General features: G+C 60.8%; 49 protein-coding genes and 1 other RNA gene (2 of these 50 cut by a window edge). 24 read left to right on the top strand and 26 right to left on the bottom strand.

The genetic code is table 11. From position 1 onward, the window contains the following. From ccoG to hemN, 6 genes are all read left to right on the top strand, one after another. On the top strand, positions 1–671 hold the 3' portion of the coding sequence (ccoG, locus tag AACY08_RS03000; protein ID WP_339418738.1) for a cytochrome c oxidase accessory protein CcoG. Its footprint begins 733 nt before the window's first position; only the last 671 of its 1,404 coding nucleotides appear in the window; its start codon lies off the left edge, out of view; the stop codon is at positions 669–671. Positions 672–686: 15 nt separating this feature from the next. Beyond that, positions 687–1,226, top strand: coding sequence for a FixH family protein (locus tag AACY08_RS02995; RefSeq protein WP_339467952.1), 540 nt, complete (start codon positions 687–689; stop codon positions 1,224–1,226). A 66-nt stretch (positions 1,227–1,292) separates the two neighbouring features. Continuing rightward, positions 1,293–3,737, top strand: a complete 2,445-nt coding sequence (locus AACY08_RS02990; protein ID WP_339467949.1) for a heavy metal translocating P-type ATPase — start codon at positions 1,293–1,295, stop codon at positions 3,735–3,737. A 22-nt stretch (positions 3,738–3,759) separates the two neighbouring features. Then, complete coding sequence (gene ccoS, locus AACY08_RS02985) at positions 3,760–3,972, top strand: cbb3-type cytochrome oxidase assembly protein CcoS (protein ID WP_339418744.1); 213 nt, start codon at positions 3,760–3,762, stop codon at positions 3,970–3,972. After that, complete coding sequence (locus AACY08_RS02980; protein WP_339467947.1) at positions 3,965–4,648, top strand: sulfite exporter TauE/SafE family protein; 684 nt, start codon at positions 3,965–3,967, stop codon at positions 4,646–4,648. Before ccoS ends, AACY08_RS02980 begins: the two co-directional genes overlap by 8 nt. A gap of 103 nt (positions 4,649–4,751) precedes the next feature. Beyond that, complete coding sequence (gene hemN / locus AACY08_RS02975) at positions 4,752–6,134, top strand: oxygen-independent coproporphyrinogen III oxidase (RefSeq protein WP_339418748.1); 1,383 nt, start codon at positions 4,752–4,754, stop codon at positions 6,132–6,134. Here hemN and AACY08_RS02970 read toward each other — a convergent pair whose 3' ends face one another. Continuing rightward, a complete protein-coding gene (locus AACY08_RS02970; protein ID WP_339467944.1) occupies positions 6,135–6,602 on the bottom strand; it encodes a hypothetical protein in 468 nt (155 codons plus the stop codon). It abuts the gene before it with no gap. Positions 6,603–6,753: 151 nt separating this feature from the next. Between AACY08_RS02970 and fnr the strand changes: the two genes are divergently transcribed. Together fnr and AACY08_RS02960 are read left to right on the top strand one after the other, a co-directional pair. Then, positions 6,754–7,488 carry a fumarate/nitrate reduction transcriptional regulator Fnr gene (fnr, locus tag AACY08_RS02965; RefSeq protein ID WP_049712041.1) on the top strand — a complete coding sequence of 245 codons (735 nt, stop codon included), beginning with the start codon at positions 6,754–6,756 and terminating at the stop codon, positions 7,486–7,488. Between the two features lie 78 nt (positions 7,489–7,566). Then, a complete protein-coding gene (locus AACY08_RS02960; RefSeq protein WP_065873845.1) occupies positions 7,567–8,115 on the top strand; it encodes an adenine phosphoribosyltransferase in 549 nt (182 codons plus the stop codon). A gap of 87 nt (positions 8,116–8,202) precedes the next feature. Here the strand turns inward: AACY08_RS02960 and AACY08_RS02955 are convergent, their stop codons facing one another. From AACY08_RS02955 to dnaX, 5 genes are all read right to left on the bottom strand, one after another. Further along, positions 8,203–9,351 (bottom strand): acyl-CoA dehydrogenase family protein, encoded by a 1,149-nt coding sequence (locus tag AACY08_RS02955; RefSeq protein ID WP_339467941.1) that lies wholly within the window; start codon positions 9,349–9,351, stop codon positions 8,203–8,205. Positions 9,352–9,550: 199 nt separating this feature from the next. Further along, positions 9,551–10,153 (bottom strand): recombination mediator RecR, encoded by a 603-nt coding sequence (gene recR, locus AACY08_RS02950; protein WP_065873846.1) that lies wholly within the window; start codon positions 10,151–10,153, stop codon positions 9,551–9,553. Positions 10,154–10,219: 66 nt separating this feature from the next. Beyond that, on the bottom strand, positions 10,220–11,254 hold the full coding sequence (locus AACY08_RS02945) for an NADP-dependent oxidoreductase (protein WP_339467939.1): 1,035 nt from the start codon (positions 11,252–11,254) through the stop codon (positions 10,220–10,222). A 153-nt stretch (positions 11,255–11,407) separates the two neighbouring features. Continuing rightward, on the bottom strand, positions 11,408–11,746 hold the full coding sequence (locus AACY08_RS02940; protein WP_049712036.1) for a YbaB/EbfC family nucleoid-associated protein: 339 nt from the start codon (positions 11,744–11,746) through the stop codon (positions 11,408–11,410). A gap of 43 nt (positions 11,747–11,789) precedes the next feature. Next, positions 11,790–13,844 carry a DNA polymerase III subunit gamma/tau gene (gene dnaX / locus AACY08_RS02935; RefSeq protein WP_339467937.1) on the bottom strand — a complete coding sequence of 685 codons (2,055 nt, stop codon included), beginning with the start codon at positions 13,842–13,844 and terminating at the stop codon, positions 11,790–11,792. A 133-nt stretch (positions 13,845–13,977) separates the two neighbouring features. Between dnaX and AACY08_RS02930 the strand changes: the two genes are divergently transcribed. Next, positions 13,978–14,736, top strand: a complete 759-nt coding sequence (locus AACY08_RS02930) for a substrate-binding periplasmic protein (protein WP_339467935.1) — start codon at positions 13,978–13,980, stop codon at positions 14,734–14,736. On the opposite strand, the gene AACY08_RS02925 is transcribed toward AACY08_RS02930, so the two are convergent. Beyond that, entirely contained in the window at positions 14,690–15,586 is an 897-nt protein-coding gene (locus tag AACY08_RS02925) for a DMT family transporter (RefSeq protein WP_339467933.1), read from the bottom strand. The two genes, AACY08_RS02930 and AACY08_RS02925, sit on opposite strands and share 47 nt — an antisense overlap. A gap of 102 nt (positions 15,587–15,688) precedes the next feature. Here AACY08_RS02925 and AACY08_RS02920 point away from each other — a divergent pair, with 102 nt between their 5' ends. Both AACY08_RS02920 and AACY08_RS02915 read left to right on the top strand, forming a co-directional pair. Next, positions 15,689–16,552 carry a LysR family transcriptional regulator gene (locus tag AACY08_RS02920; protein ID WP_339467931.1) on the top strand — a complete coding sequence of 288 codons (864 nt, stop codon included), beginning with the start codon at positions 15,689–15,691 and terminating at the stop codon, positions 16,550–16,552. A 61-nt stretch (positions 16,553–16,613) separates the two neighbouring features. Next, a complete protein-coding gene (locus tag AACY08_RS02915) occupies positions 16,614–17,516 on the top strand; it encodes a DUF2167 domain-containing protein (protein ID WP_339467928.1) in 903 nt (300 codons plus the stop codon). An 89-nt stretch (positions 17,517–17,605) separates the two neighbouring features. Here the strand turns inward: AACY08_RS02915 and AACY08_RS02910 are convergent, their stop codons facing one another. Then, entirely contained in the window at positions 17,606–18,115 is a 510-nt protein-coding gene (locus tag AACY08_RS02910; RefSeq protein ID WP_339467926.1) for a hypothetical protein, read from the bottom strand. A gap of 260 nt (positions 18,116–18,375) precedes the next feature. Here AACY08_RS02910 and AACY08_RS02905 point away from each other — a divergent pair, with 260 nt between their 5' ends. After that, complete coding sequence (locus tag AACY08_RS02905; RefSeq protein ID WP_339467924.1) at positions 18,376–18,942, top strand: hypothetical protein; 567 nt, start codon at positions 18,376–18,378, stop codon at positions 18,940–18,942. Between the two features lie 65 nt (positions 18,943–19,007). On the opposite strand, the gene AACY08_RS02900 is transcribed toward AACY08_RS02905, so the two are convergent. From AACY08_RS02900 to AACY08_RS02865, 8 genes are all read right to left on the bottom strand, one after another. Further along, entirely contained in the window at positions 19,008–20,969 is a 1,962-nt protein-coding gene (locus tag AACY08_RS02900; RefSeq protein ID WP_339467921.1) for a hypothetical protein, read from the bottom strand. A 38-nt stretch (positions 20,970–21,007) separates the two neighbouring features. Beyond that, positions 21,008–21,439 carry a hypothetical protein gene (locus AACY08_RS02895; RefSeq protein ID WP_339467918.1) on the bottom strand — a complete coding sequence of 144 codons (432 nt, stop codon included), beginning with the start codon at positions 21,437–21,439 and terminating at the stop codon, positions 21,008–21,010. A 126-nt stretch (positions 21,440–21,565) separates the two neighbouring features. After that, an RNA gene (ffs, locus tag AACY08_RS02890) (signal recognition particle sRNA small type) lies at positions 21,566–21,662 on the bottom strand. A 212-nt stretch (positions 21,663–21,874) separates the two neighbouring features. After that, positions 21,875–23,041 (bottom strand): zinc-binding metallopeptidase family protein, encoded by a 1,167-nt coding sequence (locus AACY08_RS02885; RefSeq protein ID WP_339467916.1) that lies wholly within the window; start codon positions 23,039–23,041, stop codon positions 21,875–21,877. 202 nt (positions 23,042–23,243) lie between these two features. After that, positions 23,244–25,601 (bottom strand): NAD-dependent DNA ligase LigA, encoded by a 2,358-nt coding sequence (gene ligA, locus AACY08_RS02880; RefSeq protein WP_339467915.1) that lies wholly within the window; start codon positions 25,599–25,601, stop codon positions 23,244–23,246. An 87-nt stretch (positions 25,602–25,688) separates the two neighbouring features. Continuing rightward, a complete protein-coding gene (gene zipA / locus AACY08_RS02875; protein ID WP_339418773.1) occupies positions 25,689–26,558 on the bottom strand; it encodes a cell division protein ZipA in 870 nt (289 codons plus the stop codon). 291 nt (positions 26,559–26,849) lie between these two features. Further along, a complete protein-coding gene (gene smc / locus AACY08_RS02870) occupies positions 26,850–30,338 on the bottom strand; it encodes a chromosome segregation protein SMC (protein WP_339467913.1) in 3,489 nt (1,162 codons plus the stop codon). A 2-nt stretch (positions 30,339–30,340) separates the two neighbouring features. Next, positions 30,341–31,000 (bottom strand): GntR family transcriptional regulator, encoded by a 660-nt coding sequence (locus tag AACY08_RS02865; RefSeq protein ID WP_339467911.1) that lies wholly within the window; start codon positions 30,998–31,000, stop codon positions 30,341–30,343. A gap of 280 nt (positions 31,001–31,280) precedes the next feature. Here AACY08_RS02865 and xdhA point away from each other — a divergent pair, with 280 nt between their 5' ends. The 4 genes from xdhA to guaD all read left to right on the top strand — a co-directional run bounded on the left by xdhA (position 31,281) and on the right by guaD (position 37,396). Further along, complete coding sequence (gene xdhA, locus AACY08_RS02860; protein WP_339467909.1) at positions 31,281–32,729, top strand: xanthine dehydrogenase small subunit; 1,449 nt, start codon at positions 31,281–31,283, stop codon at positions 32,727–32,729. Continuing rightward, on the top strand, positions 32,722–35,121 hold the full coding sequence (gene xdhB, locus AACY08_RS02855) for a xanthine dehydrogenase molybdopterin binding subunit (RefSeq protein WP_339467907.1): 2,400 nt from the start codon (positions 32,722–32,724) through the stop codon (positions 35,119–35,121). The genes xdhA and xdhB overlap by 8 nt, the downstream gene beginning before the upstream one ends. A 118-nt stretch (positions 35,122–35,239) precedes the next feature. Further along, positions 35,240–36,079 (top strand): xanthine dehydrogenase accessory protein XdhC, encoded by an 840-nt coding sequence (xdhC, locus tag AACY08_RS02850; protein WP_339467905.1) that lies wholly within the window; start codon positions 35,240–35,242, stop codon positions 36,077–36,079. Between the two features lie 12 nt (positions 36,080–36,091). Beyond that, entirely contained in the window at positions 36,092–37,396 is a 1,305-nt protein-coding gene (gene guaD / locus AACY08_RS02845) for a guanine deaminase (protein ID WP_339467903.1), read from the top strand. 74 nt (positions 37,397–37,470) lie between these two features. On the opposite strand, the gene AACY08_RS02840 is transcribed toward guaD, so the two are convergent. Beyond that, positions 37,471–38,235, bottom strand: coding sequence for a GntR family transcriptional regulator (locus AACY08_RS02840; protein ID WP_339418784.1), 765 nt, complete (start codon positions 38,233–38,235; stop codon positions 37,471–37,473). A gap of 225 nt (positions 38,236–38,460) precedes the next feature. On the opposite strand from AACY08_RS02840, the gene AACY08_RS02835 reads away from it, so the two are divergent. After that, a complete protein-coding gene (locus AACY08_RS02835; protein ID WP_339467900.1) occupies positions 38,461–39,651 on the top strand; it encodes a benzoate/H(+) symporter BenE family transporter in 1,191 nt (396 codons plus the stop codon). Positions 39,652–39,746: 95 nt separating this feature from the next. On the opposite strand, the gene AACY08_RS02830 is transcribed toward AACY08_RS02835, so the two are convergent. Continuing rightward, the gene (locus tag AACY08_RS02830) at positions 39,747–40,091 is read right to left on the bottom strand and encodes a YggL family protein (RefSeq protein ID WP_339418787.1); all 345 of its coding nucleotides are present in this window, start codon (positions 40,089–40,091) and stop codon (positions 39,747–39,749) included. A gap of 238 nt (positions 40,092–40,329) precedes the next feature. Between AACY08_RS02830 and dacB the strand changes: the two genes are divergently transcribed. Continuing rightward, entirely contained in the window at positions 40,330–41,787 is a 1,458-nt protein-coding gene (gene dacB / locus AACY08_RS02825; RefSeq protein ID WP_339467898.1) for a D-alanyl-D-alanine carboxypeptidase/D-alanyl-D-alanine endopeptidase, read from the top strand. A gap of 126 nt (positions 41,788–41,913) precedes the next feature. Here the strand turns inward: dacB and AACY08_RS02820 are convergent, their stop codons facing one another. Next, entirely contained in the window at positions 41,914–44,313 is a 2,400-nt protein-coding gene (locus tag AACY08_RS02820; protein WP_339467896.1) for a sensor domain-containing diguanylate cyclase, read from the bottom strand. Between the two features lie 139 nt (positions 44,314–44,452). Continuing rightward, complete coding sequence (gene rlmKL, locus AACY08_RS02815) at positions 44,453–46,717, bottom strand: bifunctional 23S rRNA (guanine(2069)-N(7))-methyltransferase RlmK/23S rRNA (guanine(2445)-N(2))-methyltransferase RlmL (RefSeq protein WP_339418792.1); 2,265 nt, start codon at positions 46,715–46,717, stop codon at positions 44,453–44,455. Positions 46,718–47,260: 543 nt separating this feature from the next. Here rlmKL and rmf point away from each other — a divergent pair. Continuing rightward, complete coding sequence (gene rmf, locus AACY08_RS02810) at positions 47,261–47,476, top strand: ribosome modulation factor (protein WP_002553055.1); 216 nt, start codon at positions 47,261–47,263, stop codon at positions 47,474–47,476. Between the two features lie 144 nt (positions 47,477–47,620). Here the strand turns inward: rmf and AACY08_RS02805 are convergent, their stop codons facing one another. The 5 genes from AACY08_RS02805 to sctC all read right to left on the bottom strand — a co-directional run bounded on the left by AACY08_RS02805 (position 47,621) and on the right by sctC (position 51,419). Continuing rightward, positions 47,621–48,640, bottom strand: coding sequence for a quinone-dependent dihydroorotate dehydrogenase (locus AACY08_RS02805; protein ID WP_339467894.1), 1,020 nt, complete (start codon positions 48,638–48,640; stop codon positions 47,621–47,623). 86 nt (positions 48,641–48,726) lie between these two features. Continuing rightward, entirely contained in the window at positions 48,727–49,188 is a 462-nt protein-coding gene (locus AACY08_RS02800; protein ID WP_339467892.1) for a transglycosylase SLT domain-containing protein, read from the bottom strand. Next, positions 49,181–49,585 carry a winged helix-turn-helix domain-containing protein gene (locus tag AACY08_RS02795; RefSeq protein WP_339418889.1) on the bottom strand — a complete coding sequence of 135 codons (405 nt, stop codon included), beginning with the start codon at positions 49,583–49,585 and terminating at the stop codon, positions 49,181–49,183. Before AACY08_RS02795 ends, AACY08_RS02800 begins: the two co-directional genes overlap by 8 nt. A gap of 155 nt (positions 49,586–49,740) precedes the next feature. Next, positions 49,741–49,965 (bottom strand): FliM/FliN family flagellar motor switch protein, encoded by a 225-nt coding sequence (locus AACY08_RS02790; protein WP_065873881.1) that lies wholly within the window; start codon positions 49,963–49,965, stop codon positions 49,741–49,743. Between the two features lie 14 nt (positions 49,966–49,979). After that, positions 49,980–51,419, bottom strand: coding sequence for a type III secretion system outer membrane ring subunit SctC (sctC, locus tag AACY08_RS02785; RefSeq protein ID WP_339468287.1), 1,440 nt, complete (start codon positions 51,417–51,419; stop codon positions 49,980–49,982). 274 nt (positions 51,420–51,693) lie between these two features. Here sctC and AACY08_RS02780 point away from each other — a divergent pair, with 274 nt between their 5' ends. The 5 genes from AACY08_RS02780 (at position 51,694) to cobA (ending at position 57,371) form a co-directional block, all read left to right on the top strand. After that, positions 51,694–52,920 carry a CmpA/NrtA family ABC transporter substrate-binding protein gene (locus AACY08_RS02780; RefSeq protein WP_339467889.1) on the top strand — a complete coding sequence of 409 codons (1,227 nt, stop codon included), beginning with the start codon at positions 51,694–51,696 and terminating at the stop codon, positions 52,918–52,920. A 13-nt stretch (positions 52,921–52,933) separates the two neighbouring features. After that, positions 52,934–53,509: an ANTAR domain-containing response regulator gene (locus AACY08_RS02775; protein ID WP_049712004.1), complete on the top strand. Its 576-nt coding sequence runs from the start codon at positions 52,934–52,936 to the stop codon at positions 53,507–53,509. A gap of 210 nt (positions 53,510–53,719) precedes the next feature. After that, positions 53,720–54,931 carry a nitrate/nitrite transporter gene (locus tag AACY08_RS02770; RefSeq protein ID WP_339467886.1) on the top strand — a complete coding sequence of 404 codons (1,212 nt, stop codon included), beginning with the start codon at positions 53,720–53,722 and terminating at the stop codon, positions 54,929–54,931. After that, the gene (locus AACY08_RS02765; protein ID WP_339467884.1) at positions 54,931–56,601 is read left to right on the top strand and encodes a bifunctional protein-serine/threonine kinase/phosphatase; all 1,671 of its coding nucleotides are present in this window, start codon (positions 54,931–54,933) and stop codon (positions 56,599–56,601) included. The genes AACY08_RS02770 and AACY08_RS02765 overlap by 1 nt, the downstream gene beginning before the upstream one ends. Before the next feature lie 26 nt (positions 56,602–56,627). Next, the gene (cobA, locus tag AACY08_RS02760; RefSeq protein ID WP_339467882.1) at positions 56,628–57,371 is read left to right on the top strand and encodes a uroporphyrinogen-III C-methyltransferase; all 744 of its coding nucleotides are present in this window, start codon (positions 56,628–56,630) and stop codon (positions 57,369–57,371) included. Positions 57,372–57,431: 60 nt separating this feature from the next. On the opposite strand, the gene AACY08_RS02755 is transcribed toward cobA, so the two are convergent. After that, on the bottom strand, positions 57,432–57,671 hold the final stretch of the coding sequence (locus tag AACY08_RS02755) for an OmpA family protein (RefSeq protein ID WP_339467880.1). 741 nt of this gene lie beyond the right edge of the window; only the last 240 of its 981 coding nucleotides appear in the window; its start codon lies off the right edge, out of view — the gene reads right to left on this strand; the stop codon is at positions 57,432–57,434.

Below are 57,671 nucleotides of genomic sequence, written 5' to 3'. Positions count from 1 at the left end.
GTGGCGAACTGCGCGGCCCGCGTAAAAAGGGCGTCGACTACAAGGCCCAGGGCCTGGGGGATTGCATCGATTGCACGATGTGCGTGCAGGTGTGCCCTACGGGTATCGACATCCGCGACGGCCTGCAGATCGAGTGCATCGGCTGCGCCGCGTGTATCGACGCCTGCGACAACATCATGGACAAGATGGACTACCCGCGTGGCCTGATCAGCTACACCACCGAGCACAATCTTTCCGGGCAGAAAACCCACAAGTTGCGCCCGCGCTTGATCGGCTATGCCTTGGTATTGCTGGCGATGATCAGCCTGCTGGCGGCGGCATTCTTCATGCGCTCTCTGGTGGGTTTCGACGTGAGCAAAGACCGCGTGCTGTTTCGCGAAAACGCCGAAGGGCGTATCGAAAACGTCTACAGCCTAAAGATCATGAACAAGGATCAGCGCGACCACACCTACGTGCTCGATGCGTCGGGCCTGCCGGACCTCAAGCTGCAGGGCCGCCGCGAGATCAAGGTGGCCGCCGGCGATATCGTCAGCATGCCGGTGGAGCTGTCGAGTGCGCCGGAACAATTACCATCGAGCACCAACGAGGTGACCTTCATGCTCAAGGATGCCGATGACGCCAGCGTCCAGATTGAAGCCAAGAGCCGATTCATCGGCCCACACGTCCGTTAATCAAGAGAGCCAACAATGCCCCTAGCGACTGCTGCAAGCCCCTGGTACAAGCATCTGTGGCCCTGGATCATCATTGCGATCCTGGCCTGCTCGGTGACCTTGACCCTGTCCATGGTGACCATCGCGGTGAACAACCCGGACAACCTGGTCAACGACAACTACTATGAGGCCGGCAAAGGCATCAACCGTTCCCTCGACCGTGAGCTGCTGGCCCAGACCCTGCAACTGCGCGCCAAGATGCACCTGGATGAGCTGACCGGTGAAGTCGAGGTGAACCTCACCGGCAACAGCAACCCGACCACCCTGGAATTGAACCTGATTTCCCCGACCCAGCCCGAGAAGGATCGCAAGATCAACCTGGCCCGCAGTGACAGTGAGCCCGGCCGCTACATAGGCCAGGTCACCGACAAGGTCGAAGGCCGTCGCTTCGTCGAATTGCTCGGCGTGGAAGGCAACCGCACCTGGCGCATGTTCGAGGAAGAACAGGTCAGCCACGACAAAGACTTGCTGCTGGGTGATGAACCGTTGCAGGGTGCCGAAGACCTGAAAAAGTAAAAACCTGCGCTTCGCGCATCGCGGGCAAGTCGCACCGCCGCTCCCAGCCACTATAGATTCCAGATCATGACCACCCCGTGCTACCACTGCGCCCTCCCCGTCCCCTCCGGCAGCCGTTTTACCGCCGTGATCCTCGGCGAACGCCGCGAACTCTGCTGCCCCGGCTGCCAGGCGGTGGCCGAAGCGATTGTCGCCGGTGGCCTGGAAAGCTACTACCAGCACCGCAGCGAAGCCTCGGCCAACCCTGAGGCGTTACCCGTGCAACTGGTGGACGAGCTGGCGCTGTACGACCGCGCCGACGTGCAAAAACCCTTTGTACGCCACGACGGCGAACTCGCCGAAGCCACGCTGCTGATGGAAGGTATCAGCTGCGCCGCCTGTGGCTGGCTGATCGAGAAACACCTGCGCCGCCTGCCCGCCGTGGCCGAGGCGCGCCTGAACGTGTCCAACCACCGCTTGCTGGTGCGCTGGGCTGACGGGCAGTTGCCGTTGAGCCAGTTACTCAGCGAGCTGCGCCATATCGGTTACGCCGCCCACCCGTATCAAGCGGACCGCGCTGCCGAGCAACTGGCCAGCGAAAACCGCCTGGCCCTGCGCCAATTGGGTGTGGCTGGGCTGCTGTGGTTCCAGGCGATGATGGCAACCATGGCCACCTGGCCGGAATTCAACATCGACCTGAGCCCGGAGCTGCATGTGATCCTTCGCTGGGTGGCGATGTTTCTTACAACACCCATCGTGTTCTACAGCTGTGCACCGTTTTTCAAGGGCGCCTTGCGCGACTTGCGTACGCGTCACCTGACCATGGATGTGTCGGTTTCATTGGCCATCGGCGGTGCATATCTGGCGGGCATCTGGACCGCGATCACCGGCGTAGGTGAGTTGTACTTCGATGCGGTGGGCATGTTTGCGCTGTTCTTGCTGGCCGGTCGCTACCTCGAGCGGCGTGCCCGCGAGCGGACGGCTGCCGCGACGGCGCAGTTGGTCAACCTGCTGCCCGCCTCGTGCCTACGACTCAAGGCGGATGGTCAAAGCGAGCGCATCCTGCTTCCCGAGCTGGCGTTGGGTGACCGTGTACTGGTGCACCCCGGTGCAGTACTGCCGGCGGACGGCGTGATTCTCGACGGCCAATCGAGCATTGATGAGTCCCTGCTCACCGGTGAATACCTGCCGCAACCGCGCCAAACCGGGGATGCGGTCACGGCGGGCACCCTCAATGTGGAAGGCGCATTAACAGTCCAAGTGCGCGCCTTGGGCCATGACACGCGCCTGTCCGCCATCGTGCGCCTGCTGGAGCGCGCCCAGGCCGACAAACCGCGCCTGGCGCAGATCGCAGACCGCGCTGCGCAGTGGTTCTTGCTGTGCTCGTTGATCGCCGCCGCCCTGATCGGCTTGCTGTGGTGGGAATTGGATTCTCCGCGGGCGTTCTGGATTGTATTGGCGATGTTGGTCGCGACCTGCCCATGTGCATTGTCCCTGGCCACACCCACCGCGCTCACTGCCGCCACTGGCACCTTGCACAAACTCGGGTTATTGCTGACTCGCGGACACGTGCTGGAAGGGCTGAACCAAATCGACACGGTGATTTTCGACAAGACCGGCACCCTCACCGAAGGCCGCTTGGCCTTGAGAGCCATCCGTCCCCTGGGCACATTGAGCACGGACCTGTGCCTGAGCCTCGCCGCCGCCCTGGAAAACCGTTCCGAACACCCGATTGCCCGCGCCTTTGGCCGCGCGCCGCTGGCAGCCGATGAGGTGCTCAGTTCGCCTGGGCTTGGTCTTGAAGGCCGCGTTGGCGAGCGCCAATTGCGCATTGGCCAACCGGGCTTTGTCTGCGAACTCAGTGGTTGCGCGATCCCCGCCTCACCGACAGATTCGGGTCAATGGCTGCTGCTTGGCGACCGCGAAGGCGCCCTCGCCTGGTTTGTGCTCGATGATCGCCTGCGCAGTGACGCCCCGGCCCTGCTGGCCGCCTGCAAGGCGCGCGGCTGGCGCACGCTGTTGCTGTCCGGGGACAGTTCGCCGATGGTCGCCAGTGTCGCCGCCGAGTTGGGGATCGACGAAGCCCACGGTGGTCTGCGCCCTGATGACAAGTTGCAGGTGCTGCAACAACTGCACAAGGAAGGCCGCAAGGTGATGATGCTCGGCGATGGGGTCAACGATGTGCCTGTGCTCGCCGCCGCGGATATCAGCGTGGCCATGGGCACCGCCACCGACCTGGCCAAGACCAGCGCCGATGCGGTGTTGCTTTCCAACCGCCTGGACGCGCTGGTGCAAGCCTTTTCCCTGGCGCGGCGCACGCGTCGCGTGATCATTGAAAACCTGCTGTGGGCCGGGCTGTACAATGGCCTTATGCTGCCGTTTGCCGCCCTGGGTTGGATCACGCCCATCTGGGCGGCTATCGGTATGTCCCTCAGTTCGTTGACCGTGGTGCTCAATGCCCTGCGCCTGACTCGCCTGCCGAGCGCGCCAGTTGCCCGAGCCCCCTCAGTAACCCGCCCGCTGCCGGTGTGAGCCGTGCGGACATGGAGTGCAGATGCCAGCTTTATACGTGATGATTCCGGCGGCACTGCTGTTAGTGGGCGTGGCCATCTACATCTTCTTCTGGGCCGTGGACAGCGGCCAATACGACGACCTCGATGGGCCGGCCCATAGCGTGCTGTTCGACGACCAGGACCCGAATCACCTGGCCGGTGTCGAAGAAGCCAACCACCCCGAACAATCGCCCAAAGACCCACCCCATGCTTGAACTGGCGCCGCTGTTGGTCTCCGCATTGATCCTCGGCCTGCTGGGGGGCGGCCATTGCTTGGGCATGTGCGGCGGGCTGATGGGCGCATTGACCCTGGCGATCCCCAGGGAGCAGCGCAGGCGCAGGTTTCGCCTGCTGCTGGCGTACAACCTGGGGCGCATCCTCAGCTATGCCGCTGCCGGCGTGTTGATCGGCCTGGCCGGCTGGGCGGTGGCGAACAGCCCGGCCGCGATGTTCATGCGCGTACTCGCCGGGCTGTTATTGATCAGCATGGGCCTCTACCTGGCGGGCTGGTGGAGCGGCCTCACCCGCATCGAAAGCCTCGGACGCGGCCTGTGGCGGCATATCCAGCCCGTTGCCAACCGTTTGCTGCCGGTATCCAGCCTGCCGCGCGCGTTGCTGCTGGGCGCACTCTGGGGCTGGTTGCCGTGCGGATTGGTCTACAGCACATTGCTGTGGGCGGCGAGCCAGGGGAATGCGTTGGACAGCGGGTTGCTGATGCTGGCGTTTGGACTGGGCACTTGGCCGGTACTGTTGGCCACCGGCCTGGCGGCTGAGCGGGTCACGGCGCTACTGCGCAAACGCAGCGTGCGGATGGCCGGTGGCTTGCTGGTCATGCTCTTCGGTATCTGGACGTTGCCCGGTCCGCACCAGCACTGGCTAATGGGCCACTAAATCGCCATGTGGCATAGCGCCGCTCCCCGTTGATGCAAATCAAGATGGCACCCGCGACGTGCCCCTAGACTCACCCCACTAGCCAATCCGGGGGAGCGACCGCATGCTCGACGCCATTCGTTGGGACACCCATCTGATTCACCGCTACGACTTGGCAGGACCGCGCTACACGTCCTACCCCACCGCCGTACAATTCGACAGCCAGGTCGGCACGTTCGACCTGCTCCACGCCCTGCGCGACAGTCGCAAGGCTGTGCGGCCATTGTCGCTGTATGTGCATGTGCCGTTTTGCGCGAACATCTGCTACTACTGCGCCTGCAACAAAGTCATCACCAAGGATCGTGGCCGCGCCCAGGCTTACCTGCAACGCCTGGTGCAGGAAATCCAGCTGGTGGCCTGCCACCTCGACCCTAAACAACCAGTGGAACAACTGCACTTTGGCGGCGGTACGCCGACGTTTCTCAGCCACGACGAACTGCGCCAGGTCATGGCATGCCTGCGCCAGCACTTCAATTTGCTGGATGATGATTCCGGCGACTACAGCATTGAGATCGACCCCCGCGAGGCGGATTGGGCCACCATGGGCCTGCTGCGCGAGCTGGGCTTCAACCGCGTCAGCGTCGGCCTGCAAGACCTCGACCCCGAGGTGCAACGCGCGGTCAACCGCCTGCAAAGCCTGGAAGAAACCCGTGCAGTCATCGACGCCGCGCGCACCCTGCAATTTCGCTCGATCAATATCGACCTGATCTACGGCCTGCCCAAGCAGACCCCGCTGAACTTCGCGCGCACCGTGGAGGAAGTGATCAGCCTGCAACCGGACCGCCTGTCGGTATTTAACTATGCGCATCTACCGGAACGCTTCATGCCGCAGCGGCGCATCAACACCGACGACTTGCCTTCTCCGGCAGAAAAGCTGCTGATGCTGCAAACCACCATCGAGCAATTGACCCAGGCCGGCTATCGCTACATCGGCATGGATCACTTCGCCCTGCCGGACGACGAGCTGGCCATCGCCCAGGAAGAAGGCACTCTGCAACGCAACTTCCAGGGCTATACCACCCACGGTCATTGCGACCTGATCGGGCTCGGGGTGTCGGCGATCAGCCAGATCGGCGACCTGTACTGCCAGAACAGCAGCGACCTCAACGCCTACCAGAACAGCTTGGCCGGCGCGCAACTGGCCACCAGCCGCGGTTTGGTCTGCACCTCGGACGATCGGTTGCGGCGGGAGGTTATCCAACAGTTGATCTGCAATTTCAGCCTGGCGTTCGAGAAGATCGAGCCGGCCTTCAACATTGATTTTCGCGGGTATTTTGACGACATCTGGCCGCAACTGGAGGCCATGGCCGAAGATGGCCTGATCGAACTCGACGCCCAGGGCATTCGTGTATTGCCGGCCGGGCGACTGCTGGTGCGTTCGGTGTGCATGGTGTTCGATGCCTACCTGGAGCACCAGAATCGGCAACGATTTTCACGGGTGATCTGATTACATCGACAACGAGGCGGCCTTCATCGAGTCGTTGGCGCTCATACCTTTCATCGACTTGGCCAGGGAGGTCTGAGCCGACATCAGGCCCGCCTGCAAAGAACTGATTTCGCTTTGCAGAGCACTGGTCTTGGCTCGAGCCTCTTCGGGCGAAAGGTTATTGGCCGCCGCGACTGCCGCCAGTTCGGCCTGTTTTTCGGCGATCTGCTGTTTCAATTGGCGGATCATTTTCAGCACCTGTTTGACGTTGTCGTCCAGGCCACTGTCATCGATATCCGCATTGGAGCTTTTGGCCGCACCAGCGGCTTTGAAGGCATCGGCGGAAATAGTCACGGCCACACCTTCAACCACTTTGGGTGCAGTAGCCGTTTCAGCGCCTGGTACTTCTTCCTTGGCCTCAGCCAATGGCTTTGCATCCGGCACAGTCGGAACGCGGATGGCAGGGTTGTAGGCGGCTATAACAGACATGATCCAGGCTCCGACTAATAGGTATGCCTGCTGTATCGACCTTGATACAAAAACCTTTATACCGCTGCCGGTTTTTTGTACACGCTGGCTTCAGCGACCTCCAGTGCGTTACCCTTACGTCTTATGTGTGTTTTCCCACAAGGATTAAAAAATGTCCGAGCCAGTCAAACTGCGCGCTCACAGCCAGGCCCATTGCAAGGATTGCAGCCTGGCACCCCTCTGCCTGCCACTTTCGTTGAATTTGGAAGACATGGATGCGCTGGACGAGATCGTTAAACGCGGTCGCCCGCTGAAAAAAGGCGAGTTTCTGTTTCGCCAGGGCGACAAGTTCGATTCCGTTTATGCAGTGCGTTCGGGCGCGTTGAAGACATTCAGCCTGAGCGATGGCGGCGAAGAACAGATCACGGGTTTCCACTTGCCCAGTGAACTGGTGGGGCTGTCAGGCATGGACACCGAGATTCACCCGGTGTCGGCCCAGGCGCTGGAGACTACGTCAGTGTGCGAAATCCCCTTCGAGCGCCTGGACGAACTGGCCCTGCAATTGCCGCAACTGCGCCGTCAGCTGATGCGCGTGATGAGCCGCGAGATTCGCGACGACCAGCAAATGATGCTGCTGTTGTCGAAGAAAACCGCCGACGAGCGCATCGCCACCTTCCTGGTCAACTTGTCCGCGCGGTTCCGCGCCCGTGGTTTCTCGGCCAACCAGTTCCGCCTGAGCATGTCGCGCAATGAAATCGGCAACTACCTGGGCCTGGCGGTGGAAACCGTGTCCCGCGTGTTTACCCGTTTTCAGCAGAACGAGTTGATCGCTGCCGAAGGCAAGGAAGTGCATATCCTCGACCCGATCCAACTGTGTGCATTGGCCGGCGGCACGGTCGACGCCTGATCCAAACGCTGCGGCCGCGCCAACTGGCGAGGCCGCAGGTATACTTCGAGTCCGTTTCCAGCCCAGGACTCTTCGACGATGACCTTTGATTCGTTCGACATCAAATCCCTGATCCGCCCTGTCATCGACTTCCCCAAGCCTGGGGTGATCTTTCGTGACATCACCCCGCTGTTCCAATCGCCTCGCGCCCTGCGGCTGGTGGCCGACAGCTTTGCCCAGCGTTATGTCGAGGCTGACTTCACGCACATCGGCGCCATGGATGCGCGGGGGTTCCTGATCGGTTCGATCATCGCCTATCAACTGAACAAGCCGCTGATCCTCTTTCGCAAGCAGGGCAAGCTACCAGCCGACGTGCTGGCCGAGGGTTATCAGACCGAGTACGGCGAGGCCTTCCTGGAAGTGCACGCTGACAGCCTGTGTGAGGGTGACTCGGTATTGATCTTCGATGATTTGATTGCCACAGGCGGCACCCTGATCGCGGCGGCGAACCTGGTGCGGCGCATGGGTGCGCAGATTTTTGAAGCGGCGGCGATCATTGATTTGCCGGAGTTGGGTGGGTCGCAGCGGTTGGAAGATATGGGGATTCCGACGTTTTGTTTGACGCAGTTTGCGTTGACTGAGCGCTGACCGCTTGAGCTGATTACTTAGTTGTCCGGTCCGGCCTCTTCGCGAGCAAGCCCGCTTGCCCGCGAAGAGGCCAAGAAGAACACAAGATCACAACCCCATCTGCTTGCTGATGATTTCATTCATCACTTCCCGAGTCCCTCCCCCGATGGACAGGATGCGGTTGTCCCGATACAGGCGCTCCACCAGGTTCCCACGCATATACCCCTGGCCCCCGAGTATCTGCACGGCGTCAAACGTCACGCGGTCCGCCGTGTCAGTGGCGAGGTTCTTGGCCATGGAAATTTCCTTGATCACACTCTTTCCCGCGGCCATCTTTGCCGCCTGGCGGTAGGTGAATTCGCGGGAGACTTCCACGGCAGTGGCCATTTCCGCCAAGCGATGCTTGATCACCTGGAATTTGCCGATGGGTTTGCCGAAGGCTTCGCGTTGCGCGGCCCATTTGAGGCTTTCCTCAAGTGCCAGCTGTGCGGTCATGTTGGCCATAAGGGCCAACGCCAGGCGTTCGCTCTGGAAGTTGCCCATGATGCAGGCGAAACCCATGTTCTCGGCGCCGATCAGGTTGCCAGCAGACACCCGGCAATCGTCGAAGAATAATTCAGCCGTGTCCGACGCCCACCAGCCCATTTTCTTCAGAGGTTGGCCGACGGTAAAACCGGGGGTGTCTTTTTCGATCAGCAGCAGGCTGATACCGGAAAAACCCGGCTCGCCGGTGCGCACGGCCACGGTGTAGAAATCGGCGCGGATGCCGCTGGTGATAAAGGTTTTGCTGCCGCTGACGCGGTAGTGATCGCCGTCGCGAATGGCGCGGGTTTGCAGGCTGGCCACATCGGAACCGCCGCCCGGCTCTGTGACAGCCAGGGCGATGATCTTCTCACCCGACAACACCAACGGCGCTACGCGCTGGCGTACTTCGGGTCGCGCCCACTTGACGACAGGCGGCAGGCCGATATCCAGCGAACCCAGCCCCGCCACCACGCCGCCGGAGCCGCAGCGCATCAACTCCTCGCTGGCGGCCACTTTCGCGAACAGATCACCTTCATGACTGCCACCCAGGGCTTCGGGGTAACCAATGCCCAGTATCCCCGCCGCGCCGGCCTTGAGGTACAGCTCTCGGGGAAAACTCTCGGCCTCTTCCCACTGCTCGACGCCGGGCAACATTTCGCGTTCGACAAAACGGCGCACGCTGTCGCGGACCAATTGATGGCTGGGGTCGAAGTAGTCCTGATAGGCAGACATCGGCAAGCTCCACTGTGAGGTAGAGCGAACTTACCAAGCGCTTGCTTGGTTATCAAGTTGACTGCAGATTTCACCCAGAACACAAAACCAATGTGGAGCGGGCTTGCTCGCGAATACAGGGTAGCAGTCAACAAAGATATTGACTGATCCACCGCATTCGCGAGCAAGCCCGCTCCCACCTTTTGATCTGTGTCGCCCCTTAAAGGGCGATGGGTTTGCGACCGGCGAAGGAATGCGCCAGCGTCCCACCGTCCACCAATTCCAACTCGCCACCCAGCGGCACGCCATGGGCGATGCGCGAGGTGATCAGGCCTTTGTTGCTCAGGAGTTGGGCGATGTAATGCGCGGTCGCCTCACCTTCCACCGTCGGATTGGTGGCGAGGATCACTTCGGTAAAGGTGCCCTGCTCTTCAATACGCGCCACCAGTTGCGGAATGCCGATGGCTTCCGGGCCCAAGCCGTCCAGCGGCGACAGGTGGCCCTTGAGCACGAAGTAGCGCCCGCGATAGCCAGTCTGCTCCACCGCGTACACATCCATCGGCCCTTCCACCACGCACAGCAGCGTGTCGTCGCGGCGCGGGTCGGCGCATTGCGGGCAGAGCTCCTCTTCGGTGAGGGTGCGGCACTGGCGGCAGTGGCCCACACCGGTCATGGCCTGGCTCAGGGCCTGGGCCAACCGGGTGCCGCCGCTGCGATCACGCTCCAGCAGTTGCAGCGCCATGCGCTGGGCAGTTTTCTGGCCCACGCCCGGCAAAGTGCGCAAGGCGTCGATCAGTTGGCGAATCAGGGGGCTGAAGCTCATGGGCGAAGGGTCCGACAAAACAACGAGACGCGGTTTATACCCGCGCCTCGGATTAGCGTCAAATGCTCAATCCTGTGCGACGCGCACCACCAACTTGCCGAAGTTGCGTCCCTCCAGCAAACCGATGAAGGCTTGCGGCGCCTGCTCCAGGCCGTCGACCACATCTTCGCGGAACTTGATCTTGCCATCGCGCACCCACGGCGCCATGGCGCTGAGGAACTCGGGCTGGCGATCACCGTAGTCATCAAACACGATAAAGCCCTGAATGCGCACACGCTTGGTCAGCAAGGTGCGTTGCAGCGCCGGCAAGCGATCCGGCCCGCTGGGGGCTTCATGGGCGTTGTAGCCGGCGATCAACCCGCACAGCGGAATGCGCGCCTTGGGGTTGAGCAAGGGCACCACGGCGTCGAAGACTTTGCCGCCGACGTTCTCGAAATAGATGTCCACGCCCTTGTCGCACGCCTGCGCCAATTCGTTGGCAAAGTCCGCGCTCTTATGGTCGATGCAGGCATCAAAGCCCAATTCGTCTACCACGTAGCGGCACTTGTCCGCCCCCCCGGCGATCCCGATGACGCGCAAGCCCTTGAGCTTGGCCACCTGCCCCACTACCGAGCCGACCGCGCCGGATGCCGCTGCCACTACCAGGGTTTCCCCTTCCTTGGGCTGGCCGATGTCCATCAGCCCCATGTAGGCGGTCATACCCGGCATGCCCAGCACACCCAGGGCCATCGACGGGCTGGCCAGACCTTTTGGCACCGGAATCAGGTTGCGACCATCGGAAATGCTGTGGCTCTGCCAGCCGGTAGCACCGACCACCAGGTCGCCCACTTCGAATTTCGGATGACGCGACTGCTCGATACGGCTGACAGCGCCGCCGGTCATCACTTCGTCGATTTCCACTGGAGCTGCGTAGGACGGTGCGTCGCTCATGCGGCCGCGCATGTAGGGATCAAGTGACAGGTACAGCGTCTTAAGCAGGACCTGGCCGTCTGCCACCTCCGGCAGACTCACCCGCTCCAGGCGGAAGTTCTCCGGGGTGGGTGCACCCTGGGGGCGTGAGACCAGGACGATGCGCTGGTTCAGTATCGGTTCTTGAGGCATGAAGGTGCTCCTTTAACGGTAATCGAATTCATCGCTATCAAGTGCAGACACCGGCTGATACGCCGAGGTTCTATAGAGTTACCTTCCCGTAGGGCGAGTAAAAAAAATGCCAGGCACGAGACCTGGCATTTGAGTCTAGCTAAGGCTTGCCGATCAGAACGGCAGCTTCATGCCCGGTGGCAGTTGCATGCCAGCGGTCACGCCACCCATTTTTTCCTGACTGTTGGCTTCGATCTTGCGCACGGCGTCGTTGACGGCCGCGGCGAACAGCGCCTCGAGCATTTCCAGATCATCTTCGCTGGTACCTGGCAATACGCTTGGGTCGATGCTCACGCGCTTGATGTCGTGACGACCGGTCATTACCACACTGACCATATCGCCACCGGCCTTACCGGTGACTTCGGCGTTGGCCAGTTCTTCCTGCATCTTGGCCATCTTTTCCTGCATCTGCTGCGCCTGCTTCATCAGGCCGGCCATGCCACCTTTCATCATGGGAATCACCTCAAAAGTACGTGGATCAATGATTGGCCCGGTGTTATGACGCTTGGGGCACCGGGGCTTCGACGGGTTCAATAGTATCGTGACGGACGACCGCACCGAACTGTTGCATCATTTGCTGGATGAGCGGATCAGCGTGGATCGAGTCTTGCGCTTCACGCTGGCGGTTGATACGCCGGCGGCTCGCGGCCTGGGCCGGGGTTTCCTGCTCAGGCTTGATCAGCTCGATGGCGATGGTCAGCGTGCGCTCATGGTACTGGTTCAGCGCATCGTTCAGGCGGCGCTGCTGGGTCGCGTTGAACAGGGCGCTGTGGGCCGGGTCCAGGTGCAACAGCCAGTGGTCGCCTTCAATGGAAATCAGCGTGCAGTTGGCCGCGATGCTGCCGGTCATGCCGGAGATCGGCAGTTTCGGGAACAGCTCCAGCCATTGCAGCGCCAGGCCGGTGGCCGGGGCTGAAGCGGGTTCCGCCTCGGGCTCAGGGGCCGGCTCGGCGGTGTGTTCGCTGGCCAGGTCGTCCAGGTAGCTGTAGGCCGAATCCATGTCCGGCTCAATGTAGTCTTCGTCCAGCGGCGGTTCGTCGTCGAGGTCGATGCCTGGGGTGGCAGCTTCCACCTGGGCCACGGTTGGCTCGGGGACAGGCGCAGAGGCCCACTCAGGGGCATCCGGCACCACGCTGTCCGGGGTCGGCTTGGGCATCGGCGTCAGCTCGGGCTGCTCGCTGCTGGTTTCCAGCACAGGCTCCACGGCAGGCACCTGCTCGACTTCAGCGTCGGCGTCTACCGGATTATTCCAGGGCAAATCGACGACCGGCTCAGGCTCGGCGATCGGTTCCGACTCGACCACTGGCGCAGCAACCACAGGCTCTGGCTCAGGTGCCGGCGCGACCGGCGCGGGTGCAGCCACCACTGGCGCAACCACTGCCGCGCCAGCCACTGGTTTGGCGGAATCAACTGTGGCCTGGCTGATCCCCACTGGCTTTAACGGCTGTCTCGGCGCATCGGCAGCGTCCGCGGGCCGGAAGGCCAGCATGCGCAGCAGCACCATTTCAAAGCCACCGCGCGGGTCCGGCGCCAAAGGCAGGTCCCGGCGACCGATCAGGCCCATCTGGTAATAGAACTGCACATCTTCGGCCGGCAACGCCTGGGCCAGGGCCAACACGCGGTCGCGGTCGCCATGACCGTTGTCGACCCCTTCCGGCAGGGCCTGGGCGATGGCAACGCGGTGCAGCACATTGAGGATTTCCGAGAGCACGCCGTTCCAGTCCGGGCCTTGCTCCGACAGGTGCCGCACGGCTTCGAGCAACGCCTTGGCGTCGCCTTCGATCAGCGCGTGCAGCACGTCGAATACCTGGCCGTGGTCGAGGGTGCCGAGCATGGCGCGCACGTCGGCGGCCATGACCTTGCCTTCACCAAAGGCGATGGCCTGATCGGTGAGGCTCATGGCGTCCCGCATCGAACCATCGGCGGCGCGGCCGAGCAGCCACAAGGCATCGTCTTCAAACGGTACGTTCTCGACGCCCAACACGTGGGTCAAATGCTCGACCACTCGCTCGGGGGTCATGTTTTTCAGGGAGAACTGCAGGCACCGCGACAAAATCGTTGCAGGTAGTTTCTGCGGGTCGGTGGTGGCCAGGATGAATTTAACGTAGGGCGGCGGCTCTTCCAGGGTTTTCAACAAGGCGTTGAAGGAATGGCTGGACAGCATGTGCACTTCGTCGATCAGGTAGACCTTGAAGCGGCCACGGCTCGGCGCGTACTGCACGTTATCCAGCAGCTCGCGGGTGTCTTCGACCTTGGTACGGCTCGCGGCGTCGATTTCGATCAGGTCGACGAAACGCCCTTCGTCGATTTCCTTGCACACCGAGCAGGTGCCGCAGGGCGTCGAAGTGATACCGGTTTCACAGTTCAGGCATTTGGCGATGATGCGCGCAATGGTGGTCTTGCCCACTCCCCGGGTACCGGTGAACAGGTAGGCGTGGTGCAGCCGTTGGCTGTCCAAGGCATTGATCAGAGCCTTGAGCACATGGGTCTGGCCGACCATTTCGCGGAACGAGCGCGGACGCCATTTACGTGCAAGAACCTGATAACTCATCGAAAACCGTCGCAACTGGGAAGCGGAAGCCGGTAATGCTAGCGGAGCAAGGGGGAAATTGCATCCGGCACGCTCGCCTAATCTGACTAAGCTCTCCTGATTGGCCCCAAAAAGGCCTGAACCCGGAGAGCATATGCGCGTAGTCCTGGGCGCCTTATGGATGATCACCACGGCGAGCCTGGCAGCGCCCGCACCGTTGCGTTTCTCGGTTTCCGACAGCTGGGCGATGCCCATGGTGCAATTGGAGGACGGACGGCCCACTCAGGGCATTTTGTATGACTTGATGTTGAGCCTGGCCACCCAGGTCGGTCACCCGGCCGAATTCCACGTATTGGCACGCGCGCGAATCTCCAGCGCCATGGAGCATGGCGAGATTGATGTGCGCTGTTATGTCACCCAGGCCTGGGTCGACAACCTGTCGGGTGATTACACGTGGAGTATCCCGTTGATGGTGCAGCGCAACCTGTTGGTCAGCACTCAGATCCCTGCGCAGCCGGTTCAGGTTGGCAAACTTGCGCCACAGGCCATCGGCACGGTGCTCAATTATCGCTACGCCACCCTTGAGCCTTTGTTTGCCAGCGGCCAGCTCAGCCGTGACGATGCCCGCAGCGAAGAGCAGGTGCTGCAAAAACTGGTGGCCGGGCGCTTCAAGTTCGCCGTGACCAATGAATGGATACTCGACCGGTTCAACCAGCGGATGCCGGTCGGCAAACGCCTGCACAAGGTCGCGGTGATCGATCAGCAGAACCTGGGCTGCACTGTGCGCAATGATCCGAATGTGCCGGTGCAAAAAATCCTGCGCACCTTGTTGCGCATGAGGATGTCGGACGAGATCGACGAAATCATCAAGCTGTATACCGCAGAGGCCACCGCCAACGCCCTTCCAGACTGATCGCTGCCACGCTGGCCAACACAATCATGCCGCCCAGCACCACTTGCAGGGCGATGTGCTCACCCAGCAACGTCGCCGCCATCACCATGGCGACGGGCGGGATCAGGTACATCGCCACCGAGGCGCGGCTGACTTCGACATGCTTCAACACGTAGCCCCACGCCAGGTACGCCAAAGCACTGGGGAAAATCCCGAGCACCAGCACCGCAAGGTTTTCCGGCAGCGGCGCCTGCACCATGGCAGCGGGCAGGCCTGGCAGGTTCACGCAGAGCATCAACGTGCCCACCCAGACCATGTAGCACGCCATCGTCAGCGGGCTATAGCGATGGGCATAGTGTTTCTGGATGACGAAGTACAGGCTCCACGACACCGCCGCCAGCAGGATCAGCACACCGCGCGGGTCGATATCGCCCACGCCGTGATCGCCCCAGATCACCACCAGCACGCCGAGCAAGCCAAGCAACACGCAGCTCCAGCGCCAGAGGCTGACCCGCTCCTTCAAGCAGAAAAACGCGATCAACACACTGAACAGTGGTGCCGATTGCGCCAGTACGCTGGACGCCGCCGCACTCACGAATTGCTGTCCATAATTGAGGCTGGTGTGATGCAGGAACACCCCGAAAAAGCTCAACACCAGCAGCCACGGCACATCCCGCAGGCGCGGCCGGCCGATGCCCATCACCAGCGCCACACCGGCCATGAACAGCGAAGCGATCAGAAACCGCAGCAGCGCGAGCTGCCCAGGGCTGTAGCTGTTCAGCCCCATGTGCACGCCAATCGGCGAATAGGCCCAACAGAGGATGACGCTGGCAATGACTAGCGTAAGCTTCAGGGGTGACGGGGTGTTCATCGACGGCATCCGAAAACTGAGAAGGAATGCCGTCAGTCTTGGCCCGGGCAAGGCGTAGGACAATTAAGCGTTTCTGACTTCTGAATTCACTGGAACTGAGTAATGGAACTGGCCCAACTGAAAATGGTGCGAGCCGTGGCGCAGACCGGCAGCGTGGCCCATGCTGCCCTGCAATTGCACTGTGTGCCGTCCAACATCACCACGCGTATCAAGCAGTTGGAAGGCGAGTTGGGTACGCCCCTGTTTATCCGCGCCGGGCGCGGGCTGGCGATCAGTGCTGCCGGTGAGATATTCCTGGAGTATTGCGAGCGCATTCTGGCATTGGTGGACGAATCCAAACGCGCGGTGGACGCCAACGCCATTCCCCGTGGCACCCTGCGCATCGGTGCGGTGGAGTCCAGCGCCAGCGGCCGTCTGCCGCCGCTGCTGGCGGAGTATCACCGGCGCTACCCGGATGTCAGCCTGGAGCTGATCACCGGCGCCTGGGGCGAACTGCTCGATGACCTGCAACACCACCGCCTGGATGTGGCGCTGGTGGCAGCCGGCAACAAAAGCGCGAAGCTCGAGCACAGCGTGGTCTATAGCGAACGCCTCGTATTGATCGCCAGCGCCTCCAGCGCACCGATCCACAGCGCCGAGGACCTCGCCGGCCGCACCCTGCTGTTGTGGCCCCCCGGCTGCCCGTATCGGGCGGCGCTGGAGAACTGGGTCAAGCCCCACGCCTTCAAGCCGGCCATCGCCAGCTATGCCAGTTGGGGCACGATCATCGGTTGCGTCAGCGCGGGCATTGGCGTGGCGCTCGCGCCCGAAGGCATCCTGGCCCGCTATGAGCAGGCCAATCAGTTGGCGTCGTACCGATTTGATGAACTGCAGGCCGTGGACAACCTGCTGTTCTGGCACAAGGACATCCAGCGGCACCTGGCGCGGGATGCGTTTGCCGGGCTGTTGCGGGAGACCTTTCGCTAACCCGTAGCAGGTCCTTTCAGTTATTATTTTGCGAAATTAATTCAAAATGTAAGGGACTACCATGAATTACTTCCGCCTGTTGTTGGCGGCGGCCGCTTTGAGCCTGCCTGCCTTCCCCGCCTTTGCCGCTTCCCCACCCGCGCCCGTTGAAGCCAGTGCGCCCGCCGAAACGGCCGAACATTTCCTCAAGTCCCTCAAACAGAAGACCGGCACGGTCACCTTGCCCAGTGGCATTGCAACCCTCAAGCTCAACGACGAGTTCTATTACCTCGACCCCGCCGACACCGAGCGCTTGCTGACGGATGGCTGGGGCAACCCGCCGGGTTTCAAGACCCTGGGCATGATTGTGCCGAAAGCGGTTAGCCCATTGTCGGAGCGTGGCTGGGGTGTGATCGTCAGCTACAAGGCCGACGGGCACATTTCCGACGAGGACGCCGCAAAAATCGACTACGCCGAACTGCTCAAACAGATGCAGGAAGAGGACGAGGCCGAAAACAAAGAACGCCAGCAACAAGGCTACGCCGGCTTGCACTTGCTGGGCTGGGCCGAGCCGCCGCACTACGACGACAGCACCCACAAGATGTATTGGGCCCGCGAACTGAAGGCCGACGACGCCGAGCAGACCACCCTCAACTACAGCATCCGTGTGCTGGGCCGTGAAGGCGTGCTGGAACTCAATGCCGTCGCCGCCATGGCCGACCTGCCCACCATCAAGCAGGAATTGCCCAAGGTCTTGGCCTTTACCAACTTCACCGACGGCAACCTGTATACCGACTTCAACCCAAGCACCGACAAGCTTGCCACTTACGGTCTCGCTGCGTTGGTCGCCGGCGGGATTGCAGCCAAAGCCGGGTTGTTCGCCAAAATCGGCATCTTCCTGCTGGCTGCAAAGAAATTCCTGGTGATTGGCGTGGTGGCGTTGTTCGCCGTGATCCGTAAGCTATTCAACCGCAACAAAGCCTGAACCCGGACATGAGAACGCCGCAACGTGCGTGGCACGTTGCGGCGTAATCGGAGGTTCTGAGTAGGGCTCTGTCTGCCTGGGGCGCGTGGCTAGGGTTTAGGCGCAGACAAACGGCTGTACTGATCCTGGCTGATCCAACCGGTAAACGAACGGGTCTGAGCATTGATGAACTCGACCTGCGCCCAGCCATCCTTGAAGGCCAGCACGCCGACCACGTCGTTTTTGACAATGTAGGGGCGCTTAGCCGCCTTGGCACTTGGGGTTTTCAGCAGGTACGCCTTGTCGGCGGACACCTTCGCCAGGCCGATCCATTTCTTGTTCGCGGTCTGGGTCAAGTCCAGGCCGGTGGCGATCTCTGGCATCAGCACGTTCAAGCAACCGGGGTGGGCGTATTTGAGGTGACGGAACGGGTACTGGCTGATGCACTGCACCAACTGGCCATCGCACTTGCCATTCTCGGCCAGCGGAAAACCCAGTTTGGGAATGATCAGATTGAATAAATACTGGATGCACTGCACATCGGCGGGCAAGTTGCGGGCTTTACCGGGAGTGCCTACCGAAGCACTGATAAGACGGGGTAACCCTTGCAGGCTTTTCATCACAGACATCCTTGTTAGCTAAAGAAGTGATAGCACTTCAATATCAATTGCTCGCCCTTGTCATATTCTGAAACAAGTGGCTGGCGGAAACTAACAAGGTGGTTTGGGGTTGTTCAGAAAGTGTTTTAAAGCTGTGAGGGAGCCCTCAAGGACAGATCGGGAAAATGCAGTTTCTCAACTAAATAGGCGGTATTCAGCCGCCGGCTGGACTACTGTCTTTCGCGCAAGATACCTGCCTCAAACTATTTTCAAGGATTGAAATGAAAATCACGCTAGTTGTTTTGTCTGCCTTGGCCCTGCTCTGCGGTTGCGCTTCGCCCCCAGCCACTATTGCCCCCGACCTGTCGCGCCCCTCCATTGCCGAAACCAAATCGGTGGTGTTCGACGGCAAGACGTTCGTCCTGAAATTTCAGAAACCCGGCCTGTGGGAATACTTCCCGGCGCAGGAAAGCGTCGATGCCTGGAATGAGATGGTGGATTTTACCGTGGTCCCTCGCGAGATGAACCGTTTCGAACCCCTCGACCTCGCCAAGAATACCGTCCGGCTTCACCAGCAGGAAAACCCGAATATGCCGTCGATACTGGCGACGGACAATGCCACCGGCATCGTGTATTTGGTGATGTATTTCCCCGAGTCTCTGCGCAAGGATGGGCTCTTCTCTGAAGTCAGTTTCTTCAAATATTACCGGGACAGTGGCACCGGCCAGACCATCATCTTTCACTTTGCCAGGAACATTCCAACACCGAGCAATCCGCCAAAAACGGTGGAGGCGATGGGCCCGGAAATAGTCCCGTTGATCAAGGCATTCCCGGTGTACCGGCCGTAATGCCGCTGAGCAGGCAGGCCCCATCGTCGGCCTGACCTGCTCGCCGCCAGGGCCTGTGAGTTCAATCAGTAACCGTGCGACCCGCTGAATCCCTGATAATTGTGGTACTCGAGCCATTCGACCACATCGTAAGGGACGTAAAGCTGTTGCTTTGTGCGGGAAATTGCGATGTACACGGCACAGATCCGCTGGTCGAACGCGTAGGCATCCTTGAACTTCACGTTGGTCAGCAGCTCAGGGGTCAGCAGCACCCGATCGAATTCCATGCCACCTGCCTGTTCCGCCAGCATCAGCAGGCAACGCTTGCCGGGGACACCGCCCAGGCGGTTCAAGCGTGTGATATCGGCGACATTGAAGCCTTTTTCCAGCTCACTTTCGACCCACAGGAACGACTCATCGAACTGGCTGGCATCACGCACCTGTTGCCAGTCAGCCATGTCGCTGAAATACACGTGCGGCCCGTTCTCGTTGTGCTCATTGCTGTAGAACTGCGGCTTGAACAAGGCGATGGCGCTGACCATGAAGCGTTGGAGGTCCTGCTGCGCCGCGTTGTCGGGGAACCCGAACGGGCAGTTGGCCTGCTGCAACTGAATGGCCCACTTCATGGTGTCCCAAGGCGAGGCGGTCAACACCACGCAGCCTTCCGGCGGCACGAAGCCCTGGGGGTAATGTTCGATGCCGACGTCGGCATCCCGAGCGCCTTCGAAGGGGGTCTTGCATTTCTGCGAGTGCACGCTGATCAACGGGTTGACCAGCCGCTCGACGTTGCGGCCCGAGCGCACGGAATAACTGATGTCGGTGTGCCGGACTTCGCGCTTTCTTCTGACCATCACTCCGTTGGCCAATTGGTACTCATCGCCGAGGGTGATCAGCACTTGGCGGCCGCGTTCGATAATCTGCAACAACGAAGGCGGGATGTCCTGGCTTTCATCAATCAATACATGGGTGTACCGAGGCGGCACCACACAACCGTCGAGGCTCGCGCGCTTGATCAGCAACAGCGCCGCGAACGCGAGTGGGCTGGCCCATTGCGGGTTGGCCTCCAGGTAAGTCCACACACGGCTGGAATACTCCAGTAACACCTGGGCATCCACACCTGACAACGGTTGTTTGAAGTGCGGCAAATGACTGGCCGACAGGCTGTGATGGCTGGAGTGGCAATAGCGTTCGAGCACCTTGAGACACACCTCGACGGTCGCTGGACCATCGTGCCCGCGCCACCCATGGATATCCAGGGTTTGCGCCACAGCCAGTTTGCCGGGCAACCTGGCCGGCGCTGCCGGCGCGGGCGGGCGTGGCCCGTGCAACAGGGCCTTGGCGAACGCAGCAAACGTCGAGCCGGCCTTGCTGTCGCGCCCCAACCCCATACGTTCGCGAAGTGTCGCCAGCTTTGCTTGCGTGCGCGCCAGTATGAGGGTCTTTTCAGGCCGCAGGCACTCCATCAACGCGCCGAGCAGGTGGCTCTTGCCGATGCCCGCGTAGCCTTGAACATGCAAGTCTTCATTCAAGTTGGCGCGAAAGGTGCGCACCAGCTTGTCCTGGGCCGGGCTGAGCCAGCGTTCGCGATGCCGGGGTGTAATCATCTGCTGGCTGAACGGATCATTGCTGCGCAGATGGCGGACCTTGTAGCCGATATCCCATTTACCCGTAGGCAACAGGTAATCCCGCGCCGCAACTTCTTCAGCTGAAAGCAGGCGCAGGTTCACGCTTTTGAGCGCGTTAAAACCAAAGTACAGCTTGCGCGGGTCGAACAGCCGTTGCGCCTCAGACCGCAACGTCGCAGCGCCCGCAGGCGGTGAATCGACTGCCCAGCCGAGCAACTTTTCCAGGATGCGCTCGGCACCCGCGCACGTCAGGTCTTTTTCCGCGGCCTGGGCCAGGTTCTGGATGACGAGCACGGCGGCCAGCTCCGGGTCCGTCAGGCCGACCAAGGCCTCGGCACCGTCCGTGCCGAGCAGTGCGGTGCAGGTTTCATCCGTGACAGGCAGGAAGACGGGGCTGGATAAATCAAAGTGTTCCGGTTGCATAGTTCCTCGCAGCCAGGGGCCGACGTACGTCGCGTGGATCAGGCATGGTCCTGGCTACCCAGTTCGAACCGATACTCGCCCAGGGAGCCTGACATGCCACCGCAATGGGCCGGCGAGTCAGCCCCAGAGGCCATCGCATTGATCTGCTGCTGGAGTTCGAAAACCGCCATCTCAAGCAACCTGCGCAAGTCTTCGGCGCTCTGCGCGGCCACATTCAATTGCAGCGTGCAGGCGCCCGCGAGTGGCAGCGGCGCGGGCTCGGCGATCGGCCCCGGGGCATCCGTCACTTCCTCGACCCGGATCATTTGCGCCTGGCTGAGGATTTGCGCGTGTTCGTCGTCCATGAGGTCCAATACCCTCGACAATTCCAGGGTCTGTTCAGGATGCGACTGAATACGGTCCTTGATCTCCAGGCGCCGCATCTGCCATTCCCGCAGTTTTTCGCGCGTGAGGTCGTCGACTTTTTCCACGTGTGCTGTCTCCGGATGCCAGGCATGGAGTATGCCGCCATGGACTGCACGATGGCAGATGGCGTGAAAGCATTTTTTTGAATTGAAAGTGATGGGATGTTGCTAGGAGGAGCGTTATGGAGGCAACCCCACCAGCCACACCCCGGCACACAATGTTCCCGCTGTGGCTGCTGCCTTCCGGCTCTGACCAGGTTCACGGGTAATCGTTGCGGGGGGACCGATGGGGTCACCATAACGACGCCTGCCTCTCGGCAAGCGGGGCCATTGTACCGATCTCATCGGAAGTTACAACCATTGCGCCGGATAAAAAATATGAAGGGGCTCAAGCACTTGTCTGCGCCCGTGGGAGCAATATAGAACGCTGTGGGAGCCGGGCTTGCTCGCGCTGCTGGCGACTCGGTCTGCCTGGGCTACCGAGCTGCCACACAAGGCGGATTACTGCGCCTGTACCACCTCCTCCGCACGGCCGCCCTCTTCCTGGATCACTAGGTGAATAAAGTGCAGCTTGGCGATCACCGCCGGTGGCAGCACGAAGGGATAGAAATCCGGCTGGCCCATGCTGCGCGATAGTTCGTTAAGCATGCCGGCCAGTTCGATCCAGGCATTGACGAACGACAGGAACGCTGCACCGCCAGGGTGCTCCGGGTCGTAGAGCGTGCTGAGCGGGAATGGCTGGTAATCCAGCTCCATCGTGCGGGCGCTCATGCCGAAGCCGAGGGCGGTGTCGACCGCGTCCATCATGTGCAGGTAATGGGCCCAGGTTTCGGCCCAGTCCTCCCAGGGATGCATGGTGGCGTAGGCACTGACGCAGGTTTTCTGCCAGTCGGCACGTGGGCCGTTCTGGTAGTGCTGGTCGAGCGCATCGGCATAACTGGCGCGTTCGTCGCCGAACAGGTTGCGAAACGTTTCAAGCCAGTGGGTATTGGCGATCAGGCGATCCCAGTAATAATGGCCGACTTCATGACGAAAGTGCCCGAGCAAGGTGCGATAGGGTTCACGCATTTGCACGCGGAGTTTTTCACGGTGGGCGTCGTCGGCTTCCTTGATGTCGAGGGTGATCAGGCCGTTCGCATGGCCTGTCATGGGGGCGTTGCCTTCCAGGTCGACACCGACGAAGTCGAAGGCCAGGCCGTTATCTTCATCGGCACTCTTGGGCACCACGCGCAAACCCAGGCTGATCAGTTGCGCGACCAAGCGGCGCTTGGCGGTTTCGACTTTGCGCCAGCGATCCTGGTTTTCCGCGATCGACAGGTCGGGGATGGTGCGGTTTAAGCTGCAGGCCACGCACAGCGATGCGGTGCTGTGGGCCGGGATCAGCCAGTTGCAGGCGGCCGGCGTGTCGAGGTTGGCGCAGCGGCGGAAGGCGCCGGCGGCGAGGTTGTCGTCCTGTAGCCAGGTGCCTTCGACGGGCCCGGGTTGCAGGGAGGACAGGCGACTTTGTGGCGCTTGATACCCCAACAACGCCTGGCAGGCCAGGCATTGGCTGTTGCGAAAAAACAGCGATTGGCCGCAGCGGCACTGCCACACCTTGCTATCGCGAGATGTGCCGGCTACGAACGGTGCAGCGATGCGCGAACTGAGTTGTTCGAAGTAGCGGAACATGGCGATCTTTTCCTGCCTTGAGTACCAACAATAACCGCGTAGCAGCTGTCGAGCTTAAGCGAGGCTGCGTCGGCAACACTGCCCATCCAGCGCCGCGCTCTGCACCGCATGCCGCCAACGCAGCCTCGCTGGCGCTCGACAGCTGCTACGGGGCGCGCGTAGGAACTCTGAGCATCGCCAGTAAGAGATCGTTCAGTAAGAATCAGACCGTGATGTTATGCGTGGCCAGGAAGGCGACGAAAGCTTCTTCGTCCAATACCTTCAAGCCCAGCTCGCTGGCCTTGGCCAGCTTGGAGCCGGCGCCTGGCCCAGCCACCACGCAATGGGTTTTCGCCGAGACGGAACCCGCCACCTTGGCGCCGAGGCTTTCGAGCTTTTCCTTCGCCACGTCACGACTCATCAGCTCCAGGGAGCCGGTGAGCACCCAGGTGTGCCCGGCTTCGGGCAAACCTTCGACGACTTTCTTCTCGCTCAGCCAGTGCATGCCGAAGTCCTTGAGCTGCTGCTCGATGGCCAGGGCGCGGTTGGCGTTGCCTTCGCTGTCGAAAAAGTCGCGGACGGCCTTGGCCTGTTTCTCGGGCAGGGCCTGGCGCATGTCCAGCCAGTCCGCCTTGATCACGCCCTCGAGGGTGCCGAACTTGTCCGCCAGTTTCTGCGCAGCGCCCGGGCCGACGCTCGGCACGTGCAACTTGTCGAGCAAGCCGCCCAACGTGGTGCTGGCGGCGAATTCGGCACTCAGGTCGCCCTGATCCTGCAATTGCAGGCCGCATTCATCCGGCGACAGCAGCGCGCCGATCACGTCTTGGTTATGGCTGTCTTCAAAGAAGCTGTGGATCTCGTGCGCCACTTCCAGGCCCACGTCCGGCAAGTACGTCAGCACTTCCGGCAAGGCCTTCTGCACACGTTCCAGCGAGGCCAGGGAACGCGCCAGCACCTTGGCGGTCTCCTCGCCTACGTCGGGAATCCCCAGGGCGTAGATAAAGCGCGCCAGGGTCGGGGTCTTGCTGTTTTCGATGGCGGTAATCAGCTTCTTGCTGGAAATATCGGCGAAGCCTTCCAGGTCGATAATCTGCTCGTACTTCAGTGTGTAGAGATCAGCCGGCGAGCCGATGAGTTTTTCATCCACCAACTGTTCGATGGTCTTGTCGCCGAGGCCGTCGATATCCATGGCACGACGCGACACAAAATGGATGATCGCCTGCTTGAGCTGCGCGCCACAGGCCAGGCGGCCGACGCAACGGTACACCGCGCCTTCGCTCACGGTTTCCTTGCCTTTGCTGCGCTTGACCAGTTGCGTGCGCTCCACATGGGAGCCGCACACCGGGCAGCGCTCGGGGATCGGCACTGCACGTGCTGTTTCCGGGCGCCGCTCGAGCACCACCGACACGACTTGTGGGATTACGTCACCGGCACGGCGGATGATCACGGTATCGCCGATCATCACGCCCAGGCGCGCGACTTCGTCCATGTTGTGCAAGGTAGCGTTGGAGACGGTGACACCCGCGACCTTGACCGGCTTCAAGCGCGCCACCGGTGTAACGGCGCCGGTGCGGCCAACCTGAAATTCGACGTCGAGCAGTTCGGTCAGCTCTTCCAGGGCCGGGAATTTATGCGCGATGGCCCAGCGCGGTTCGCGGGCGCGGAAGCCCAGCTCACGCTGGGAGGCAATGCTGTTGACCTTGAACACCACACCGTCGATCTCATACGGCAGGCTGTTACGCCGCTCGCCGATATCGCGGTAGTACTCCAGGCAATCCTGAATGCCCTTGGCCAGCTTCAGCTCGTGACTGATGGGCATGCCCCACTGCTTCAGTTGCTGCAGGTTGCCAATGTGGGTGTCGCTGATATCGGTGGTCACGCCATAACAGCAAAATTCCAGCGGGCGGCTGGCAGTGATCTTTGAGTCCAGCTGGCGCAAGCTGCCGGCAGCCGCGTTGCGCGGGTTGGCGAAGGTCTTGCCGCCGACTTCCAGTTGCGAGGCGTTGAGCCGCTCGAAACCGGCCTTGGACATGAACACTTCGCCGCGCACCTCGAGGGTGGCCGGCCAGCCGCTGCCGTGCAGCTTCAATGGGATATTGCGCACGGTGCGCACGTTGACGCTGATGTCTTCACCGGTGGTGCCGTCGCCACGGGTAGCACCCCGTACCAACTCGCCATCCTGGTACAGCAGGCTGACCGCCAGGCCGTCCAGCTTGGGCTCGCAGCTGTACTCCACCGCCCCGCCACCGCCAAACAGATCGCCCGCGGGCAGGTCTAGACCTTCGGTCACCCGGCGATCGAACTCCAGCAAGGTGGTTTCATCAAACGCGTTGCCCAGGCTGAGCATCGGAATCTCGTGCTTCACCTGAGTGAACGCCGACAGCGCGGCACTGCCGACCCGCTGCGTCGGTGAATCGCGCGTAATCAGCTCCGGATGCTCGGCCTCCAGGGCCTTGAGCTCATGGAACAACCGGTCGTACTCGGCGTCCGGAATGCTTGGCTCGTCGAGGACGTGATAACGGTAGTTGTGCTGATCCAGTTCAGCGCGCAGTTCGAGGATGCGGGTATGGGCGGCGGTCATGGGTGTTCTCTCATAAAGCAAAAGAGCAGCCGAAGCTGCTCAATATGTTAGTGCACGGATTCTACAGGCAACGCTTAAGATCAGGCCTCAGCGTTTCTGTGTCAGGGCGCGACGTTCGAACTCGACGATGCGCTGACGGTAATGTTCGATGGTCTGGGCCGTGAGGACGCTGCGCTGGTCGTCCTTGAGCTCGCCATTCAGTTCCTGGGACAGCTTGCGGGCTGCGGCCACCATCACGTCAAATGCTTGTTTCGGGTGACGTGGGCCTGGCAGGCCAAGGAAAAAGCTCACCGCCGGGGTGCTGAACAGGTCGATATCGTCCAGGTCGAAAGTGCCCGGCTTGACCGCATTGGCCATGGAGAACAGCACTTCGCCGTTACCCGCCATGCTTTCGTGACGGTGGAAAATATCCATCTCGCCAAAACGCAGGCCACTTTCCAGGATGTTCTGCAGCAGGGCCGGACCTTTGAAACCGGCGGCGTCGCGGCAGATCACGCTGATCACCAGCACTTCTTCGGCGGCGGGCTGGTCGTTGACCGATTGGCGCGGCGCGCTGGAGGTCTTGCCCACATTTTCGTCCGGGAAATCATCGTCGCGGCTGCTGAAGCTCGGGCCTTCATCGACGTCGAGGTTCAAGTCGCCCTGATGCGGCTCGGCAGCGCTGGCACTGGCGCGCTTGCCACGCTTGGACGACGGCTCGCGGGCTTCACGCAGCGGCGCGCTCATCGACGGCAAGTCGTGCTCGTCCAACTGGGGTTCTTTATGGGTATCAAGCACACGAGGCGGCCCCAGCAGCTCGGCGGCACCGTCGTCGTCAGGCAAGTTGGACAGGTTGCGGTCCAGACGAAATTTGAGCTTGCCCTTGCCACCGCGCATGCGGCGCCAGCCATCAAAAAGAATACCGGCAATGACAATAATGCCGATGACGATCAGCCACTCGCGCAGACCGATTTCCATGTAATCCCGTGCCTCTAATAAAAAATGCTGAAAAATAAGGGGTTTAGCACTGCGCAAACCGCTTTAAAACGTGGCGCCAACTCTATGTTCTGACTGACGTTTTGCCCACGCATATGAAAATTTGACATTAAATTAGCACAGTTGGCGAAAGATGTATTGGATTGGCATCTTCGCTCTCCAATGGCCTTTTCGTACATTGGCGCCAACGGTGAGCTGCAAGCTTCAAGTTATAAGCTTCAAGCTCAAGCCAACTCACTTGCAGCTTGCAGCTTGCAGCTAAACGCTACGCCGCTAGGCGTCCACCATCGCCATCGCTTCTTCGACATCCACCGCTACCAAACGCGAGCAGCCAGGCTCATGCATCGTCACACCCATCAACTGATCCGCCATTTCCATGGCGATCTTATTGTGGGTGATATAGATGAACTGCACGGTCTGGGACATCTCCTTTACCAACCGTGCGTAGCGTCCAACGTTAGCGTCATCCAGCGGGGCGTCAACTTCATCGAGCATGCAGAACGGCGCCGGGTTCAACTTGAAGATGGCAAACACCAGGGCCAATGCGGTCAGGGCTTTCTCGCCGCCGGACAACAAATGGATGGTGCTGTTCTTCTTGCCCGGAGGCCGCGCCATGATCGTTACCCCTGTATCGAGTAGATCTTCGCCCGTCAGTTCCAAGTAAGCGCTGCCACCGCCGAAAACTTTTGGGAATAACGCCTGTAAACCGGCATTAATCTGATCAAAGGTATCTTTGAAGCGGTTACGGGTTTCCTTGTCGATCTTGCGGATCACATTTTCCAGGGTGTCCAAGGCTTCCACAAGGTCGGCGTTCTGGGCATCCAGATAACGTTTGCGCTCGGATTGCTGCTGGTATTCGTCGATGGCCGCCAAGTTGATCGCGCCCAGTCGCTGGATACGCGCAGCAATGCGTTCGAGTTCTTCTTCGGCCTCTTTCTCATTGGCCTGGGCGGTCAGTGTGTTGAGCACGCCGTGCAAGTCGTAGCCGTCTTCCAGCAACTGGTCTTGCAGGGTCTTGCGGCGCACGGTCAAGGCTTGCCATTCCATGCGCTGTTGTTCGAGCTGACCGCGGATAAGCTGGGACTGCTGCTCGGCCTGGGTCCGGCGTTTTTCGGCGTCGCGCAATTCGCGATCGGCGTCTTCCAGGGCGATCTGCGCGGTCTTGAGTTCTTCGTCGACGGTCATGCGCTTGTCGAGCAACTCTTCGAGCTTGAGGCGCAGTTCTTCCAGCGGCGCTTCGCCCTCCTCCAGATTGAGGCTCAACTGCTCGCGCTTTTCGGTGAGGCGTTCCGATTGCATCTCCAGGCGCTCAAGGGCCTGAGCCGTGGAGTTGTGCTGGGCGCGCAGCGAGCCGAGGCGCACTGCCAATTGGTGGGCATGGTCCTTGTGTTGGCGGGCTTCCTGGCGCACGCGGTCGAGGCGTTCGCGCAGGCTGTCGCGCTGCGCCAGCAGCAATTCGCGTTGCTCGGTGTCGAGGGCCATGCTGTCCAGGGCCTCCTGCAACTGCAGGCGCGCTTCGCCGATCTGCTCATGTTCGAGAGCGCGTTGTTCGCCCATTTCGGCGACTTCTTCATCAAGACGGGTGCGGCGCAGGGTCAGCTGTTCGGCCTTGGCTTTGCTCGCGGAGAGCTGGGCCTTGAGTTCACCTTGTTGGCGCGCTTCGTCCTGCAACAGGCGGCGCAGGTGTTCGCGGCCGGTCTCTTGCTGGCGCTGGGTGGCGCGCAGGGTTTGCAGTTCGGTTTCCAGGCTTTCAAGGGTGGCCTCGCGTTCTTCGCGTTCGGCGCTCAGGTTGACGATTTCCTGGCCCCGGGCCAGGACGCCGCTTTCGGCTTCACTGGCACGGCGTACCCGCAGGAAATGGCGACCGACCCAGTAGCCGTCGCGGCTGATCAGGCTCTCGCCGACGCCAAGCTGGCCGCGCTGGGCCAAGGCCTGCTCAAGTGATTCAACCGGTGTGACCTGGCCCAGCCACGGCGACAGATCAATTGCCGCTTCGACCTTGTCCAGCAAACTGCCCGGCATCCGTGTGCCATCGGCCGCAGGGCTGAGCAAGCGCAGATCACCCTGGGCAAAACCGGCCAGGTCGAAGCCGCCAAAATCATCCACCAGCACAGCCTGCAGGTCGGCGCCGAGCACGGTTTCCACCGCCAGCTCCCAACCCGCCTCGACCTTCAAGCCTTCCGCTAATCGCGGGCGTTCGGCCAGATGCTGCTCGCGCAACCATTCAGCCGTACCGGTGCCTGGGTCCAGGGCGGCTTGCTGCAAGGCCTCAAGGGATGCCAAGCGCCCATTGAGCCGCTGCAAATCACCCTGGGCTTGCTGCTGCGCCTGAGTCGCCTGTTGCAGTTGCTGACGCAATTGCTCCAGACGCTCCACTTGCTGTTCTTCGCTGGCTTCCAGTTCCTCCAGCGTCATTTCGCTTTCGGCCAGTTGCTCGCTCAGTTCCATGATTGCCGCGTCTTCCGGGTCGGCGGCGAGCAACACACGCTCTTCCTGCAGACGACGCTGGCGTTCGGCCAGGCGCTCCATGCTGGTTTCCAGTTGCTGGATGCGCGACTGCTGCACCTCAGCCTGGCGACGCGGCTCGGCGGATTGCAGGTTGAAGGTGTCCCACTGCTCCTGCCAGCCGTGCATGGTAGTTTCGGCCTCTTCCAGCGCCGCCGCCGCCTCTTCGGCGGCGGCGCTGGTGATCTCCTGCTCGGGGGTGAGCATGTCTAGCTCTTCGCCGAGGGTCAGCAGCAACGTGCGGTCGTGCCCCAAGTGAGATTCTGTTTCCAGGCGTGCGCGCTCGGCTTCCTTCAAATCATCCTGCAACTGGCGCAAGCGCTGCTGGCCGTGCTGGATGCTCTGCTCGACGCGGGCAATATCGCCGCCTACCGAATAGAAGCGGCCCTGCACCAGATTGAAGCGTTCGGACAGGTCGTGGTGCCCATCGCGCAAGCGTTCGATGCTGGCGTCGGCATTGCGCTGCTCGGCCACCAGGGCTTCAAAGCTGATTTCCTGGGTGCCGATAATCGCTTCGCGCTGGCCAACCTGGTCATTCAGCGCCTGCCAACGCAGGGCCGACAGTTGTGCCTTGAGCTGGCGCTCTTCGCCCTTGTATTCCTGGTACTTCTCGGCGGCCTGGGCCTGGCGGTGCAGGCGCTCCAACTGGCGCTCCAGCTCTTCGCGCAGGTCGGTCAGGCGGGCGAGGTTTTCGTGGGTGCGGCGGATACGGTTTTCGGTCTCGCGGCGGCGCTCCTTGTACTTGGAGATGCCGGCCGCTTCTTCGATAAAGTTACGCAGGTCTTCGGGCTTGGCTTCGATCAGCTTGGAGATCATGCCCTGCTCGATAATCGAATAGCTGCGCGGGCCCAGGCCTGTGCCGAGGAAGATATCGGTGATGTCCCGACGGCGACACTTGGTGCCGTTAAGGAAGTAACTGTTCTGGCTGTCGCGCGTCACTTTGCGGCGGATCGAGATTTCGGCGTAGGCCGCGTACTCACCGACCAGGGTGCCGTCGGAGTTGTCGAATACCAGTTCGATGCTGGCCTGGCTGACGGGCTTGCGGCTGGTGGAGCCGTTGAAGATGACGTCGGTCATCGATTCGCCGCGCAGGTTTTTTGCCGAGCTCTCGCCCATCACCCAGCGTACGGCGTCGATGATGTTCGACTTGCCGCAACCATTGGGCCCGACCACCGCTGCCATATTACTGGGGAAGTTCACCGTGGTTGGATCGACGAAGGATTTGAACCCCGCCAGTTTGATGCACTTGAGCCGCACGTTTAGACGTCCGCCAACGCGGCGATGACCAGCGAGGAACTGCGCTGGCAGTAGGCCGACAGCACCAGGCGAATCTGCACCAGGTCACGGGCCAGTACAGCGGCGAGCAGTTGTTCGAACAGCGCCAGGTACTCGCTCATGGACGCCTTGCGTTGATCCAGGGCCAGGTAATAGGCACGGTTCATCGCAGGCTGCAGGTTCTCGACGGTTTCCTGCAAATACGGGTTGTTGGCGAAGGGGTACGCGGCACGCATGACATTGAAGCTTTCTTCAACGAAGGCGCGGATGTCCTCGCGCTCATAGCTGACCTGCAGGCGCTGCTGTATTTGCAGAAACGGCGCCATGTCGACCTGGGTCTGCCAGCCTTCGGCAACCGCATTGCCGAGCAGGATGTACATCTCGCCCATCAGGGTACACAGGCTCTGCACCTTGTGTGCGGTGAGTTCGGTGACGTGGGCGCCACGGCGCGGCAGAATCGCGATCAAGTGGCGACGTTCGAGGATCAGCAAGGCTTCACGCACGGAACCACGGCTGACATTGAGTGCCAGCGTGACCTTTTGCTCCTGGATCCGCTCCCCAGGCTTGAGATCGCCGCGAATAATGCGTTCGGCGAGGTGGTGAGCGATTTGCTCGGCGAGACTGTCCGGCGCCTTGAACGTCATGTTTTCCCTTCAAAATCTTCTATCAATACAGGCGCGGCAGTGTAGCGCATTGGCCCGCTGATGGCGCTACGCCCACCTTGGCGAATTTGGCACGGAATAAGCAAAGGTTGCAGTGTATAAGCCCGCAAAAACAACGGTTCCAGAAGACTGGACCATAATTGAACGTGTTGCGATCGCACTTTCTTGACCCTTAGGTCAGAAAACGATTGACCGAAAAGTCAGACATGACTAGATTCGGCGCAAAGCGGTTAACAACAATAATGAGTCTGCGAGGCCTTCCGTGATCCAGTTTTTACTTAACCAGGAACTCCGCAGCGAGCACGCCCTGGACCCCAACCTGACTGTGCTCAACTATCTACGCGAGCATGTGGGCAAATCCGGTACCAAGGAAGGCTGCGCCAGCGGCGATTGCGGTGCCTGCACCGTGGTGGTCGGCGAGCTGCACAAGGACGATCAAGGCGCCGAGCAGATCCGTTATCGCAGCCTCAACTCCTGCCTGACCTTTGTCTCGTCCCTGCACGGCAAACAACTGATCAGCGTCGAAGACCTCAAGCACCAGGGCCAACTGCACAGCGTGCAACAGGCCATGGTCGCGTGCCACGGTTCACAATGCGGCTTTTGCACCCCCGGTTTTGTGATGTCGTTGTTTGCCCTGCAAAAGAACAGCGACGCCCCCGACAGCCAGAAAGCCCATGAAGCCCTGGCCGGCAACCTGTGCCGCTGCACCGGTTATCGCCCGATTCTCGCTGCCGCCGAACAGGCTTGCTGCAACAAACCCCAGGATCACTTCGACAGCCGCCAGGCCGACACCATCGCCCGCCTCAAAGCCATTGCGCCGACGCAAACCGGTGAACTCAACAGCGGCGACAAACGCTGCCTGGTGCCCCTGACCGTTGCCGATCTGGCCGACCTCTACGATGCTTATCCCCAAGCGCGCTTGCTGGCCGGAGGCACCGACCTGGCGCTGGAAGTCACCCAGTTCCACCGCACGCTGCCGGTGATGATCTACGTCGGCAACATTGAAGAAATGAAGCGCATCGAAGATCTCGACGACCACCTGGAAATCGGCGCGGCCACAGCCCTCTCCGATTGCTACGCCGCGTTGAACGCTGAATACCCGGACTTTGGCGAACTGCTGCATCGCTTCGCCTCTCTGCAAATCCGCAACCAGGGCACGCTGGGCGGCAATATCGGCAACGCGTCGCCCATTGGTGATTCGCCACCGCTGCTGATCGCCCTCGGCGCGCAGATCGTGCTGTGCAAGGGCGAAACCCGCCGCACCCTGGCGCTTGAAGACTACTTCATCGATTACCGCGTCACCGCGCGCCAGGACAGCGAGTTCATCGAGAAAATCATCGTGCCGAAGGGTCACGCGTTGTTCCGCGCCTACAAGGTTTCCAAGCGCCTGGACGATGACATTTCCGCCGTGTGCGCCGCGTTCAATTTGAAGATTGAAAACGGTGTGATCAGCGACGCCCGCGTTGCGTTCGGTGGCATGGCGGCCACGCCTAAACGCGCCAAGAGCTGTGAAGCCGCGTTGGTGGGCGCCACCTGGAATTCGACCACTGTCGAAAAAGCCTGCGCCGCCCTGGCCGAGGATTTCACCCCGCTGTCGGACTTCCGCGCCAGCAAGGAATATCGCCTGCTCAGCGCGCAGAACCTGCTGCGCAAATACTTCATAGAACTGCAAACGCCGCACATCGAGACTCGGGTGACCGCTTATGTCTAACCATCATGCTGTCGTTAAAAGCCAAGACGAACTCGCCGAGCTGTTCGCCCAGGATCTCACCTCTGGCGTGGGCCGCAGCGTCAAGCATGACAGCGCCGCCAAGCACGTCAGCGGTGAAGCGCACTACATCGATGACCGCCTTGAATTCCCCAACCAATTGCACCTGTATGCGCGCATGTCCGACCGTGCCCACGCGAAGATCATCAGCATCGACACCGCGCCCTGCTATGCCTTTGAAGGTGTGCGCATTGTTATTACCCATGAAGACGTGCCGGGCCTGAAAGACATCGGCCCGCTGATGCCCGGCGATCCGTTGCTGGCGATTGATACGGTGCAGTACGTCGGCCAGGTTGTACTCGCAGTGGCCGCCCGCGACCTGGACACCGCACGCAAAGCAGCGATGGCTGCGGTGATCGAATACGAAGACCTGGAACCGGTGCTGGATGTGGTCGAAGCGTTTCGCAAAAAGCACTTCGTGCTCGACAGCCACACCCACCAGCGCGGTGATTCAGTCGGCGCATTGGCCACGGCCAAAAACCGTATCCAGGGCACTCTTCATATCGGCGGCCAGGAACACTTCTACCTGGAAACCCAGATCTCCTCGGTGATGCCCACCGAAGACGGCGGCATGATTGTCTATTGCTCTACGCAAAACCCCACCGAAGTGCAGAAACTGGTGGCCGAAGTGCTCGACGTGTCGATGAACAAGATCGTGGTGGATATGCGCCGCATGGGCGGTGGTTTCGGCGGCAAGGAAACCCAGGCCGCCAGCCCCGCGTGCTTGTGCGCGGTGGTCGCGCGCCTCACCGGCCAGCCGACCAAGATGCGCCTGCCGCGCGTGGAAGACATGCTGATGACCGGCAAGCGCCACCCCTTCTATATCGAATACGACGTCGGCTTCGACGACAGCGGTCGCCTGCACGGCATCAACCTGGAGCTTGCGGGTAACTGCGGCTGTTCGCCGGACCTGTCCAACTCGATTGTCGACCGTGCAATGTTCCACTCCGACAACGCGTATTACCTCGGCGATGCCACGGTGAACGGCCATCGCTGCAAGACCAACACCGCGTCCAACACTGCCTACCGTGGCTTTGGCGGCCCGCAAGGCATGGTCGCCATCGAGGAAGTGATGGACGCCATCGCCCGCCATCTGGCGCTTGATCCGCTGGCGGTGCGCAAAGCCAACTACTACGGTAAGACCGAGCGCAACGTCACCCACTACTACCAGACGGTCGAGCACAATATGCTCGAAGAGATGACCGCTGAGCTTGAAGCCAGCAGCCAATACGCCGAGCGCCGCGAAGCGATTCGCCTGTACAACGCCCACAGCCCGATCCTGAAAAAAGGCCTGGCGCTGACCCCGGTGAAGTTCGGCATTTCGTTTACAGCCAGCTTTCTCAACCAGGCGGGTGCACTGATCCACATCTATACCGACGGCAGCATCCACCTGAACCACGGCGGCACCGAGATGGGCCAGGGCTTGAACACCAAGGTCGCGCAGGTGGTGGCCGAGGTGTTTCAGGTGGAGATCGACCGCGTACAGATCACCGCCACCAACACCGACAAAGTGCCCAACACCTCGCCGACCGCCGCCTCCAGCGGTGCTGACCTGAACGGTAAGGCCGCGCAGAACGCCGCCGAAACCATCAAGCAGCGCCTGGTGGAATTTGCCGCTCGCAAGTACGACGTGAGCGAGGCCGATGTGGAGTTCCGCAACGGTCATGTGCGCGTGCGTGACCAGATCCTGACCTTTGAGGCGTTGATCCAGCAGGCTTATTTCGCGCAGGTTTCGCTGTCGAGCACCGGCTTCTACAAGACCCCGAAAATCTTCTACGACCGCAGCCAGTCGCGCGGTCGGCCGTTCTACTACTTCGCGTTCGGCGCGGCCTGTTGCGAAGTGATCGTCGACACCCTGACCGGCGAGTACAAGATGCTGCGCACCGACATCCTCCACGACGTCGGCGCCTCGCTGAACCCGGCCATCGACATCGGTCAGGTCGAAGGCGGTTTTATCCAGGGCATGGGCTGGCTGACCATGGAAGAGCTGGTGTGGAACAACAAGGGCAAGCTGATGACCAACGGCCCGGCCAGCTACAAGATCCCAGCCGTGGCGGACATGCCGCTGGAGCTGCGCGTCAAGCTGGTGGAAAACCGCAAGAACCCAGAAGACACGGTGTTCCATTCCAAGGCCGTGGGCGAGCCGCCGTTCATGCTCGGGATTGCTTCGTGGTGCGCGATCAAGGACGCGGTGGCGAGCCTGGGTGATTATCGCCATCAGCCGAAGATTGACGCACCGGCGACGCCGGAGCGGGTGTTGTGGGGGTGTGAGCAGATGCGGCAGTTGCAGGCGGCGAAAGCCATTGAGACTGAAACCGAGATGGCTTCGCTCTAGACCGAGGTGCTGCTATCGCGGGCAAGCCCGGCTCCCACATGTTGATCTGTGAACCCGATCAAATGTGGGAGCTGGCTTGCCTGCGATAGCGGTCTCACAGACACCACTGGAGGTGACTATGAACAACTGGATCAGCGCCCTCGCCGACCTGCAAAACCAGGGCGAACCCTGCGTCCTGGTGACCATCATCGAAGAGCTCGGCTCCACGCCGCGCAACGCCGGTTCAAAGATGGTAATCAGCACCGCGCAGACCTTCGACACCATCGGCGGCGGGCACCTGGAATACAAGGCCATGCAGATCGCCCGGGACATGCTCGCAAGTGGCCAGCAGAACACTCATCTGGAACGCTTCAGCCTCGGCGCCAGCCTGGGCCAGTGCTGTGGCGGCGTGACCGTGCTGCTGTTCGAACCCATGGGCCAAGTGCAGGCGCAGATCGCGGTGTTTGGCGCCGGCCATGTTGGCCGCGCGTTGGTGCCGTTGCTGGCGAGCCTGCCGTGCCGGGTGCGTTGGATCGATTCGCGCGACCAGGAGTTTCCGGAACATATCCCGCTAGGCGTGCGTAAAATCGTCAGCGAAGAGCCGGTCGACGAAATCGCCGACTTGCCGGTGGGCAGTTACTGCATCGTCATGACCCACAATCATGCGCTGGACCTGGAACTGACCGCCGCCCTGCTCAAACGCAATGACTTTGCCTATTTCGGCCTGATTGGCTCAAAGACCAAACGGGTCAAATTCGAACACCGCTTGCGTGATCGCGGCTTCGACGCCGCACAGCTGCAACGCATGCGCTGCCCCATGGGCCTCACCGAGGTAAAGGGCAAATTACCGGTGGAGATCGCCATCTCCATCGCCGGCGAAATCATCGCTACCTATAACGCGAATTTCGGCCAGCACACCGCCAGCGCCGAACCCATTGCCAAACTGCTGCCGGCTTCGCGTCGCAGCCAAGCCCTTTGAATTGAGACGACCATGCCTTTGACTCGCAAAGCCTACCGTGCCGCCATCCTGCACAGCATCGCCGATCCCGCTGAAGTGGGTATCGAAGCTTCCTACGAGTATTTCGAAGACGGCCTGCTGGTGATCGAAAACGGCCAGATCAGCGCGGTTGGTCATGCCGGCGATTTGCTGCCGACGTTGCCCGCCGACATCGACATCACCCACTACCAGGACGCGCTGATCACGCCCGGCCTGATCGATACACACATCCACCTGCCGCAAACCGGCATGGTCGGCGCGTATGGCGAGCAATTGCTGGATTGGCTGAACACGTACACCTTCCCGTGCGAAAGCCAGTTCGCCGACAAGGCTCACGCCGAAGAAGTCGCTGATATTTTTATCAAGGAGCTGCTGCGAAACGGCACTACCACCGCGCTGGTGTTTGGCAGCGTGCATCCGCAGTCAGTGAACGCATTTTTTGAGGCGGCAGAAAAGCTCGACCTGCGCATGATCGCCGGCAAGGTGATGATGGACCGCAACGCGCCGGACTACCTGACCGATACCGCAGAATCCGGCTACCAGGAGAGCAAGGCGCTGATCGAGCGCTGGCACGGCAAAGGCCGCCTGCACTATGCGGTCACGCCGCGCTTTGCGCCGACCAGCACGCCGGAACAATTGGCCTTGGCCGGGCAACTGCTGGGCGAATACCCCGACCTGTACATGCAGACGCACATCAGCGAGAACACGCAGGAAGTCGAGTGGGTAAAAGCGCTGTTCCCGGAGCGCAATGGCTACCTGGATGTGTACGACCACTACACATTGCTGGGCGAGCGCTCGGTGTTTGCCCATGGCGTGCACCTGTGCGATGACGAATGCGCGCGACTGGCAGAAACGGGCTCGGCCGTCGCGTTTTGCCCGACCTCGAACCTGTTTCTCGGCAGCGGCTTGTTCAACCTGCCGATGGCCGAGAAGCACAAGTTGAATGTGGGCCTGGGCACGGACGTGGGTGGCGGCACCAGTTTCTCGCTGCTGCTAACCTTGAACGAAGCCTACAAGGTCATGCAGTTGCAGGGCGCACGGTTGAGCCCGTTCAAATCGCTGTACCTGGCGACCCTGGGCGGCGCGCGGGCGCTGCGGTTGGAAGACAAGATCGGCACGTTGCAGCCGGGGACGGATGCGGACTTTTTAGTGCTGGACTACAACGCTACGCCGTTGCTGAGCTATCGCTTGAAGCAGGCGAATAACATTGCCGAGACGTTGTTTGTGTTGATGACACTGGGGGATGATCGGACGGTATTGCAGACGTATGCAGCCGGGCAGTTGGTGCATCAGCGCTAACTTTAAAATCACCGCAAAACAAAGGTGGGAGCAAGCCCGCTCCCACCTTTTGAATCCCAGGTGAGCCTGGGAAATTACAGTTTGATCGAAGAGCGCCCTGGCTTCTTGGTCTGCAACAAATGCGAAAACACCGCATGCAAATCATCCGACGCGCTTTCCTCATCGAGGTTGAGCTTGCTGTCGATATGGTCCATGTGGTGCATCATCAAATTCACCGCCAACGCCGCATCCCGCGCTTCGATCGCATCGATCAGCTGAGTGTGTTCATCGTAGGAACAGTGCGAGCGGTTGCCGCTTTCGTACTGGGCGATGATCAATGAGGTCTGCGACACCAGGCTGCGCTGGAAGCTGATCAGCGGCGCGTTCTTCGCCGCTTCGGCCAGCTTGAGGTGGAACTCGCCGGAGAGGCGGATACCCGCACCGCGGTCGCCACGAGAGAAGCTGTCGCGCTCGTCGTTGACCATCTGGCGCAGCTCGGCCAGTTGTTCGGCGGTGGCGTGTTGCACCGCCAACTCAGTGATCGCCCGCTCCACCAGACGTCGCGCGAGGAACACCTGGCGCGCTTCCTCGACGCTCGGGCTGGCCACCACAGCACCGCGATTGGGCCGCAGCAACACCACGCCTTCATGGGCCAGGCGCGACAGGGCGCGGCGAATGATGGTGCGGCTGACGCCGAAGATTTCGCCCAGTGCCTCTTCACTCAATTTAGTACCGGGTGCCAGGCGTTGTTCGAGGATCGCCTCGAAGATATGCGCGTAGACGATATCGTCCTGGGTTCCGCTGCGACCGACCTTGCCGGCTCGCGGTGTTTTCTTGAGAGGTTGCAACTGTTCGTTCATGGGCACTCGGGTTTGGAGAACGGCGGCGAATTAACGGTAATACGTCAACAGCGGGTCGCTGGCAAGTATCACCTAAAAACAGGGCACATTGTACACAACCGGATGCGCCAACACACTGTACGGCTGTTTGCGGCGTCGGCTGTATTGCAATGAGTCGTTACGTTTGAGTTTAGGCTTGAGTCCGTAACGCCAACGGTAAAAAACAGGTAAAAGGAACACCTCTTCATGAACGACGCCACCCAAGCGCCTTTGCGCCCGCTGGCCGACACGTCTGCGTCGGCCGTCGTCGCCGGCTTCATCGCAATGATGACTGGCTACACCAGTTCCCTGGTGCTGATGTTCCAGGCCGGGCAGGCCGCCGGCTTGACCACGGCGCAGATTTCTTCATGGATCTGGGCGATTTCCATCGGTATGGCGGTGTGCAGCATCGGCCTATCCTTGCGTTATCGCACGCCCATCACCATTGCCTGGTCGACGCCGGGCGCGGCGCTGCTGATCACCAGCCTTGGCGGTGTCAGTTATGGCGAGGCCATCGGCGCCTACATCACCTGCGCCGTGCTGGTGACGATTTGCGGGCTGACCGGCAGCTTTGAAAAACTGGTCAGGCGTATTCCGGCGTCACTCGCGGCCGCCCTGCTGGCGGGGATTCTGTTCAAGATCGGCAGCGAGATCTTCGTTGCCGCGCAGCATCGTACCGGGCTGGTGCTGGGGATGTTCTTCACTTACTTGATCATCAAACGCCTGTCGCCGCGTTACGCGGTGCTGGCCGCGTTGGTGATCGGCACCATATTGTCCGGGTTGATGGGGCTGTTGGACTTCAGCGCTTTTCACCTGCAAGTGGCGACGCCGGTGTGGACCACGCCGCACTTCTCGCTGGCGGCGACCATCAGCATCGGCGTTCCACTGTTCGTCGTCGCGATGACCTCGCAGAACATGCCCGGCGTCGCGGTACTCAGGGCCGACGGTTACAACGTGCCTGCCTCGCCCCTGATCACCGCCACCGGCCTGGCCTCCCTGGTGATGGCGCCGTTCGGCTCCCACGGCATCAACCTGGCAGCGATCAGCGCGGCCATCTGCACCGGGCCGCATGCCCATGAGGACCGTAACAAGCGCTACACGGCAGCGGTGTGGTGTGGAGTGTTCTACGGGATCGCCGGGGTGTTCGGCGCGACCCTCGCGGCCTTGTTCGCCGCCTTGCCCAAGGAACTGGTGCTGTCGATTGCAGCCCTGGCGTTGTTTGGCTCGATCATCAATGGCTTGAGTATCGCCATGAATGAGCCGAAGGAACGGGAAGCGGCGCTGATCACTTTTATGGTCACCGCGTCTGGCTTGACGCTGTTTTCCATCGGTTCGGCGTTCTGGGGAATTGTGGCGGGGGTGTTGACGCTGCTGATTCTGAATTGGAGAAGGGATTAGCTTCAAGCTTCAAGCTTCAAGCTTCAAGCTTCAAGCTTCAAGCTTCAAGCTTCAAGCCACATGAGCTTGCGGCTTGAAGCTTGGAACTTACCGCTTCAATTCTTGGAATTGATCGGCTTTTCCGGGTACCACACGTCCAGCAGTGGGCTGACTTCAGCGCTTTTCAGTTCGCTGCGGCCTTTGAGCCAGCTTTCAACAGCTACGCGCTGTTCTTCGTTGACCGAGCCACGCTTCTGCAGGCAAACCAGACCGAAGTCATCGCCGCCGACATAGCCCAGACCATTGGCTTCCATGGCTTCTTTGATGAATGCTTCGAGGAAAGCGTCGGTAGCTTCTTCACTCAGGTCTTCTTTGAAGTCCAGGTTCAGTTCGAAACCCAGCTCTTGAAATTCATCAACGCACAGTTTTTTGCGCAGACGCTGGGAACGGTTAGTCGCCATTGGAACAATCCTCATAAGTAATAACGGGCGGCACTTTAGCAGTTTAAGGCGACGATTGCCCGACTCTCTGGGACAGGCGGCACAATGCCGGCAAAAAAAACGCTGAATACCCGCTATCGTTCAGCTACAAGTGAGCCTACCTTGGGGCATAATGCCGACACTTTCATGACCATTGAGGGATTTTTCTTATCTACCCCTCGCCTTTTTCACCCTCCTCAGCAGTAGGGTTTTACTTCTTATGATCAAATCTTTGCGTTCAGTGTTTTTCGCCGGTCTTATTCTGCCACTGGCCTTTTCGGCCACCGCTGCCCCCGTCAACAATACTCTGCCGCCGAATGTTCAGCAGGCCCTTTCAAAAGCCAAACTGCAAAACAATGCGTTGTCCCTGGTAATGATCCCTCTGAACGGCCCGGGCACGCCTACCGTATTCAATGCCGATGTCTCGGTAAACCCAGCGTCCACCATGAAACTGGTCACCACTTACGCGGCCTTGGAAATGCTCGGTCCCAACCACCAGTGGAAAACCGAGTTCTACACCGACGGCACCCTCAGCGGTGGTGTGTTGCACGGCAACCTGTACCTCAAGGGCGGCGGCGACCCCAAGCTGAACATGGAAAAACTCTGGCTGCTGATGCGCGACCTGCGCGCCAACGGCGTGCAGCAAGTCACCGGTGACCTGGTGCTGGACCGTGGCTTCTTTATCCAACCGCAATTGCCCGAGTTCAATGACGACGGCAACGACGAGAACAAACCGTTCCTGGTCAAGCCAGACGCGCTGCTGGTCAACCTGAAGGCGCTACGTTTTGTGACTCGCAATGATTCCGGCCGGGTGCTGGTGTCGGTCGAGCCGCCGATTGCCAGTATCCGCATCGACAACCAGGTCAAGGCCTCCAACGCCAAGCAATGCACCGGCGATGTGCGCTACAACCCAGTCACCGCCGCCGATGGCAGCGTGACAGTAACGGTCAGCGGCCAATTGGCCGATGGCTGCAGTTCGCAGACCTATCTGTCGCTGCTGGACCACGCCACCTACGCCGCCGGCGCCGTGCGGGCGATCTGGAAGGAATTGGGCGGCACTATCCAGGGCCGGGATGTCCAGGCGCCTGTGCCCAAGGATGCCAAAGTGCTGGCCCGGGCGTTCTCGCCGGACCTGGCGGAAATCATCCGCGACATCAACAAATACAGTAACAACACCATGGCCCAGCAGTTGTTCCTGAGCCTGGGAGCACAGTTTCGCAACGATGCCGATGGCGACGATGCCAAGGCGGCGCAACGCGTCGTGCGCCAGTGGCTGGCGAAGAAAGGCATCACCGCGCCGCACTTGGTGATGGAGAACGGCTCCGGTCTTTCCCGTGCTGAACGCGTCAGCGCCCGCGAGATGGCGGCGATGCTGCAAGCGGCGTGGAAAAGCCCTTACGCGGCGGAGTACATCAGCTCGATGCCGATTGCGGGCACCGACGGCACCATGCGCAAACGCCTGAAGACCACTGCCATGCGCGGCGAAGCCCACATCAAGACCGGCACCTTGAACACCGTGCGCGCCATCGCCGGGTTCAGCCGCGACAACAACGGCAATACCTGGGCAGTGGTGGCGATTCTCAACGATCCGAAGCCATGGGGCGCGTCGTCGGTGCTGGACCAGGTGCTGCTGGACCTGTATCGCCAGCCTAAATTGGCGGCTGCACCGATACTCTAAAAGGCACTGTAATACCCCTGTGGGAGCGGGCTTGCTCGCGAATGCGTTGGGTCAGTCTAAACATTCGGCGCTGACACTCAGCATTCGCGAGCAAGCCCGCTCCCGCATTGGGCCCTGCGGCGGCCTTCAGGTACGCAAGGGCTCCACCACGACCCGGTCCCTGCCCGCCTGCTTGGCCACGTACACCGCTGAGTCGGCGCGCAGCAGCAAGCCATCGACACCTTCATCCACCCGCCAACTGGCCACGCCAAAGCTGGCGGTGACAGTGCCGACCGGCTCCATCGGCGCACTGCGCAGTGACTCCCATAACTCTATGGCCAGGCGATAGGCCTGCTCGCCATCGGTATGGGGGCACAGCACCATGAATTCCTCGCCTCCTAGGCGGCAGAACACATCGGTGCGGCGCAGGCGCTGGCTGATGCGTTTGCACAACGCCTGCAATACCCCATCGCCGACGGCATGCCCATGCCTGTCGTTGATGCGCTTGAAGTGATCGATATCCAGCATGATCACCGACAGTGCCCCCGAGGTGCGGTTAAGCCTCACCATCTCGGCCCTCAGGCGATCTTGAAAATAGCGGCGGTTGTGAATCCCGGTCAGGGAGTCGGTGATAGAAAGGGCGCGCAGTTCCTCTTCCACCCGCTTCAAGTCGGAAATATCCGACACATAGCCATGCCACAACGTGCCGCCTCCCGGTAACTCTTCCGGGGTGGCCTCCCCACGAATCCAACGCAGGCCGCGTTGCGGCAACTGCACCCGGTACTCTTCGCGCCAATGGCTCAGCTGCAACGCGGACAAACGGATCGATGCACGCACCCGTTCCACATCCAGCGGATGGATACGCTCAAGGACCTTTTTCGCGTCTTGCTGCAATACGCCGGGCTCGATTTCATAGATGTCGCGCATGCCATCACTGGCGTAGATGAATTTCCAGTTGTTCTGGGGCTCCAGGGTGAACTGGAAGATTCCGCCGGGGACATGGGCGCTGAGTTTCTTGAGCAGGCGGTCCCGCGCCGCCAATGCCTCGTAGGCACGCTTTTGTTCGGTAACGTCCAGGTAAATCGCCAGGTGGCCGATCCACAAACCATGGTCGTCCAGCAGCACGGTGGCCAGCATGTTCACGGTCAGCTGGCTGCCGTCTTCGCGGACCAAGGTCCATTCGCGTGCTTCGTGCAGGCTGTCCGGGCTTTCCACCAACATCGCCTGGCTCGCGGGAATACGCTTGCCCAAGGCCACACTCAAACTGGCGGAACGCGCCTCCAGTTCCACCGCCAGATGCAGGCTTTCCAGGGTGTGTGTGCCCACCACTTGCTCGGCCTCGAACCCCAGCATCTGCTCCGCACCGGCGTTGAAGGTGTTGATGACGCCGCGCAGGTCGGTGGCAATGATTGCGACCTGGGTGGCCGCATTGAGCACGCTGCGCAACTGGCCATGGGCCGCGCGTAACTCCTGCTCGCGCATACGCAGTTGCACGGTACGTTGCTCCACCAGTTTCAACGCGCGCTGGCGTTGGCTCACCAGTACATAGAGCAAGGCACTGAGCAACAGGCTGAGCAGGCTCCCCATGGTCAGGATCGCGGACAACGAAGAGTGGTTGGCCTGTTCGAACACCTGGCTCGGACGCAGGTTCAGGGCGTAGATGTGGTCGCCCAGCGTCAGGCGGCGCGTGCCGACAAGGTCGCTGCTGGCCCCGAACGTGCCGGACTCGAAAAGCACGCGCTTGTGCAGGTCGGAGATGTCGACTACTTGCATCATCAGGTTATCCCGGTCAGGCTTGGGCAAACCGTCGGCCACCAGCTGGCGAATGCTGATCACCGCCATCACATAGCCGTAGGGCTCGTTCTGGGATTGTCCGGAGATGGACAAGTGGCTCACCGGCGCGACCAGTAACACGCCGGTGGCATAGGCCGGTTCTACGCCCACCAATTGCATGGGCTGGGACACCGCCAGCTTGCCGGTCTTTTGCGCACGCTCAAGGGCCGAACGCCGCAGGGGCTGGGCCAGCAGATCAAAGCCGAGCGGTGCACCCCGTAGACTTTGGGTCTGGCTATACACCACCGGCACGTATTCATCACGCTCGGTCGCAGGGGCCAGCTCACCCGCCGAATTCAACTCACGGATAACAAAGGGCGCGCCTCCCCGGCCGGACACGTCTTGCTCAAACTGGCTGCGCTGCTCGCGATACACCCGGGGCGCCCAGGAGTATGCGAGGGTGCGCAACAACAAGGGCTGGGCAAAACCGTCAAATTCTTCGTGGGACACATCATCGGAATTGACAAAGAAACGCCGCAGGCTGTCCAGGCGCTGCTCCTGGTCTTCGAAGCGCTCCTGCAGGTGGGTATAGCGTTCATTGACCAGCAATTGAAAGCGCTGGCGCAGTTGCTGCTGATAGAGGTCGGAGGCGGCCCAGGCGACAATCGCCGTCAAAGCAAATCCCGCCAGTAACACCACCAATGCCACCACCCAAGCCGACGCCTGCTCACTGATAAAGCCTAGGATTTTCGGGCGAACAGCTTGCAACGGCATAAGCAACACTCACAGCGCCAGTGTGCGGGGTGTCACTTTGGCTGGACCTTAAGTTATAGCCATCGACCTTGAGTTTGACCAGCGTAAAAAAGCCGCAAGCCCGGAATAATCCAGGCTTGCGGCTTTTTAGTGGCGGCGATCAGCGAGCAGTGATTTTCCACGCCCGGTGAATCTTCGCATTACGTGCGAAATCCGGGTCGATGGTCTTGTCGCTGATCTCCTCGACCGCGTAGCGTTCGCTGAGGTTGTCCTCCAACGCAAATTTGCGGAAGTTGTTCGAGAAGTACAGCACGCCGCCCGGTGCCAGGCGTGCCATGGCCAGGTCGAGCAACTGCACGTGGTCACGCTGTACGTCGAAGATACCTTCCATGCGCTTGGAGTTGGAGAAGGTCGGCGGGTCGATGAAGATCATGTCGAACTCATCGCGGCTGGCTTCCAGCCACGCCATCACATCACCCTGCTCCAGGCGGTTCTTGTCGGAGAAACCGTTGAGCGAGAAGTTGCGACGCGCCCAGTCCAGGTAGGTCTTGGACAGGTCGACACTGGTGGTGCTGCGCGCGCCGCCCTTGGCCGCGTGCACACTGGCTGTAGCGGTGTAGCAATACAAATTGAGGAAGCGCTTGCCGGCGGCTTCTTTCTGGATGCGCATGCGCATCGGACGGTGGTCGAGAAACAGGCCGGTGTCCAGGTAATCGGTGAGGTTGACCAGCAACTTCACGCCGCCTTCGCTGACTTCGGTGAACTTGCCTTGGGCGCTCTGACGCTCGTACTGCTTGGTGCCGCTCTGACGCTCGCGGCGCTTGACCACCACGCGGCTCTTGTCGATGTTCAGGGCCTGGGGAATCGCGGCCAGGGCATCGAACATGCGTGCGGAGGCTTTTTCCGGGTCGATGGACTTCGGCGCGACATATTCCTGCACGTGGACCCAATCGTGATACAGGTCGATGGCCATGGAGTATTCCGGCATGTCGGCGTCGTACACCCGGTAGCAGTCAACGCCTTCGCGCTTGGCCCACTTGCCCAGCAGCTTGAGGTTCTTCTGCAGGCGGTTGGCGAACATCTGGCCGCCTTCGCTCAGGCGCGGCTGCTCAACCACTGGCGCCGGAGCGGGTTTGATCGGGTTGCCGTTCTTGTTGTACTGACGCTCTTGCGGCTCAGCCGGGGCTTGATCGTAAGCGGCTTGCTCACGTTCGGCCTGACGCTGTTCTGGGGTGCGACGCTCACCGGTGACGAACTGGTCCGGGTTGACCTTGATCAGCAACAATTTGCACGGCAGGGCGCCGTTCCAGAACGAGTACTGCTTGTGGCTACGGATACCCATGCGCTTGCCCAGGTCCGGTGCGCCAGTGAATACAGCCGCTTCCCAGCCCATGCACGCTTGGCGCAGACGCTCGCCAAGGTTCTGGTAGAGGTACAACAAGCTGGCTTCGTCACCCAAACGCTCGCCGTACGGCGGGTTGCAGATGACCAGGCCTTTCTGGTTCTGGTCCGGGCGCGGCTCAAAAGTGCCGACTTCGCCCTGGTAAACCTTGATCCAGTGGCTGAGGCCGGCACGCTCGATGTTGTTGCGCGCGGGCTGGATCAGGCGCGGATCGGCTTCGTAGCCACGAATCCACAGCGGCGGCTTGTTCATGCCGATGGCCGCACGTTCGGTGGCCTCGGTGTGCAGTTTTTTCCACAGCGCCGGGACGTGACCCAGCCAGGTGGTGAAACCCCACAGCTCGCGGTTCAGGTTGGGCGCCATATCGGCAGCGATCATCGCGCCCTCCACCAGGAAGGTACCCACGCCGCACATTGGGTCGCTCAGCGCGCCGCCTTCAGCAGCAATGCGCGGCCAGCCGGCACGGATCAGGATCGCGGCCGCCAGATTTTCTTTCAGTGGTGCCGCGCCCTGCTGCAGACGGTAGCCACGCTGGTGCAGGCTGTGGCCGGAAAGGTCGAGGGACAGGATCGCTTCGCCGCGGTCCAGGCGCAGGTGGATGCGCAGGTCCGGGTTGATCTTGTCGATGGACGGGCGTTCGCCGGTCGGGGTGCGCAGCTTGTCGACAATCGCATCCTTGACCTTCAGCGCGCCGAAGTGGGTGTTATCGATGCCCGAGCCGTGGCCACTGAATTCCACCGCCAGAGAGCCATCGGAGACCATGTGCTCGGCCCACTCGATATCCAGCACGCCGTGGTAGAGGTCTTCGGCGTCCTTCATCGGGAAGCGCTTAAGCACCAGCAGTACGCGGTTGGCCAAGCGTGACCAGAGACACAGACGGTAGGCGGTTTCCATGTCGGCCATGCCGCGCACGGCCGAGGTGTGCTCACGGGCTTCCTCAAGGCCAAGCCCGACGGCTTCCTCGATCAGCAGGCCTTCGAGGCCTTTGGGGCAGGTGAGGAAGAGTTCAAAACGGTCCGACATGGGGCATTCCAGGCTTTTCAGCAATAAATGAACGGGCGACGCATCGCCAGCTCGGTTTTCAATCAAGCACTTTTCTTGAAGAGTGCCCGCGTGGCACGAATGTGCCGTCCCACCTCGTCTGCCGGGCCCTTGGGCCCTGATTGACGAGGCAGAGAGAACTGTTTAACAACAAAACGGGTAACAAAAAGAAATATTCCGCCCTTTCGTCGAATAATAACCGACCGCAACGGACGGGCATTCTCACTAAAGGATTAAACCCATCCTCTTTGCAGGGCACATCATAGCTGGGTTTGCCGGATAAATGGGGCGAAAAGCCAGCCCAGCTTATGGCTATAGCATCGTTATCGTTACGTGCTTATGACAAAACGATCATTGAATCCATGTGACCTATTGGTTAGAACTCACCACAGGTTGGCGCCGTAACGACGCCGACAAATAGGCTCGCCACGCCGGCAGCGAGCCGACCGACGGCAGAAAAACTCTGCTTGGCCCCAGACGAGGCCAAAGGATATCAAGACAGTCAACAAGTGAGGGAAACACCCTATGAGAAGACTTAAGCGTGATCCGTTGGAAAGAGCATTTTTACGCGGATATCAATATGGCGTTCATGGCAAATCCCGTGAGCTTTGCCCATTTACTCTACCGTCGGTACGCCAAGCCTGGATCAACGGCTGGCGAGAAGGACGCGGCGACAACTGGGACGGTATGACTGGCACTGCGGGAATTCACAGACTCAACGAACTTCACGCCGTCGGCTAATCAAGGGCAATTAATTCCGACATCATCACCTTTGAATGTGTAACGATTTAACCACGCACGTCCTATCCGGGCGGCGGGCTTCGGCCCAGGGGGCTCCTTGATGGAGCCCTTTTTAATGGCTGGTGAATAAACCTTGTGGGCGCATCAGCGCAGTGCGGCGATTGCATCCACCGACTGGCGGATCAGCGCCGGGCCTTTATAGATGAAGCCGGAGTAGAGCTGCACCAGGCTGGCACCCGCGGCGATCTTCTCGGCTGCGTGCTTGCCTTCGGTGATGCCACCTGCCGCGATAATCGGCAAACGCCCCGCCAACTCGGCAGCCAACACCTTGACGATATGCGTGCTCTGCTCGCGCACCGGGGCACCCGACAGGCCACCGGCTTCATCGCCATGGGCCAGGCCTTCGACGCCTACGCGGCTGAGGGTGGTGTTGGTCGCGATCACCGCGTCCATCCCTGAGTCCACCAGGGCCTGGGCGACCAGCACGGTTTCTTCGTCGCTCATGTCTGGGGCAATCTTGATCGCTAACGGCACGCGCTTGCCATGGCGCCCAGCCAGGTCTTCCTGGCGCTGGCGCAAGGCTTCGAGCAGTTGCTTGAGGGAGTCGCCGAACTGCAGGCTACGCAGGCCCGGGGTGTTGGGCGAGCTGACGTTGACCGTGACGTAGCTGGCGTGGGCGTAGACCTTGTCCAGGCAGATCAGGTAGTCATCCACGGCACGTTCAACCGGGGTATCGAAGTTCTTGCCGATATTGATGCCTAGGATGCCCTTGTACTTCGCCGCTTGAACCCGCGACAACAGATGATCAACCCCCAGGTTGTTGAAGCCCATGCGGTTGATGATCGCCTCGGCTTCCGGCAGACGGAAGATACGCGGCTTGGGGTTACCCGGTTGTGGCCTTGGGGTCACCGTGCCGATTTCGACAAAACCGAAACCCAACTGAGCAAAACCATCAATGGCCGCACCGTTTTTATCCAGGCCAGCCGCCAGCCCGACCGGATTGGGGAAATCGAGCCCCATCACCGATACCGGCATTTTTGCCGGCGCCTTGCATACCAGGCCATTGAGCCCCAGGCGGCCACCGGCACCGATCAGGTCCAGGGACAGATCGTGGGAGGTTTCCGGGGAGAGTTTGAACAACAGCTGGCGGGCCAGGGTATACATGGGCGGGCTAGACTCGGATGGCGGCGAAAGGTGACGGCGATTATAGCTGGGGAGACAGGGAGCGCGCGAGGCGTGAACCTCAATCGTCAGTAGCGATGCGCGACCAACTGCTCGTAATACGCCCAGATTTTCTGCGCATACCGCATGCGCAACGCCTCACGCTCGGGCCCGGAGCCCGTCCCAACGTTGTAGGAACCTACCGCTGTCCAGTTGTAACCAAAGCGCTGGATGAACTCGGCGAGAATCGAAGCGCCCACCTCAACCGACAGACAGGGCTCGTTGATCAGACGCTCCTCGGTAATACCCTGCTTGAGCAGGCGAGGCAGATGGATGCTGTTGATCTGCATCAGGCCGATGTCACGAGTGCCATTACGGTTGGCAAGATTCATCGCTTGCGCCCGATTACCTGACTCCACGACGGCGATCGCTTGCAGCAACTCTGGTTCGATATCGTAGTGCCTGGCGGCCTCCTGCCAGCAATAGGCCACCGCTTGATGGCTGGTCATCACCATGCTCAACACCAAGCCTGTGCTCCAGAACCTAGCCACGGTTTATCGAACCATGGCTGACCTGGCCGCAGGCCGAGCACACATGTCTCATGCAGCCCGGCGCATGGCCCTCTGCAGTGACCGGGCATGTGAAGCGGTACCCTTGACCGTAGATCGTCTTGATAAACCCCTTGTCGACGCCAAGGTACTTGCGCAGTGAGTAAATGCAGCGCGTCAACGACTCCTCGGCCACCTCCCCCTGCGGCCAGGCCAGCTCCAGCAAGCGATCCTTGGTCATCAACGCGCCACCGGATGCCAGTAGCAGTCGCAACACCTGCCATTCCTTGGGCGGTAACTGAACATCCGAACCCTCGCCGGTCAGGCGACCGTCGTCATGCAGGGTCCAGCGCGAAAAAACCAGGGAAGTCGTCGTCCCTGCATCATCCATGACGGCCATCATTACCTCGGCATCCGGCTACTGACATTGAAGTCCTCACTTGCATCACTGACTCATGTACCTAGGTCACGACTGTAAAAACCTGCCTCCCGACTCACGTTAGGAAAAAGCCCAATCATCCAGCGGTTTTCGATACTGCTCTGTAAGACCTTTCGCTATCCGCCGCCTCCAGGCAGCCACGCCTGATACACCTCATGCAACTCAACCCCTAGCCGGTCCTCCAACTGCACCAGTTCACCCAAGGCGAGTAATTGCCCATTCACCCGAACTTCTACGCAGTGAGTTATCTGCTGCGTCAGTGGCAATATCTTTCCCGGCGCGAAGGCTGCCAGGCGCCTGCGGCTGATCAGCTGTTCCTGTAGAAGAATTTCCAGATGCATGGTTACCACCTTGGTTACGGTGAGACATCGCGCCCCGGCCGCACAAAAGCACGTTGAACACGCTCATATTGCACGGCTGTCAAGGGTGGTGGCCCTACGCCCTCGTCCGGCCCCTTCAACACGCCGCCCACCGCTCTGGCCTGGATCACAAACAGGCGCACTAGAGCCGGGCGACCAGCTCCGCGTCCTTCTGACTCCCTTTGAAACGCGCCCAGCCATAGGCGTCTGCCTTGGGGCAAACGCACCACACTGTTGACGCCCACTCGTCCCACCGCCGCGTTTTTTTCACGCCGTCCCGGCTCGGTCATCTGGCGACCCTCTTCGACCTCAAGGCGCATCTCGATCTGGTTGGCCTCGGCAAAACGCGGCAAGACACTGACTTGGGTGCCGTAGCGAACTGGTTTCCAGTCGGTTTTGTCGTTTTCGACAGGTGGCAGATAGAACGTGTGGTTGTCCTGAAAAACCGCCGGCACGTTCTCCTGGGTGAGAATCGCCGGCAGTGTTGTCACCTTCGCGCGCCGACGACGCTCCAACGCGCTGATCTGCGCCAGCAGGTGGCTATCATCCAACGGCGCTAAAACGCGCGATGTCGAAGCCTTGCTTTGCGTATCCCAGCCCAAGCCCAGCTTCTTCAGTTCGTCGCGCTCCACATCCACCCACCACAGCGAGACCTCGATCGCGCGCTTGGGTATGTCGAGTTCCGCTACCAGTTTCTGGATGAAACTCACCTGCGCTGGCTTACCCTTGATAAGCAGGCTGTTGCTATCCGGGTAGGCGATCACGCCAAGGCTCTTGTCGGACAGCAACCCCTTGTGCTCGCTGGCCAGCAGGGTTTTGATCATCGAAGCCATCCCCGGAACGGTGACCGGGCTGTCGCTTGTGCCGTACTGATGGTCCGCCACATCGGTGTTGAGTACCTGGACAATGCCAAAGGCCTGCGCCCCCACCCGTAACTCAGCTTTTTGCCGGTCCATCAACTGGGCCAGGCGCAGCACCTGATCGACATAATTCGGTGGGCCGGAAACATAGAACGTTCGCCCTGCACTTTCACGCAATGGATAGCGCGACTCATCGAGGCCCGACCGGCGCATGAGGCTACGCAGCCTGTCGACGGAAATATGCCGCAAGGTCACCGCAGAGCTTTTAGCCTCGCCCGCGTCATAGACATACAGCGCTTGCCCGTCGCTGTACCAGATCAATCCTTGTTGCAGCGCAAGTGTCTCCAGGGCCTGTTGCGGTGCATCGAAATCCAGCGCTGTACTGAGACGTTTGCGTGCCACCTCACGGCTGACAACAATGGGCAAGCCCAATGGCTCCGACAGTGCAGTGAACACGGTATACAGGCTTTGATCCTGTGCCTGGTAAAGCCCGGCCCAGGCAACAGCACTTTCGGACACCAGCACGGCGAGCAGCGCAGCAAAAAACAGCCGACGGCAAAGCCAGGGGCGGGGCATCGTTGCAAGGAAGTCGGCGTACACCGTGGGGTTTCCTGGGCGGTCTGACATTAAGAATGCGGCCATACTGAAAGGCCGCCAGGTTTCAATCTTGATGGAAAGTTGACGGCTGCCTGGGCCCCACTCCCCGTGGCATGTGCATTGCTATGCACTCTGCATCAGAGCACGCGCCAACGACGGAGCGAGCTTACGGACAAAGGCGTCGTTACCCGCACTGGCTTACATCGCCATCTGAGGGAACGACGCTTTTTTTTGAGAGAAAAGGTAGGTATTGATGAACGATTCGGTTGGCAACAGCCCGATGAACGACCCGCTGGCTTGGGTCAACGGCAGTGATGCCCCGGAAAAGAGCAGCCTCGACCTGGGCTTCATGGCCTTGAGCGACTGCGCATCAATGATAGTGGCGGCCACCCAGGGCTTCGCTCAACCCTATGGCCTGACCCTGAACCTCAAGCGCCAATCGTCCTGGGCCAACCTGCGCGACAAACTGGTCAGCGGCGAACTGGACGCCGCCCACAGCCTGTACGGGCTGATTTATGCCGTGCACCTGGGCATTGGCGGCGTAGCGCCCACCGACATGGCGGTACTGATGGGGCTTAACCAGAACGGGCAAAGCATCAACCTGTCCCACGGATTGCAGCAACAAGGGGTGATCACTCCTGAGGCACTGGAGCGCCATGCGCACCAAAGCCGAACAAAACTGACCTTTGCCCAGACGTTTCCCACAGGCACCCACGCTATGTGGTTGTATTACTGGCTGGCGAGCCAAGGCATTCATCCCTTGCAGGATGTGGACAGCGTGGTGGTCCCGCCACCGCAAATGGTTGCGCACCTGCAAGCCGGACGCATCGATGGTTTTTGCGTCGGCGAACCCTGGTGCGCCAGCGCGGTCAAGCAAAACCAAGGGTTTACCCTGGCAACAACCCAGGCAATCTGGCCGGATCATCCAGAAAAGGTGCTCGGCTGTACCCAGGCGTTTGTCGACCAGTACCCCAACACCGCGCGCGTACTGGTAATGGCGATCCTGGAGGCCAGTCGATTTATCGAAGAAAGCACCGAAAACCGCCGTTCCACCGCGCAATTGCTCAGTGGCCGCGAGTACCTCGACGCGCCGCTCGACTGCATCGAACCACGCCTGCTCGGCGCCTATGACGATGGCCTGGGCAACCAGTGGCAGGATCCCCACGCCTTGCGCTTTTTTGCTGATGGCGAGGTGAACCTGCCCTACCTCTCTGACGGCATGTGGTTCATGACCCAGTTTCGGCGCTGGGGCCTTCTGCGTGAAGACCCGGACTATCTCGGCGTTGCGCGCCAAGTGCAGCAGCTGCCGCTGTTTCGCCAGGCGGCTGACGCGCTGGGTATCAAGGTGAAAGACCAGGACATGCGCAGCAGCCAACTGATCGACGGCAAAATCTGGGACGGTTCCGACCCCGCCGGCTATGCCCGCAGCTTCCGCCTGCATGCCCTGGCCAACACCACCCACTGCCAAGCCTTGCGCTGACAGGAGGATCTCCATGCTGCGAATCCTGTTGATCAACGACACCCCGCGCAAAGTCGGCCGCCTGAGGACGGCGCTGATCGAGGCCGGCTTTGAAGTCATTGACGAGTCCGGCCTGACCATCGACCTGCCCGCACGCGTCGAAACAGTGCGCCCGGACGTGATCCTGATCGATACCGAGTCACCGGGCCGTGATGTGATGGAGCAAGTGGTATTGGTCAGCCGCGACCAACCCCGGCCGATAGTGATGTTCACCGACGAACACGACCCGAGCGTGATGCGCCAGGCAATCAAATCCGGTGTCAGCGCTTATATCGTCGAAGGCATCCAGGCCGAGCGCCTGCAGCCGATCCTCGATGTGGCCATGGCGCGCTTCGAGAGCGACCAGGCCCTGCGCGCTCAGCTTCACGCTCGGGACCAGCAACTGGCGGAACGCAAGCGCATCGAGCTGGCCAAGGGCATGCTGATGAAAATGAAGGACTGCAATGAGGAAGAGGCCTACACCCTCATGCGCCGGCAGGCCATGAGCCGCCAGCAGAAACTGATCCAGGTGGCGGAGCAGATTATCGCCATGAGTGAGTTGCTCGGCTGATTTGGCGCAGCTCTTGCTAAGTAAACATCACAGGTAGCCAACGGCGGTTGCCCCTCCACGACAAAGACGTCGCTCACCCGGTTTGCCCTCGCGAACCCGGTGGCGGCGTTTTTTTGTTTTAGCCCCCGCTAAAGGGGAAGGTGGGGCGGCCTTAACCGGCTGTTCCATCACCAGGCCTTCTTACAAGACTCCCAACCGTTGAGGTGCGTGATGAAATCAAGCTTCTGGAAATCCGGGCACACCCCGACCCTGTTTGCCGCGTTCCTGTATTTCGACCTGAGCTTCATGGTCTGGTACCTGCTGGGCCCACTGGCGATACAAATTGCCGCCGACTTGCACTTGACCACTCAACAACGCGGCCTGATGGTCGCAACGCCCATCCTCGCCGGTGCGATTTTGCGCTTTCTGATGGGGATGCTGGCTGACAAGCTGTCGCCGAAGACCGCGGGGCTGATTGGCCAGGTGATTGTGATCTGCGCCCTGTTCGGCGCCTGGAAGCTGGGAATCCACAGCTATGAGCAAGCCTTGCTGCTGGGCGTGTTTCTGGGCATGGCCGGCGCATCGTTTGCCGTCGCGCTGCCACTGGCCTCCCAATGGTACCCGGCAGAACACCAGGGCAAGGCCATGGGCATCGCTGGCGCGGGCAACTCCGGCACTGTATTCGCCGCATTGCTGGCGCCTGTGTTGGCGGCCGCTTTTGGCTGGAACAACGTCTTCGGCTTTGCCGTGATTCCACTGGTGATGACCCTGATCGTCTTTGCCTGGCTGGCGCGCAACGCCCCTGAACGGCCGAAAGCCAAGTCCATGGCTGACTACTTCAAGGCCCTGGGCGACCGTGACAGCTGGTGGTTCATGTTTTTCTACAGCGTGACCTTCGGCGGGTTTATCGGCCTGGCCAGCGCCCTGCCCGGCTACTTCAACGACCAATACGGCCTGAGCCCAGTGACCGCCGGTTACTACACCGCCGCCTGCGTGTTCGGCGGCAGCCTGATGCGCCCCCTGGGTGGCGCCTTGGCGGACCGTTTCGGCGGGATTCGTACCCTATTGGGCATGTACAGCGTGGCGGCGATTTGTATCGCGGCGGTGGGTTTCAACCTACCGAGCTCCTACGCGGCACTGGCACTTTTCGTCTGCACTATGCTCGGCCTAGGTGCCGGGAATGGCGCGGTGTTCCAACTGGTACCACAGCGTTTCCGTCGCGAGATCGGCGTGATGACCGGCCTGATCGGCATGGCCGGCGGTATCGGCGGTTTTGCTTTGGCGGCGGGCATGGGCGCGATCAAACAAAGTACCGGCAGCTATCAACTGGCCCTGTGGCTGTTCGCCAGCCTGGCCGTGTTGGCCTGGTTCGGCCTGCATGGCGTGAAGCGTCGCTGGAGGAACACCTGGGGCTCGGCTGCCGTAACGGCTGCGCGGGTCTGATGAGCCTGCAACTGAGCGTCGCCCACGCCAGCGCCATCGGCCCACGGGCGGAAAACCAGGACGCACTGCGGGTGGTGACTCCCATGGCCGAACTGGCGGCGAGCAAAGGTTACCTGTGCGCCATCGCCGACGGCGTAAGCCAGTGCGCCGACGGTGGCTTGGCCGCGCGCTCGACCCTGCAGGCGCTGGCGTTGGATTACTACGCCACGCCGCAAACCTGGGGCGTGGCCCAGGCCCTGGAACGTTTGCTGCTGGCACAGAATCGCTGGCTGCAGGCGAATGGCGGTGGTCAGCCCTTGCTGACCACTCTCAGCGCCCTGGTGTTTCGCGGCCAGCGCTTTACCCTGGCGCACGTCGGCGATTGCCGGGCCTATCGTTGGCTGGATGGCGAATTGCAGCGCATCAGCGAGGATCACGTGTGGGAACAACCGGGCATGCAACATGTGCTCAAGCGCGCGCTCGGCCTGGATCAACACCTGGTGTTGGACTTTCTCGACGGCCAATTGCGCGAAGGCGAGTGTTTCCTGCTGCTCAGTGATGGCGTGTGGGCAACCCTCGGTGATCAGAGCATCCGCGCGATTTTGCGCGAGCAAACGGACCTGGATCTGGCAGTCAATACGCTGGTGAGCGCCGCACACCTGGCCGGTAGCCAGGACAATGCCAGCGCCCTGCTGGTGCGCATCGACAGCCTCGGCGCAGCCACGCTCGGCGATGCCTTGGTACAGTTGCAGCAATGGCCCCTGCCACCACCGCTGAAAGACGGGCAACACTTCGAAGGCTGGCAGGTGGAAACCGTACTGGCGCAAAGCCGCCAGTCGTTGTTATACCGGGTAAGGGACGCCCAGCAGCAACCCTGGCTGCTGAAAACACTGCCGTTGAGCCATGACGATGATCGCGACGCCGGCCAGGCGTTGCTGTCGGAGGAATGGTTTTTAAGGCGGGTTGCAGGGCGGGCGTTTCCTGAAGTCCACGTCGCCAGCGAGCGCCAGCATCTGTACTACGTGATGCGTGAATATTCCGGAGAAACCCTGGCTGAACGGTTCCAGCGCCAAGGTCCATTGCCCCTGGCGCAATGGCAATCGATGGCCGAACGCTTGCTGCGTGCGGTGGGCATGCTGCATCGGCGGCAGATCTTGCACCGTGATATCAAGCCGGAAAACCTCCTGCTGGGGGACGACGGCGAACTGCGGGTGCTGGATTTCGGCCTGGCGTACTGCCCAGGCCTGTCGGAAGACCATGCCCATGTGCTGCCGGGCACGCCAAGCTTCATCGCACCGGAGGCATTCAATGGCGACCGTCCTACAGCCCAACAGGATTTATACAGCGTCGGCGTCACCCTGTATTACTTGCTGACTGGGCATTACCCCTACGGTGAAATCGAAGCTTTCCAACGGCCAAGGTTCACCCACCCTGTCAGCGCCAGCCGCTATCGCCCCGATCTGCCGGATTGGTTGCCCCTCAGCCTGGAACGGGCCGTGGCTGCGAATCCGTCACACCGCTATGAAACCGCCGAAGAGTGGTTGCGGGTGCTGGACCAGGCTGACCGGCAGGAACTGAGCATCCGCCCCAGGCCGTTGCTGGAGCGTGAACCCTTGAAGGTCTGGCGCGCGCTGGGGTTGATCTCAATGCTGATCAACCTGGTGCTGTTGTACTCACTCTTTCACAGCTGACGTCATCCCTGGACGAGGAAAAACCTATGAACGCAAAAGTCTGGCTGGTAGGCGCAGGTCCCGGTGACCCGGAGCTGTTGACCCTCAAGGCCGTTCGGGCCATGCGCGAAGCCGATGTGGTACTGGTCGATGATCTGGTAAACCCGGCGGTGCTGGAACACTGTGCCGAAGCGCGGGTGATTATCGTGGGGAAACGCGGTGGCTGCCGCTCGACTCCGCAGGCTTTTATCCACCGCCTGATGCTGCGTTATGCGCGCCAGGGCAAATGCGTAGTGCGGCTCAAGGGTGGCGACCCGTGCATTTTCGGGCGCGGCGGTGAAGAAGCGGTGTGGTTGCGTGAGCGAGGCATCGAGGTGGAATTGGTCAACGGGATTACCGCGGGCCTGGCCGGCGCCACGAATTGCGCGGTTCCGTTGACGTTGCGCGGGGTAAGCCGTGGCGTGACCCTGGTCACGGCACATACTCAGGACGACAGCAGCCTGAATTGGCGTGCCCTGGCAGAGGGCGGGACAACCTTGGTGGTGTATATGGGCGTGGCGAAACTGGAGGAGATTCGCCAGCAATTACTGGATGGCGGGATGATGCCGGATATGCCGGTGGCGATGATCGAAAATGCATCGTTGCCGCAACAAAGGGAGTGCCGCAGCGATCTGTCCCATATGCATGAGGACGCCCGTGCGTTTGCCCTGAAGAGCCCGGCAATCCTGGTGATCGGCCGCGTTGCCGCCACCGAACAGGCTGTTTGCCTGGCAGATGCAGCCAGCGCCTGAGGCAAATCACAGGCGAAAAAAAGCCCGGCCTAAGCCGGGCTTTTTTCTACAACTCAGTAATTACTGAGCGGTAGCTTCAACCGACGCTTCTACGCGACGGTTAACAGCGCGACCAGCTTCAGTTGCGTTGTCAGCAACTGGGCGGGATTCGCCGTAACCTACTGCGGTTACACGGCTTGGAGCAACGCCGTCTTTAACCAGGACTTGCTTAACAGCGTCAGCACGACGCTGGGACAGCTTCTGGTTGTAAGCGTCTGGACCTACGGAGTCAGTGTGACCAGCAACTTCTACGTTGGTAGC

This window comes from Pseudomonas sp. EL_65y_Pfl1_R83, assembly GCF_963970695.1.
GTDB classification, from domain to species: Bacteria; Pseudomonadota; Gammaproteobacteria; order Pseudomonadales; family Pseudomonadaceae; genus Aquipseudomonas; species Aquipseudomonas tritici.
Note: the sequence above shows the minus strand (reverse complement) of the source record. Positions and strands in the feature narration are given on the sequence as shown.

Bases quoted from the DNA above. Each gene is read 5' to 3' on its own strand.
- AACY08_RS02960 (WP_065873845.1), top strand. From the start codon at position 7,567: ATGACCTTTGATTCGTTCGACATCAAATCCCTGATCCGCCCTGTCATC.
- AACY08_RS02970 (WP_339467944.1), bottom strand. From the start codon at position 6,602: ATGTCTGTTATAGCCGCCTACAACCCTGCCATCCGCGTTCCGACTGTG.
- rlmKL (WP_339418792.1), bottom strand. From the start codon at position 46,717: ATGTCGGACCGTTTTGAACTCTTCCTCACCTGCCCCAAAGGCCTCGAA.
- AACY08_RS02915 (WP_339467928.1), top strand. From the start codon at position 16,614: ATGAATTACTTCCGCCTGTTGTTGGCGGCGGCCGCTTTGAGCCTGCCT.
- AACY08_RS02930 (WP_339467935.1), top strand. From the start codon at position 13,978: ATGCGCGTAGTCCTGGGCGCCTTATGGATGATCACCACGGCGAGCCTG.
- AACY08_RS02790 (WP_065873881.1), bottom strand. From the start codon at position 49,965: ATGCATCTGGAAATTCTTCTACAGGAACAGCTGATCAGCCGCAGGCGC.
- ccoS (WP_339418744.1), top strand. From the start codon at position 3,760: ATGCCAGCTTTATACGTGATGATTCCGGCGGCACTGCTGTTAGTGGGC.
- recR (WP_065873846.1), bottom strand. From the start codon at position 10,153: ATGAGCTTCAGCCCCCTGATTCGCCAACTGATCGACGCCTTGCGCACT.
- AACY08_RS02835 (WP_339467900.1), top strand. From the start codon at position 38,461: ATGAACGACGCCACCCAAGCGCCTTTGCGCCCGCTGGCCGACACGTCT.
- ligA (WP_339467915.1), bottom strand. From the start codon at position 25,601: ATGACCGCCGCCCATACCCGCATCCTCGAACTGCGCGCTGAACTGGAT.
- AACY08_RS02770 (WP_339467886.1), top strand. From the start codon at position 53,720: ATGAAATCAAGCTTCTGGAAATCCGGGCACACCCCGACCCTGTTTGCC.
- fnr (WP_049712041.1), top strand. From the start codon at position 6,754: ATGTCCGAGCCAGTCAAACTGCGCGCTCACAGCCAGGCCCATTGCAAG.
- AACY08_RS02905 (WP_339467924.1), top strand. From the start codon at position 18,376: ATGAAAATCACGCTAGTTGTTTTGTCTGCCTTGGCCCTGCTCTGCGGT.
- AACY08_RS02765 (WP_339467884.1), top strand. From the start codon at position 54,931: ATGAGCCTGCAACTGAGCGTCGCCCACGCCAGCGCCATCGGCCCACGG.
- AACY08_RS02795 (WP_339418889.1), bottom strand. From the start codon at position 49,585: ATGGCCGTCATGGATGATGCAGGGACGACGACTTCCCTGGTTTTTTCG.
- AACY08_RS02865 (WP_339467911.1), bottom strand. From the start codon at position 31,000: ATGACGTTCAAGGCGCCGGACAGTCTCGCCGAGCAAATCGCTCACCAC.
- AACY08_RS02820 (WP_339467896.1), bottom strand. From the start codon at position 44,313: ATGCCGTTGCAAGCTGTTCGCCCGAAAATCCTAGGCTTTATCAGTGAG.
- AACY08_RS02775 (WP_049712004.1), top strand. From the start codon at position 52,934: ATGCTGCGAATCCTGTTGATCAACGACACCCCGCGCAAAGTCGGCCGC.
- rmf (WP_002553055.1), top strand. From the start codon at position 47,261: ATGAGAAGACTTAAGCGTGATCCGTTGGAAAGAGCATTTTTACGCGGA.
- AACY08_RS02780 (WP_339467889.1), top strand. From the start codon at position 51,694: ATGAACGATTCGGTTGGCAACAGCCCGATGAACGACCCGCTGGCTTGG.
- dacB (WP_339467898.1), top strand. From the start codon at position 40,330: ATGATCAAATCTTTGCGTTCAGTGTTTTTCGCCGGTCTTATTCTGCCA.
- guaD (WP_339467903.1), top strand. From the start codon at position 36,092: ATGCCTTTGACTCGCAAAGCCTACCGTGCCGCCATCCTGCACAGCATC.
- AACY08_RS02945 (WP_339467939.1), bottom strand. From the start codon at position 11,254: ATGCCTCAAGAACCGATACTGAACCAGCGCATCGTCCTGGTCTCACGC.
- AACY08_RS02990 (WP_339467949.1), top strand. From the start codon at position 1,293: ATGACCACCCCGTGCTACCACTGCGCCCTCCCCGTCCCCTCCGGCAGC.
- dnaX (WP_339467937.1), bottom strand. From the start codon at position 13,844: ATGAGTTATCAGGTTCTTGCACGTAAATGGCGTCCGCGCTCGTTCCGC.
- xdhC (WP_339467905.1), top strand. From the start codon at position 35,240: ATGAACAACTGGATCAGCGCCCTCGCCGACCTGCAAAACCAGGGCGAA.
- cobA (WP_339467882.1), top strand. From the start codon at position 56,628: ATGAACGCAAAAGTCTGGCTGGTAGGCGCAGGTCCCGGTGACCCGGAG.
- hemN (WP_339418748.1), top strand. From the start codon at position 4,752: ATGCTCGACGCCATTCGTTGGGACACCCATCTGATTCACCGCTACGAC.
- AACY08_RS02955 (WP_339467941.1), bottom strand. From the start codon at position 9,351: ATGTCTGCCTATCAGGACTACTTCGACCCCAGCCATCAATTGGTCCGC.
- zipA (WP_339418773.1), bottom strand. From the start codon at position 26,558: ATGGAAATCGGTCTGCGCGAGTGGCTGATCGTCATCGGCATTATTGTC.
- AACY08_RS02920 (WP_339467931.1), top strand. From the start codon at position 15,689: ATGGAACTGGCCCAACTGAAAATGGTGCGAGCCGTGGCGCAGACCGGC.
- xdhB (WP_339467907.1), top strand. From the start codon at position 32,722: ATGTCTAACCATCATGCTGTCGTTAAAAGCCAAGACGAACTCGCCGAG.
- sctC (WP_339468287.1), bottom strand. From the start codon at position 51,419: ATGCCCCGCCCCTGGCTTTGCCGTCGGCTGTTTTTTGCTGCGCTGCTC.
- AACY08_RS02830 (WP_339418787.1), bottom strand. From the start codon at position 40,091: ATGGCGACTAACCGTTCCCAGCGTCTGCGCAAAAAACTGTGCGTTGAT.
- AACY08_RS02940 (WP_049712036.1), bottom strand. From the start codon at position 11,746: ATGATGAAAGGTGGCATGGCCGGCCTGATGAAGCAGGCGCAGCAGATG.
- AACY08_RS02900 (WP_339467921.1), bottom strand. From the start codon at position 20,969: ATGCAACCGGAACACTTTGATTTATCCAGCCCCGTCTTCCTGCCTGTC.
- AACY08_RS02805 (WP_339467894.1), bottom strand. From the start codon at position 48,640: ATGTATACCCTGGCCCGCCAGCTGTTGTTCAAACTCTCCCCGGAAACC.
- AACY08_RS02840 (WP_339418784.1), bottom strand. From the start codon at position 38,235: ATGAACGAACAGTTGCAACCTCTCAAGAAAACACCGCGAGCCGGCAAG.
- AACY08_RS02925 (WP_339467933.1), bottom strand. From the start codon at position 15,586: ATGAACACCCCGTCACCCCTGAAGCTTACGCTAGTCATTGCCAGCGTC.
- AACY08_RS02885 (WP_339467916.1), bottom strand. From the start codon at position 23,041: ATGTTCCGCTACTTCGAACAACTCAGTTCGCGCATCGCTGCACCGTTC.
- AACY08_RS02980 (WP_339467947.1), top strand. From the start codon at position 3,965: ATGCTTGAACTGGCGCCGCTGTTGGTCTCCGCATTGATCCTCGGCCTG.
- AACY08_RS02995 (WP_339467952.1), top strand. From the start codon at position 687: ATGCCCCTAGCGACTGCTGCAAGCCCCTGGTACAAGCATCTGTGGCCC.
- AACY08_RS02910 (WP_339467926.1), bottom strand. From the start codon at position 18,115: ATGAAAAGCCTGCAAGGGTTACCCCGTCTTATCAGTGCTTCGGTAGGC.